Here is a 54,713-nt window from a genome sequence, read left to right as displayed (position 1 = left end):
CGCGATCCTGGTCGAGGCCCACGCCGCGGGGATGCGCCGGGTCGGCGAGGAGCGGGAGGCGCTGGTCGCGCAGGCGGTTCGGCCGGCCGAACAGCTCGCGATCGCGGTGCGCGCGGGATTGCCGTCCGGTCCGGACGACGCGCTCATGCGGCTCCTGTACGAGTTCGACGTGCTCGCGGGGAAGTCTCCGCTGCACGACGAGCTCGTCCAGCGGTTGTACCGGGAGCAGCTGGGGCTCTACCGGCGGATCCTCGAAGCCGGTGAGGCGAGCGGCGACTTCGCGCTCTCGGGCCCCGTGGAGGACATCGCCATGAACTTCGTCGCCCTGGAGGACGCCTACGGCCTGCACGTCGTGGCCGGAGGCAGCATCACGGTCGCGGATGCGGAGCGCGCGATCGCCCTGTTCGCCCGGCAGGCGGGCGCGCCGTTCGCCGAGGTGCGATCGCGGTGAGGTGGGCCCGAAGGACCGAGTGCAGCGAGGCGCTGGCGCGGAACCTCGTATGCCTGCCCGTGCGCACGTCCGAAGGGCCCTGACTTCGGAACTCCGCACTCTGTAAGTCACGGGCTGACCCTCGGCATACTCAGAGTATGACTACGACGATCAAAGTGAGCGGTGCTCTGCGTGATCGGTTGAAGGAGCAGGCGGCCCGGGATGGTGTCACGCTCGGCGCGCATCTCGCTCACCTTGCCGAGCTCGACGATCGCCGATGGCGGATGAACGCGCTCCGGGATGCGGTCGCCGGCTCTCCTGCCGAGGATCTCGTCTCGCACGATGCGGAGGCAAGGGAGTGGGAGAGCGCGCAACTGGGTGACGTGCGCCGGTGACGCTCTCGCTCGTATGGGGGATGGTCGTTTGGGCGTCTCTGGAACCCGTACGGGGAGGGAACAGGGCGGACAGCGGCCCGCTCTCGTCGTCGCATCGGGGTTTCCGCCGTACCAGGTGAGCCGTTGGCTGGGCCACGCGAGCGTCGTCACCACTGGCACGATCTACTCGCACCTATACCCAACGGACTACGCGCAGCACATCGCGCGGTTCGAGCGGTACGCCAATGTCGCAGGTCCGAAGTAGCTTCGTATAGGAAATGCCCGCTAGGTTCGTCTCAAAGAAGCGATTCGTTTGAGAGGACCGAGCAATGGTGTGGCCAGTCTGGTTCCCAGATGCGTGCCCTCCAGGCGACGCTGGGCCGGCAGCGGGAATGTTCTTTCGTTTAGTGGATAGTGAAACCGTGACCGAGGACGACTTTCGGAGCCACCGCGAACTGCTCGACGCTGGCCTCCTTCCGCGCGGCAGATTCTGGGCAGATGAACAAGAATGCCACGCCGTTTCGTGCAGCGTTTTCTCGGAGGAAGAAGGCGCCGCGAAGCTTCGAGAGGCATCCGGCGCCCTTCGCGCCAAGCGTGTCGCGCGCGGAAGCGTAGACGGACCCGGAAGGCTCATGCCGACTCCGTCGCGTACTCACCGCTCTCATCACTCCTGGTGGCGCAATGTCGGAGACACAGCATGGCTCACCTTCGAGGTCGTGACATGAGCTGGCTTCCTCGCGACACCGCGCTGGGTGCGCTGGATATCGATGAGATATACGCAGAGTATGAGGGTCCGCGAGTATTCTCTGCCAGGTCACGGACGGGACAGGCCTATCTGGCCGAGTGGGCGGAAGAGGGCGCGTCGGCCGATACGTGGCTATACGTTCCAGTGTCAGCCGCGCGCCTCTCGATGGTTCGTTCGGGCGCATGGACGCTTCGTCGTGCGTTCGAGGCGCCCGAAGACCGCTTGTGGGTCGTGCGCCTTCCTCACGATACGCGTGAGCCAGATTCGGCCATTCCCGCGTTGTCGGTTCAGGATTCGTGGTTGCCCGGCGATGACTTCCGAATCGAGCTCCCGACACCGACGCTTCCCGCCGCTGTCGGATTGAAAGAGCTTTGGCGACGGGCAACAGCGGAGGGGCGTTCCCGACTCCGTATCGAGATCTCCGACCCGTCGCGTCTTCGTTCAGAGGCATCGACACGGCGCATTGGGCCGATGCTCACCTCGACGCAGGGGGTACTGGACAACCTCGGACTCGTGGAGTTCGAGCAGGATCCGCCGCAACGAGGACGCATTGGCCGCGAAGTGCTCGACCGTATGGAGACTGAAGTCATCGAGCTGGCTGCCGCTAGTTTCGTGATTGAGATTGCTTCTTCCGACGGGCAGGACCTCTTCGGTGATTCGCCTGTGGGACGTGCGATGGAGAAGCTGGTAGGTCTCCTTGCAGTGGATCTTCCCGCTGAGACGCTCGTTGAGCAGCTGGTCGCCTTGCGACCGCGAGGCGCGAAGAGCTTCCGGCACTTCGTCGCTGGGCTTGCCTCGCTCGGCGCGGATATCACCGTCGCAACGGCGAATGCTGCTCGTCAAGCTCAGGAGGAGCGGCTCACGGCTGACCAGGTGCAGAACTTGAAAGAACTTCTCAACACGGTTGTTCCCAATGACGTCGCGGAAGTGCGAGGACGGATGCGCCTGTACCGTGCCGATATGGAGCGGAAGCTCTTCGGCCTGGAAGACCTAGACTCCGGAGCCATGTTTGAGGGGACGATAGCCGCCCGTGCGCTTGGACAGGTGGATAGCGCGGTCATCAACAAGACCTACGAGGTCGTCCTGTCGGAGTTCAGCACCTTCGACCAGACAGTCGGAGAAGCGAAGCCAAAGCACGTGCTGGAACAACTAGTTCCGAGCGAATCCGACGTGCCGATCCCACTTGAGCGCGTCGTTATTACCCCGGGTCCAGAGGACAGCTCCCCGATTTTCGACTGACGAAGATGGCTGGCAACTAGGCCGAGGCCTGTTGCTGGTCTTCTCGATGAGCAGCAACTGCTTGAAGAACTTCACGAACGCTGTGGAGTTCGGCAATTTGATCGCTGTTTGGAGACTCGCCGCGCATATACGATGCCGCGATTCCCCGTCCCAGGTCCGAAAGATCCACGACGGCGTAGAGACGAGGTGTTTGTTTGAACTGCGCGTACATCCAGTCGCCGAGGGCGTCGCAGACGACCAGGAGCTGTTCGCGAGCGGACGGAACCGGGATGGCTTCGATTGCCAGTACGAGCCGAGGCTCAGCCTCGGCGTACCAGTGACCGTGCCACAGCTCTCTACTGTCATCGATGTCTTCATGTCGATCAGCAGCCTTCCGCGATAGAAGTGCCTCGTCGTGGAACAGCTTGGCCACTTCGCGCGCAGCCTCCTGCGCCGCGGCTGACCGCGCATCGAGGCGGGCGGCGTCGCGGGCAAGGCGCTCCCGTCGTGATGTGAATATCTGCGTAAGTGCAACACCGCTGAGGGTCACGAGACCAGTCGCAAGCACCGTCAGCACGGTTCCGATGTCCACACGGACACCATATCGGCGGACGGATTTCCGCCGGGATTTCCGTTTTCGGCTTCCCTGAGGAGCCACGCGATCCCCGTGCCTGACTGGTGGGCCCCGTGGGGCTCGAACCCACGACCCGCGGATTAAAAGTCCGATGCTCTGCCAACTGAGCTAGAGGCCCGTCCCACCAGTCTAGGGCTCGCGGCGAGGTGCCTCCGCCGCGCCGACGCGCGTAGCCTGGATCGATGCCCGCCGCTTTCCCCCGCCCCGTCCGGCTCTCGCCGCAGCTCTTCGACAGCCTGCTCGGATCCCACGACCCCGCCGAACAGACCCGCATCGCCCACGCGACCGCGGCGGCGCTGCTCGCCCGGGTCCGTGCGGACGACAGCGGGGTCAGCGCGGAACGGCTCGTCGCCTACGCACGCGAGCACGGCATCGAGGAGATCGCCGAGCTCTGGGCGAAGAGCCCCGCGGTCTCCCTGCCGGGCGCGCTCTGGCGGCTCTACCTCGTGCAGGCCGCGATCCATGCGGATCCGGCCACCGCCGCGCTGCTGCACGAGCGCGGCAGGATCGAGCTCGCCTCGGCCGACGCGCTGGTCGCGGGGGCCCCGGTCCCCGCGGCGCCCGAGGAGCTCGTGGCGCTGATCGACACGATCCTGCGCGGTGCGTTCTCCGGGGACTTCGCCGTCGCCCTCGACCGCGCCGCCGCGTTCTGCCGCGTGCAGGCGTCCGGGGCGACGCACCTCGCGGACGACTACGAGGCCACCGAGCCTCAGCGTGCGAGCGTGCTCACGACCCGAGCCGCCCGGCTGAGCGCCTACGGGCGCGACCTCACGGCGTCGTCGGCCGCGTGGCGCGCACATGCACTGAACTGACTCCTGCGCATCGGGTGCGCATCCGTGCGGGCCCAGTCGGCAGAGAAAAGCCGGGCCGCATGAACGCCTCTCGGCGGAAGGCCGCTCGCAGCGGCGAAAATTGGAGCCCGGGGTTATGCGGCCCGGCCGATCAAGTGTAACAAGCGGGCGCCGAGACTATTCCCTCCGCCGGGCGGAGAGCGCGCTCCCGGGAGTGTCGGCGACGCCTTAGGCTCGGAGCATGGATCGCCGCTTCGCGCTCATGATCGAGCCCGCCTCCGAGCCTCGCGCGGACTACTCCGACACGTTCACCGTCGTCGACGCCTCCGCGCCCGCCCTCAGCGTGGGCGAGCTCAGCACGCAGCGCGGGGACGGCGTCTTCGAGTCGATCGGCGTCGTCGACGGGCACGCGCAGGAGGTCGGTCCGCACCTCGAACGGCTGGCGCACTCCGCGGACCTCTGCGACCTGCCTGCCCCCGATCTCGCGCAATGGGCGCAGGCGATCGCGGTCGCCGCCGGGCACTGCGGACCGGGGGAGAGCGTCATCAAGCTGATCCTCAGCCGGGGTGTCGAGAAGGGACCCGCGCCGACGGCGTGGGCGACCGCGGCTCCGGCCGGAGACTTCTCCCGCGCGCGCACGGAGGGGATCCGCGTCGTCACGCTCGATCGGGGCTACGACAGCGGCGCCGCCGATCGCGCGCCCTGGCTGCTGCTCGGCGCGAAGACGCTGTCCTACGCGGTGAACATGGCGGCTCTGCGCGAGGCGCATCGGCGGGGCGCCGACGACGCAGTCTTCCTGACCACCGACCACGTCGTGCTGGAGGCGCCCACCGCCTCGCTGATCCTCCGTTTCGGCGACCGCTTCGTCACCCCGGCGCCGCACGGCGGGATCCTGCAGGGGACGACGCAGATCAGCGTGTTCGGCCACCTCGAGGCCGCCGGGTACACCACCGAGTACGCGACGGTGCCCGCCGCAGACCTCGCCGCGGCCGACCAGGCCTGGCTGGTCTCGAGCGTGCGCCTCGCCGCGCCGATCGTCGCGATCGACGATCGGCCGCTCGCGGTCGACGCGCCCTTCACCGCGGCCCTCAACGCCTACCTGCTCTCGCCGCGCGACTGATCCCGCGGCCGGGGATCGCATCCGACCGGATCCGCGACGCCCCTCGCGGGTCACCCGGGGTCACCCGAAGCGGCCGGAGACGTAGTCCTCGGTGGCCTGCTCCATCGGGGCGGTGAAGATCGCCGCGGTGTCCGCGTACTCGATGAGCTTGCCGGGCTTGCCGGTGCCGGCGATGTTGAAGAACGCCGTCTTGTCGCTCACGCGCGACGCCTGCTGCATGTTGTGCGTGACGATCACGATCGTGAACTCGTTCTTGAGCTCGGTGATGAGCTCCTCGATCGCGAACGTCGAGATCGGGTCGAGGGCCGAGCACGGCTCGTCCATCAGCACGACCTGCGGCGACACGGCGATCGTCCGCGCGATGCACAGGCGCTGCTGCTGTCCGCCCGAGAGCCCGGCACCGGGCTTGTCGAGGCGGTCCTTGACCTCGTTCCACAGGTTGGCGCCGCGCAGGGACTTCTCCACGAGGTCGTTCGCGTCCGAGGGGGACATTCGACGGCTGTTCAGCCGGACGCCGGCGAGGACGTTCTCCTTGATCGACATCGTCGGGAACGGATTCGGCCGCTGGAACACCATGCCCACCTGACGCCGCACCAGCACCGGATCCACGCCGGGGCCGTACAGGTCCTCGCCGTCGACGAACACGCTGCCCTGCACGCGCGCGCCGGGAATGACCTCGTGCATGCGGTTGAGGGTGCGCAGGAAGGTCGACTTGCCGCAGCCGGAGGGGCCGATGAAGGCGGTCACGGTGCGCGGCTCGATGTTCATCGAGACGCCCTCCACGGCGAGGAAGTCGCCGTAGTACACGTTCAGATCGTTGACTTCGATGCTCTTGGACACGCTGTGTGCCTTCCTGATTAGCGGCTCTTCGGCGCGAAAGCCTTCGCGACGACCCGAGCGATGAGGTTGAAGATGACGACGACGATGACGAGCAGCAGTGCGGCTCCCCACGCCTGTGCCTGCGACGCGTCGATGTCCTTGCCCGGGAAGCTGTACGAGGTGTACGCCATGACCGGGAGGGTCTGCATAGGACCGCTGAACGGGTTCGCGTTGAAGTTGTCGGTGAAGCTCGCCGCGATGAAGATCGGCGCGGTCTCGCCGATGACCCGGGCGACGGCGAGGACGACACCGGTCACGATGCCGCTGGCGGCGGTGCGGAGGACGACCTTGATGATCGTCGTCGCCCGCGGCACGCCCAGGGCGAGCGAGGCCTCGCGGAGCTCGTTCGGCACGAGGCGGATCATCTCCTCGGTCGACCGGATGACGATCGGGATCATCAGGACGCAGAGCGCGATCGAGGCGGAGAAGCCGCTGAACGCCTTCGGACCGACGATGAGCGCGAACAGCGAGAACGCGAACAGACCCGCGACGATGGAGGGGATGCCCGTCATGACGTCGACGAGGAACGTGATGATGCGGCGCATCGGGTTGCTCGGCTGGGCGTACTCGGTCAGGTAGATGGCCGCGAGGATCCCGATCGGCACGGAGATCAGCGCCGCGATTCCGGTGATGATGAGCGTTCCGACGACCGCCTGCAGCGCGCCGGGGGTGTTGGTCACCGCCAGGGTGTTCGGGTCGAAGGCGCTGCCCCCGACCTTCGTGACGAAATCCCAGGTGAGCACGCGGAGCCCCTGCGCGACCACGGTCCAGAGCGTCGAGATCAGCGGCGCGACGGCGAGCACGAACGCGCACACAACGAGCCCGCGGACGATGCGGTCCACGGCCTTGCGGCGCCCCTCGACGATGCCAGACCCGACCCCGATCGCGATGAGGTACAGGACGGCGGTCAGCAGGAGCCACAGCGCGGGGTTGACGAGCTGCGTCACCAGGAGCACGGCGGCGACGACGACCGCCGTGCCGACCGCGAGGACCGGCTCGATCCATCGGGGAAGCCGTCCGCTGGTGAGCGCGAGCGGCGGTGCGGTGACGGGGGCGGGGGTGCTCATACGCGCTTTCCCATCTTCGAGGACGTGCGCGTTCTCCGTTCGGAGCGGCCGAGGATGCCCCGCGCGACCATGTTGACGGCGAGCGAGATCACGAACAGCATCAGTCCCGTGCCGATCAGTGCCGAGCGCTGCACGTCCGTGGCGATGGGGAAGTTGTTCGCGATGTTCGCCGCGATCGTCTGCGAGTTGTTGCCGTCGGTGAGGAGGGCGACGGAGAACAGGATCGAGGGGGAGATGATCAGCGCGATCGCCATCGTCTCCCCGAGCGCGCGCCCGAGACCGAGCAGGATCGCCGAGATCATCCCGCTGCGCGCATAGGGGAAGACGGCGAGCTGGATCATCTCCCACCGCGTCGCGCCGAGGGCGAGAGCGGCCTCCTCGTGCAGCCGAGGCGTCTGCAGGAAGATCTCCCGCGTCAGAGCGGTCACGATGGGGAGGATCATGACGGCGAGCACGACACCGCCGGCGAGCATCGTGGAGCCCGTGCTCGACACCGGGCCCTGGAAGAGGGGGATCCAGCCGAAGTACTGGTTCAGGAACTCCGCGAGGGGGAGCAGGAACGGCCGCATGACGATGACGCCCCACAGGCCGAACACGATCGACGGCACGGCCGCGAGCAGGTCCACGACGTAGGCGAGGGCGCTGGCGAGGCGTCGCGGAGCATAGTGCGAGATGAAGAGCGCGATCCCGATCGCGACGGGGGCTCCGAGGACGAGGGCGATCAGTGCGGACCAGACGCTTCCCCAGAGCAGCGGAGCCACGTAGTTCCAGAAGCTGCCCCACTGCTTGTTCTGATACCCGTTGAGGTCGGCGTTGGTGTCCCAGTTCGCCGTGATGGCGGGCAGGCCCTTGAGGATCAGGAAGACCGCGACCCCGGCGAGGATGACCATGATCGAGGCTGCGGCCGTCGTGGACAGCCCCAGGAAGAAGCGATCGCCGGCCCTGCGGTTTCCGACGAGACCGCCGGAAGACCGGACGGTCGTGGCGTTCTTCTCGGCGACGTCAGTCACGGTCCCACCCTTGATCTCGCATGTACGCATCTTTCGTTCGTGCTCCGGCAAGCGCAGGAGTGTTTCTGTCGGGTCGGTTCGAGACTCGGCACGGCGTCCGCCGGTGGCGGCAGCCCTGCCCAGTCCGGATCGGCTCCTGAGAGCCGATCCGGACCGACGTGAGCTGTTACTTGATCGTCGCGAGCGACTCCTGGGCCGCCTTCAGGACGGACTCGGGCAGCGGTGCCGCACCGGCGTTCTTGACGGCGACCTGCTGGCCGAGCGTGCTGTCGATGAAGCCGATGTAGCTCTTCACGAGCGTGGCCTGGGCCGCGGTCTTGAAGGTGGTGCAGGCGATGGCGTAGGACACCAGCGGGATCGGGTAGGTCTCCGTGGTGAGCTTCGAGTAGTCGAACTTCTTGGACAGATCGCCCTTGACGCCGTTGGACGCGTCCACCGCAGCGACCTCGAAGGTCTTCGAGACGGCCTCGGCGCTGAACGGGATCGCCTTTCCGTCCTGGAGGATCGAAACGCTGGGCAGCTTGCCGATCGCGGAGTGGTCGGCGTAGCCGATGGTGCCGGTACCTGCCTGCACGGCCTGGACGACGCCCGAGCCGCCCTTCTGCTTCGAGACGTCACCCTCGACCGGCCAGTCCTTGCCCGCCGGGTAGGTCCAGACGGCGGATTGCGTGCCGGCGAGGTAGTTCGTGAAGTTCGCCGTCGTGCCAGAGCCGTCGGAGCGCGCCACCGTGGTGATCTTGCCCGCGGCGAGCGCGGTGCCGTTGTCCTTGGTGATGGCCGGGTCGGACCAGTCGGTGATCTTCAGCGCGAAGATCTTCGCGATGGTCTCGCCGCTGAGCTTCAGCTCCGTCACGCCGGGGATGTTGAACGCGATCGCCACGCCGTCGAGGTAGACGGGGATGTTGATGCCGCCCTCGGTGCAGAGGGCCTTCGACGAGGTGGTCTGGTCCGCGTTGAGCGGCGAGTCGGAGCCGGCGAAGTCGTACGCGCCGCTGAGGAAGTTGGTGACACCGCCGCCCGAGCCCTGGGACTTGTCGTAGTTGATGGTGACGCCCTTGGCCTGCGCGTTGTACGCGGCGGTCCACGCGGCCTGCGCGTTCGCCTGAGCGCTGGACCCGCCCGACGTGATGGTTCCGGTCAGGGACGCGTCGACCTTCGAGGTGACCGCGCTCGAGGTGGGGGTCGCCGAGGGGGATTCGGTGCTGGAGCCGCTGGGCGTCGCAGAACAGCCTGCGAGCGCGAGCGCGGCCAGTACGCCGGCAGCGCCGATCGTGGTGATGCGGTTGAGCTTCACGGTATAAGTCCTTCGCTGTGTCGAGTGCGCCCCGGTGCAGGGCCACGCCAGACGATAAGGGCCGTCCATTACGCGATCAAAGATCGAAGGTAAACGCGAGGTGAACGGGAACCGCGCTCCGCGTCAGATCTTCGGGAGGTGCGTCTCGATCGAGATGATCCCGGATCCGGGGTTCGTGGCGCTCAGATGCACGACGCTGAACGCCCCCACCTCGAGCGCGGAGGCGCTGCCCAGGTAGGACCCCGGCATGGTGCCGGTGGCGAGCGCGATCTCCCGGAGGATGTCGGGGAGCACGGGCCCGTGGCTGCACAGCACGGCGGGTTTGCGGGCGCGCACCCGCTTGCCCACGACCGTCCGCGGATCCGAGTCGCCCTCGTCCCACGCGTCCTGGCTCAGCAGCGCCGTCTTGCGCACCTTCGTCCCCAGGGACTTCGCGAGGGGCGTGACCGTCTCGACGCACCGCCGCGCGTCGCTGGACACGATCCGCTCCACGCCGAAGGCCCGCAACGGACCGACGATGGCGTCGGCCTGCGCCCGTCCCCGGGGGGTGAGCGGACGGCTGGCGTCCGGGCCCTCCCACACGGATCGGCTCGCGGCCTTGGCATGGCGCAGCACGATCAGCGGGAACGTGCGCAGCGCGCCGTCCGCGGCGAGCTTCGCGAAGGCGTCGAGGATCTCGACGTCGACCGGGTAGCTGAGGCGGGCGCGGGCCTTCTTGATGCTCACCCACTCGATCGCGGCGATCTCGCGATTCGGCACGAACGCGCTCGCGCGCACGGCCTCGTCCGTCGCCTCGGCGGCCCAGTAGTGCACGATCTTCTGCTTGCGGTTGGTCATGGTGTACCGCGAGACGCCGACCGGCGCCCCGAGGTGCACGCGGATCCCTGTCTCCTCGAAGATCTCCCGCACCGCGGTCTCCGCGAGCATCTCGCCCGGATCGACCTTGCCCTTCGGCAGCGTCACATCCCGGTACTTCGTGCGGTGGATCAGCAGGATCCGCAGCTTGCCGTCCACCAGGCGCCAGACCAGTCCGCCCGCCGCGTAGACCGCGCGATCGGGGCGGTCGGCGACGACCGTGAGTCCTGTGGTGTCCGCCGATGCCGCGTGCGAAGGCCCCGCCGTCATCGGACCGCCCTGGGACGACGGCGCTGCTGCACCTGTGTCATGGTCCTGTCCTGGAGGTCGATCAGGGCCCGGCCCTCGTCGTCGAACGCATGCCGCGTCCAGACGCCGTCGGCTCCCAGGTGCCACGAGGAGACCTCGGGGGACATCGCCTCGTCGAAAAGCGTGACGAGTTCCTCGACGTGGGCGGGAGCGGTCACCCGCACGAGCGCCTCGACCCGGCGGTCGAGGTTCCTGTGCATCATGTCCGCACTGCCGATGTAGACCTGGGGGTCGCCGCCGTCGTTGTGGAACGCGAAGATCCGCGAGTGCTCCAGATAGCGGCCGAGGATCGAGCGCACCGTGATGTTGTCGGTGACCCCTGGCAGATCGGTCCGCAGGCTGCAGATGCCGCGCACCCACACCTCGACGTGCACGCCGGCCGCGCTCGCGCGATACAGGGCGTCGATGATCTGCTCGTCGACCATCGAGTTCACCTTGATGCGGATGTGCGCCGGCCGACCGTCGAGCGCGTTCTCCCGCTCCTTCTCGATGAGGCGGAGCAGACCCTTGCGCAGGTGCAGCGGAGCCACGAGCAGTCGCTTGAACTTCTTCTCGATCGCGTAGCCGCTGAGCTCGTTGAACAGACGGGTCAGATCCTTGCCGACCTGCGGGTCGGCCGTGAACAGGCCGAAGTCCTCGTAGATGCGGCTCGTCTTGGGGTTGTAGTTGCCCGTGCCGATGTGGCTGTAGCTGCGCAGCGCGCCGTCCTCCTCGCGGATGATGTTCACGAGCTTGCAGTGCGTCTTCAGGCCGACGAGGCCGTAGACGACGTGCACGCCGGCCTTCTCCAGCTTGCGCGCCCAGACGATGTTGTTGGCCTCGTCGAAGCGCGCCTTGACCTCGACGAGGGCGAGCACCTGCTTGCCCGCCTGCGCGGCGTCGATGAGCGCCTGCACGATGGGGCTGTCGCCCGAGGTGCGGTACAGGGTCTGCTTGATCGCGAGCACGTGCGGATCCCGCGCCGCCTGCTCGAGGAAGGCGACGACGCTCGTCGTGAACGACTCGTAGGGATGGTGGACGAGGACGTCGGCCTTGCGAATCGCCTGGAAGATGTCGATCGACTCGTTCGCGCCCGGCTTGAAGGCCACCGCGGTCGTCGGCAGGTGCGTGGGGTAGTGCAGATCGGGGCGGTCGATCCGGGAGAGGTCGAACAGGCCGCGCAGATCGAGCGGGCCGGGAAGGCGGTACACCTCCTGGTCGGTGATGTCGAGCTCGGTGAGGAGGAGGTCGAGCGTCACGTCGTCCATGTCGTCCGTGATCTCGAGACGGATCGGCGGGCCGAAGCGGCGGCGCAGCAGCTCGGCCTCCAGCGCCTGGATGAGGTTCTCCGACTCGTCCTCCTCGATCTCCATGTCCTCGTTGCGGGTGAGGCGGAAGGCGTGGTGGTCGAGCACCTCCATCCCGGGGAAGAGGTCGTCGAGGTGGTTGGCGATGAGCTCTTCGAGACGGATGAAGCGCTGGCCGGCCTCCCCGGGGACCTCCACGAAGCGGGGGAGCATGGGCGGCACCTTGAGGCGGGCGAACTCCTGCCGTCCGGTGCGGGCGTTGCGGATCCGGATCGCGAGGTTGAGCGAGAGTCCGGAGATGTAGGGGAACGGGTGCGCCGGGTCGACCGCGAGCGGCATGAGCACGGGGAAGACGTTGGTCTGGAAGTAGTCGGTCAGCTCGGCCTTCGCCTCGCCATCCAGGTCGTCCCAGTCCGCGACGGTGATGCCGGTGGCGCTCAGCGACGGGCGGACCAGCCGGGTCCAGGCGTCGGCGTGGCGCAGCTGCAGCTTGTGCGCCTCGGCCGAGATGTCGGCGAGCACGTCCACCGGGGCACGGCCCACGTTGGTGGGCACCGCGAGCCCCGTCATGATGCGGCGTTTGAGCCCCGCCACGCGCACCATGAAGAACTCGTCGAGGTTGCTGGCGAAGATCGCGAGGAAGTTCGCGCGTTCGAGCACGGGCAGCGTCTCGTCCTCGGCCAGTTCGAGGACTCGCTGGTTGAAGGCGAGCCAGCTCAGCTCGCGATCGAGGTAGCGGTCATCCGGGAGGAGCGAGTCTTCCGGCGCGACGAGCTCGTCGAAGTCGTCGTCCTCGGCGTCGTCGAGACCGGAGTCGGCCAGTGCGGGATCGATCATGCGTACATCTAAGCACCGCCGTGTGACGCGTGCGTGAACGCCGGGGAGCGTGACGGATCCCGCCGCGGATCAGCGGGCGGGGGAGACCGGACGGGCCTCCTCCTCGTCGACGTTGAAGCGGTAGCCGACGTTGCGCACCGTGCCGATGATGTGCTCCTGGTCCCCGAGCTTCGCCCGCAGCCGTCGCACGTGCACGTCGACCGTGCGGGTGCCGCCGAAGTAGTCGTAGCCCCACACCTCGCTGAGCAGCTGCTCGCGGGTGAACACGCGGGAGGGGTGCGTGGCGAGGAAGTGCAGCAGCTGGAACTCCTTGTACGTGAGATCCAGCGCGGAGCCGTGCAGCTTCGCGGAGTACGACTGCTCGTCGATCGTCAGCCCGGAGGTCTGCACGCGCACCGGCTCGGCGGTGGGCTGCTCGCGGGCGATCGCGAGGCGGATGCGCGCCTCGATCTCCGCGGGCCCCGCCTCGCGCAGCAGGACGTCGTCGATCCGCCAGTCCCCGTTCACGGCGCTCATGCCGCCCTCGGTGACGACCAGGAGCAGGGCGCCGCGCAGACCCGTGGTGCGGATCAGGGTGCACAGGGACTTCGCCGCGACGAGGTCGCTCCGCGCGTCGACGAGGACGACGTCGGCATCCGGGGCCGTGACCAGTTCCGCGGGCTGCGCGGGGATCGTCCGCACGCGATGCCCGAGGAGCTCGAGCGCGGGCAGGACCGGCTCCGCTGCGGGAGACGAGGTCAGCACCAGGAGTTGCGCCACACGAATCCTTTCCTGGGGCCACTCTACTCAGCCGTCCCGATGCCGACGCACACGATGACATCGTGGTCATCCCCGTGCGCGACGTCATCGCCGTGCGCGGCGGCCGAGCGCGACGGTGCGCTCTCACACGGTGCGCTCTCAGAGGCGATGCGCGACAATGGGCGCATGGCCGACCCCGTTCTCGTCCCCCGCAGCCCTCTCACCGGGCTCGTCGTCACCTGGGCCGTGGCCGCGGTGGGAGCCATCGTGATCGGCATCGTCGCGCCCGCCGACAGGATGATGGCCTGGTACCTGGTCGGCTTCGGCGTGTGCGTGCTGCTCTCGTTCGGGGTGCAGCTCGCACGGGCGGAGACGCGCGGCTTCATCCTGCGGGTGGCGGCCGGCGCATTGGGCTCCCTCTTCGTGATGGGCGTGATCTCGGTCGGCTTCGGCGTCGCGGCGCTCTTCACCGGCTGAGGCCGACGGCGACGCGCGCGCCGGGAACGGAATAGAGTAGGAGCATGGACATCGTCGCGCTGGAACTCTTCTTCGTCGGCCTGCTGGCTTTGGCGGGTCTCGCGATCGCCTTCTGCGCGGGCGCCGTCCTGGTCAACCTCTTCCGCGGCCAGCGCTGACCCGCGCCGGCTTCCGGCACCCATCCTGAGAGAGAGGGCCGCACGTGCTCGATCTGCCCTCGGACCTTCCCGCCGACATCGTCCCGCTGTCCTGGCTGCTCGGAGTGTGGGAGGGCACCGGCGTCATCGACTACGAGGTCACGGATGACGACGGCGCCACGCACCACTACTCGGGCGAGTTCGCGCATCGCGTGAGCTTCAGCCACGACGGCGGCCCGTTCCTCAACTACGCGGCGACCGCGACGTTCGCCGCCGAGGACGCCGAGCCCGTGGCACTGGTCGCGGAGACCGGCTTCTGGCGTCTCGCCCGGCCCGCCGGCGTCGAGGATCCCGGTCCGGCGCTTCTGCCCCCGCGCGAGACGCGCGCCGCAGCGCGCACGGTCGACGACGTCGAGACGCTGCGTCTGCCGGAGGGCGGCTTCCCCCTCGAGGTGTCGATCGCGCACTCCGACGGCGTGCTCGAGCTCTATCTCGGCCGGATCGACGGCCCGCGGGTCGACATCGCGACCGACGCGATCGTGCGCGGCGCCGGCGGCAAGGACTACGGGGCCGCCTCGCGCATGTACGGGCTGGTCGACGGCCACCTGCTCTGGGCCTGGGACATCGCCGCGCTCGGCACCGAACTGCGCTCGCACGCCTCCGCACGTCTCGCGAAGGTCTGACATGACGGCGTTCTCCGCGCAGGACGGAGCCGTCTCCGACGGTCCGGTCATCCAGCACTTCGGCGACCCGATCCGCGAACAGCGGACGCTGGAGCGCGGCGAGGCCCTCGCTCCGCTGGGAGACAGGGTCGCGATCGAGCTCCGCGGCGCGGATCGGCTCACCTGGCTCGACTCGATCACGTCCCAGGCCGTGGCGCGGCTCGGGGCGGGGCGCAGCACCGAGCTGCTCGTGCTGGATCCGCAGGGAAGGGTCGAGCACGCCGCGGCGGTCGTCGACGACGGCACCGCGACCTGGCTCATCGCCGACGCCGCGGATGCGGAGCCGCTCGCGGCCTGGCTGCGGCGCATGGTGTTCCGCGCCGACGTGACGGTGCAGCCGCGCCCCGAGCGGGAGATCGTCGGGTTCTTCGCCGGCGGCTCCGCGGAAGCCCTCGTGGAGCGTTCCGCGTCGTCCCCGATCGTGTGGACCGATCCCTGGCCCACGGTCCAGCCTGGTGGGCATCAGTACCATCGCGGTTCGGAGCATCCCGGCGCGGGCTATTACTGGCGCACGGCACTGCTCGACGCGCAGGCCGCCGCCGCGCTCGCCGCGGAGCCCGAGGCGGTCTGGGCCGGCGTACTCGCCGCCGAGGCGCTGCGGGTCGCGGCCTGGCGGCCGCGGTGGGCCGCCGAGGTCGACGACCGCTCCCTCCCGCACGAGACCGACTGGATCCGTAGCGCCGTGCACCTCGACAAGGGCTGCTACCGCGGCCAGGAGACCGTCGCGAAGGTGCACAACCTCGGTCACCCGCCCCGCCGGATCGCCGCGCTGCACCTGGACGGCAGCGACGATCTGCTCCCCGCGTCGGGCGCACCCGTCTTCGCGGGGGAGGAAGAGGTGGGGCAGGTCACCTCCGCCGCGCGGCACCACGAGCTCGGACCGATCGCGCTCGCGATCCTCTCGCGTCGCGCTCCCACCGGCGACCTCGTCGTCCGCACGTCGGATGGGGACGTCGCCGCGGCGCAGGAGATCATCGTGCCCGCCGATGCCGGTGCGACCGCCGAAATCCCGCGGCTGACCCGGCTCTCCCGGCGGCCGTCCGCGCCGGATCCGCGGCAGCAGTCCGCCTCCGACGTGCGCTGAGCCGTGTCCGTGTCGACGACGGGCGCAGCTTCGGAGGGCGTGACGACGCCCCTGCGGATCCTGCTCATCGACAACTACGACTCGTTCACGTACAACCTCGTCCATCAGATCGCGGAGGTGACCGGGCGCGCGCCCGACGTCCTCCCGAACGACGCGGACGGATGGCACGCGTCGGTGCTCGACCGGTACGACGCCGTCGTGCTCTCGCCCGGCCCGGGCGACCCCGGACGTCCCGCCGACTTCGGGATCTGCGCGGAGGCCATCCAGGAGTGCGCCCGGCGGCGCATCCCCCTGCTCGGGGTCTGCCTCGGGCATCAGGGTCTCGCGCAGGCGTTCGGCGCGACCGTCGTGCGTGCGCCGGAGCCGCGGCACGGGAGACCGTCGCCGGTGAGCCACGACGGATCCGGCCCGTTCGAGGGACTGCCGTCGCCGATCGAGGTCGTGCGCTACCACTCGCTCATGGTGCAGGACGTGCCGGACGAGCTCGCCGTCACCGCCCGTGCGGCCGACGACGACGTCGTCATGGGCGTCCGTCACCGCGCGCTGCCGCTATGGGGCGTGCAGTTCCACCCCGAGTCGATCGGCACGGCGGACGGCCACCGGATGCTCGCGAACTTCGCCGGGCTCGCGAGGCGACACCGTCGTGACCGGCGCGGGAAGGAGGAGGGCAGCGCCGAGCGGGTCGACCCGGAGGGCAGCGGGGCCGGCGGGAGCGAACGGCCTCGACTCGCGCACGCGAGCGCGACCGTGCGGACCGTCGGCCGCAGGGAGCTCCCCCTCGACGTCGATCCCGCCACGCTGTTCGCGGCGTTGTTCGGCACGAGCGCCCAGGCCGTCTGGCTCGACGGGAACCGACCCGGCGACCCGCGGGCGCGCTACTCGATCCTCGGCGGCGGAGACGATCTGCTCACCGCGAGCGCCGACGTGCGGGCGGGCACGGTGACCCTCCGGGACGCCGCGGGGGAGCGCATCCTGCGGACCGGGTTCTTCGATTGGCTGGATTCGGAGCTCTCCCTCACCCGCGCGACCGTCCCCGGCCTGCCGTTCGCGCTCGGCTGGGTCGGCGCGCTCGGGTACGAGCTGCGCGCCGAGGGCGGCTCCGTCCCCATTTCCGCCGCACCGACGCCCGACGCGCTCCTCGTGCGTCTCGATCGCGCCCTCGTCCTCGACCACGCCCTGCAGCGGATCCATCTCCTCTCCCTCGACGACGACGCATGGCTCGACAGGACCGCGGCGCGCATCCGCGGGCTGGGTGCGGCAGGGGCTCCGTCCGCGGAGGCCGCGGTGACCGGATCGGGGCGCACGCTCACCGCGCGCCACTCCCGCGACGACTACCTCAACCTCATCGCCGCCGCACAGCGCGAGATCGCGGCGGGGGAGACGTACGAGGTGTGCCTCACGAACCTGCTGCACGCGGAACCCGACCCCTCGTTCGACCCGCTGGCCGCCTACCTCGTCCTGCGGGCGCAGAATCCCGCGCCCTTCGGAGCGTTCCTGCGTCTCGGCGGCGTGAGCGTGCTGAGCACCTCACCGGAGCGGTTCCTGCGGATCACGGACGAGGGCGCCGTCGAGTCCAGCCCCATCAAGGGCACCCGACCGCGCGGCGCCGATCCCGACGAGGACGAGCGGATCCGCGCGGAGCTCGCCGGCTCCGAGAAGGATCGTGCCGAAAACCTCATGATCGTCGACCTCGTCCGCCACGACCTGGGCCGCACCGCCGTGCGGGGCTCGGTCCGTGTCGACGGGCTCTTCCGCGTGGAGAGCTACGCGACGGTGCATCAGCTCGTCAGCACCGTGCGCTCGACGCTGCGCGATTCTCCGGTCGCGGCCGTGCGTTCCGCGTTCCCGCCGGGATCCATGACGGGAGCGCCGAAACGACGCACCATGCAGATCCTGGACCGACTGGAGCAGGGCCCCCGCGGCCTCTACAGCGGCGCGCTGGGGTACTTCTCGTTCGACGGCGCGGTCGACCTCAGCGTCGTGATCCGTACGCTCGTCGCCCACGACGGCGGTCGGGACTACGGCGTCGGGGGTGCGATCGTGTCGCTCTCCGATCCCGTCGAGGAGTACGAGGAGACGATCGTGAAGGCACGGCCGCTATTGAGGCTGACCGGATCCGGCTTCCCGGAGGACTGAGCCGCGCCGGAGCCGTGCCGGGTGCCGACGCTTAGCCCGGAGCGACCGCGGCCCAGGGCACGGTGAGCTCACCGAGGCGCCACCGCGCCTTGGTGCCGATCACGGGATGCCCGGCGGCCCGCAGAGCCGTCACGGCGGCGACGAACCGCTGCGTCGCGCCGAACGCCGACAGCGGCGCGGCGCGCTCCCACTCGCGATCGAGGCCGCCGAGGAGCGCATGGATCCGCTCTCCCTCGACGTTGTGATGGATCAGGGCCTTCGGCAGTCGCTCGGCCACGATCGAGGGGCGCTCCAGGTCCGCCAGTCGCAGCGAGAGCGTGAACCTCTGCGGCGCGCCGGACGCGTCGACGTCGACGAAGCTCGCGATCCGCCCGATCTCGTCGCAGGTGCCCTCCACGAGCAGGCCGTCGGGGGCGAGCCGGGCGCCCATGCGCGCCCAGGCGTCCGGGACGTCGTGCTCGTCGTACTGCCGCAGCACGTTCATCGCCCGGATCACGGCCGGGCGACGGCCCGACGGCAGCGGCACCTCGAAACCGCCGCGGGCGAACGAGACCGGCAGATCCGCTGCGAAGTGCCCGTCCCCCCGGCGCAGCTCGGCCAGCTGCGCCTGCGCGGTCGCCACGCGCTCCGGATCCAGCTCCAGTCCCCGCACCTCCGCGTCCGGCCGCACCCGCACGAGCCTCGTGGCGAGCTCGAACGCCGTCACCCCGCTCGCGCCGAAGCCGAGATCGACGACGAGCGGATCCGCCGCGCGCCGGAAGGCGGGGGAGGCCGCGATCCAGCGGTCGTTGCGGCGCAGCCGGTTCGTACCGGTCGTGCCGCGGGTGGGCCGGCCGAGCGGGGAGGACGCCATTGCTCCATCCTGCCCGCTCGGCGCTCGGCCCGCTCACCCGCGCCGACCTTCCCGCAACGATCGGACTCCTGCTCCGGGAGATCCCGACCTCAGCGCGGACCGCCGCCCGTCGATCCGCCCGTCGGAGCGGTCGTCGTGTCGACCCGGACGTTCAGCGTCGCGTCGTAACCGGCCGTCGCGTCGCCGGAGACGGCCGCGAGCTGGAGTGCTCCGCCGTCGTCCCCGAACACGTTGTCGCTGGTCAGGGACGTCTGCGCGAGGTTGTCGGCGGAACCGTCGTAGCCGCTCGTCGCGTACACCGCGGCGCAGGCGGCCTGGGGGAGCGCGATCTGAGAGGTCGCGATCGCGTTCGAGGCGTCCGTGATGTCGGCGGCCGAGGGGTAGACCTCGAAGTGGATGTGCGGCCAGCGTCCCGAGTAGCAGCCGGGGAAGATCGACGTGAACGACACCTGGCCCTTCGCGTCGGCGACCTGCACCCCGCGCAGGTAGGTCTCGTCCTCGATCCCGGACGAATACATCGAGTACTTCCCGCGGGCGTTGCAGTGCCACGCGTACACGGCCACCCCGGCGAACGGCGCATCCCCGTTCGCCATGTCGAGGAGGTTCAGCCGGAACGTCAGCGGCACGCCGGTCGCGGTCGCGCCGCCGCCGATGCTGGATCGGATGTCCTGGCGCACGATCCCGGACTCGGTGAGGGCGTCCGGACCGTTGGATCCGTCGCCCGGGTACGGGCCGGCCGTCTCGTCGGGGATCTCCGCGGCGGGCACGGCGGTCGTGGCGGAGGAGCTCGCGGTGGCGGACGGCGAGGCCGAGGGGGTCGGGGTCGTCGTGGCGGAGGGCGTCGACGTGGAGGTCGCGCCGGCGACCGTGGGGGCGCACGCGGCGAGTACCGCACCGCCGGCGCCGAGGCCCACGAGGCTCAGAACGGTGCGGCGGGTCATCAGCGTGCGGATGTCGAACGGAGCGCCCTGGTCCACGACCTCCTCCTCGGGGCGGTCGAGCAGGCGGCCCTCGTAGGCGGGGCCGCCCGGCGTGTCCGTGGGGTCGGGGAAGGTGCTCATGATCGGTCCTCTCGACGGCGTGCACCGATCATCCCGATCTCGGCGGATCACGTCCTGTGCTGTTCCTCTGAGGGACCTAAGGAATGCTCATGGAGTCGGAGCGGCGCAGTCATGCGACGACCCGGAAGCATGACCGTCGCGCCCCCGCCGGTAGGCTGGAAGCATGACGCGCACCCTGATCCTGCTCCGCCACGGCCGGAGCGAGTGGAACGAGCTGAACCTGTTCACCGGCTGGGTGGACGTCCGTCTGAACGAGCAGGGCAAGGCCGAGGCGCGCCGCGGCGGCGAACTGCTCGCGGAGGCGGGTCTGCTGCCCGACGTGCTGCACACCTCGCTCCTGAGCCGTGCGATCCAGACCGCCGACATCGCGCTCGACGAGGCCGACCGGCTGTGGATCCCGGTGCGCCGCTCCTGGCGGCTCAACGAGCGCCACTACGGCGCGCTGCAGGGCAAGGACAAGGCGGAGACGCTCGAGGAGTTCGGCCCCGAGCAGTTCCAGCTGTGGCGTCGTTCGTTCGACGTGCCCCCGCCCCCGCTCGACGACGACAGCGAGTTCAGCCAGGTGAACGACCCGCGCTACGCGTCGATCGACGGCGAAGTGCCGCGCACGGAGTCACTCAAGCTCGTCATCGACCGTCTGCTGCCGTACTGGAACGACGCGATCGTCCCCGACCTCGACGCCGGCAAGACGGTCCTGGTCACCGCGCACGGCAACTCGCTGCGCGGCCTCGTGAAGCATCTTGAGGGCATCAGCGACGAGGACATCGCCGAGCTGAACATCCCGACCGGGATCCCCCTCGTCTACGAGCTCGACGACGACAACGTTCCGCTCGGACCCGGGCGCTACCTCGACCCGGAGGCTGCCGCGGCCGGGGCCGCCGCCGTCGCCGCGCAGGGCAAGAAGTAGGCCGACTCCGTATGCGCAGGGGCCTCGCGTTCCCGGACGGAACGCGAGGCCTCCGGCGTTGCGGACGGGATCAGGCCAGCCCGGCGCTGGAGTCCGCCTGCGCCTCGATCGCGAGGGCGATGTCCTCCTCGGCGACGGCCCAGTCCCCGGTCGCGAGATAGACGACCTTCTTCGCGACCGCGACCGCGTGGTCGGCGAAGCGCTCGTGGTAGCGGCTGGCCAGGGTCGCGTCGACGGTCGCGCCGGCCTCGCCCTTCCAGTTGTCGCTGAGGACCTTCTCGAAGACGGTGGCGTGCAGTTCGTCCACGTCGTCGTCGGCGTTGCGGATCTTGTCGGCCAGGCGCAGGTCCTGCGTGCGCAGGAGCTCCGCGAGGGTGCGCGCGATCTCGACGTCCAGCTCGCCCATCCGGGTGAACGTGCCCTTGAGGCCCTTGGGGATCGCACGCTCGGGAAAGCGCAGTCGGGCGAGCTGCGCGATGTGCTCCGACATGTCGCCCATGCGCTCGAGCGACGCGCTCACGCGCAGCGCGGTGACGACGATGCGCAGATCGCGGGCGACCGGCTGCTGACGGGCGAGGATCTCGATCGCCTGCTCGTCGAGAGCGACGGCGAGCTCGTCGATCCGGGCGTCGTCGGCGATGACCTCTTCGGCCAGGGCGACGTCGCTCGTCGCGAAGGACCTGGTCGCCTTCTCGATCGACACGGCGACGAGGTCGGCGATCTCGACGAGCTGGGTCTGCAGATCCTCGAGGGACTGGTGGAAGAGTTCACGCATGGCTGCGCACCTTTCGTCGGGGCGGTCCGCGAGGACGCTCGGCGGCCCGCCGGGCGAGCGCGGGACGATGCTGGCGCACCGCTCGGGCACGCACGAGAGCGATTGTCTTCGCCGAAGGTTAACGGTTGGTGCCCTGTTCGTGAATAGTAGTGCGCCCAGACCGCGCGAGGGCGGATCCCGCCCGGATCCGGGGTCGTGCGACCCCTACGCTGGAGGGCATGGACAGCACTCTGCTCGCCCTGCTCGCCCTCGGGCTCGGCGTGGCGATCGGCGCGGGCATCGCGGCGATGATCGTCGCCGCCTGGCGGGCGCGGGTCTCCGCCCGGGTGCAGGCGTCCGCCGACCTCCCGGACGGTCTGACGGATGTGCTTTCCGCGATGGACGACGCCGCGTGCGCCGTCGACTCCTCGGGGCTCGTGACCGCCGCCTCGACCGCGGCCTCCCGCTTCGGCGTCGGGATCGGCGCGACGATCGACAACCCGGAGCTGCGCCAGCTCGTCCGGTCGGTGCGCGAGGGCGGATCGGAGACGGCGACCCTGCGTCTCGCACGTGGGGGGTCGAACCTCGACCCGCGTCTCGTCGCTGCGCGGGCGAGCTGGATCGGTCCGCGCCTGAGCCTGCTCATCATCCGGGACGTCACGGAGCAGGAGCGCCTCGACCAGATGCGCACCGACTTCGTCGCCAACACGAGCCACGAGCTGAAGACGCCCGTCGGGGCGGTGAGCCTGCTCGCCGAGGCGATCGAGTCGGCCGCGGAGGATCCCGCACAGGTGCGGGTGTTCGCGGGAAGGATCCAGGCGGAGGCCGCCAGGCTCGGGCAGCTCACCGGCCGGATCATGAGCCTGTCCCGGCTGCAGTCCGCGGACGGCGTCGAGGAGTTCGAGCTCGTCTCGATCGACGAGATCGTCGCGACGAGTGTCGAGTCGCATGCGGTGCAGGCCACCTCGGCCGACGTCGAACTCAGCCGGGGCGGCGACCGCGGCGCCTGGGTGCGCGGAGATGCGCAGATCCTCGTCGAGGCCGTCGGCAACCTCATCGCCAATGCAATCGTCTATTCGCCGCAGGGCTCGCGGGTGGGCGTCGGCGTCCGCGCGGACGGATCCGTCGTCGAGATCTCCGTCGCCGATCAGGGCATCGGCATCGACGAAGCGGATCGCGACCGGGTGTTCGAACGGTTCTACCGCGCGGACGAGGCCCGGTCCCGGCGCACGGGCGGCACCGGGCTCGGGCTGTCGATCGTGAAGCACGCGACGCAGCGGCACGGCGGCGAGGTGCGGCTGTGGTCGCGCCCGGGACGCGGATCCACCTTCACGATGCGCCTTCCGCAGAGCCCTGCGCCCGACGTCGACCACGATGCCGGCGGCACGAAGAAGCACAAGAAGAAGAACAAGGCCAAGAAGAAGGCGCAGAAGGATAGGGCGCAGAAGGACAAGGCCAAGAAGAACAGGAAGGGCGCCGCCCCCGCGGAGCCCGCACGCCGCGCCCCTCGCACCGACACCGCGGACGTCGTCCGCACCGATTCCGGAGAACTCGTATGACCCGCATCCTCCTCGTCGAAGACGAGCCCGATCTCGCCGATCCCCTCGCGTACCTCCTGCGCCGGGAAGGGTACGAGGTCGAGATCGCCGAGGACGGGCCGACCGCTCTCGCGCTCTTCCGGGAGAGCGGCGCAGACATCGTGCTGCTCGACCTGATGCTCCCCGGCATGCCCGGCACGGAGGTCTGTCGCCAGATCCGCGCGACCTCGGCCGTCCCGATCATCATGCTCACCGCGAAGGACTCGGAGGTGGACATCGTCGTGGGGCTCGAGCTGGGCGCCGACGACTACATCACCAAGCCCTACTCGTCCCGGGAACTGCTCGCACGGATGCGTGCGGTGCTCCGCCGGGTGGTGCAGGCGGAGGAGGAGATCGACGAGCGCGTGCTGGAAGGCGGCAGGGTCACCCTCGACATCGACCGGCACACGGTCGCCGTCGACGGCGACGTGATCAACATGCCGCTCAAGGAATTCGAGCTGCTCGAGGTGCTCATGCGCAACTCCGGACGGGTGCTCACCCGCGGTCAGCTCATCGACCGTGTTTGGGGCAGCGACTACTTCGGCGACACGAAGACGCTCGACGTGCACATCAAGCGCATCCGTTCGCGCATCGAGAAGAGCCCGTCCGAGCCCGTCATGCTCGTGACGGTGCGCGGCCTGGGGTATCGCTTCGAGGGGTGACACGGCCGCCGCCCGACGAACGTCGAAGCCCCCGGATCCTGACGGATTCCGGGGGCTTCGAGCGGAGCGGTGAGCGGGTCAGCCGGCCGGCGTCTCCGACGGCGCGGGGGTGGGCTCGACCGTCGGGGCCATCGTGCTCTTCACGGGGCTCGGCAGCGGAGAGGGCACGAGCGTCGCGTAGTACGGAAGGGTGCCGTCCAGCACCGGGATGTCGTAGTCCAGACCCGAGCCGTCGCCGGACTGGAAGTGCACGGAGACGACCTGGCCCGCCTTCACGTCGAGATCCTCGAAGCGCAGCGGCTCAGCCTCGTCCCCGCCGAGGCTGACGGCCTGGTGGGCGGCGACGCGCACGCTCTGGTCGGGGCCGTCGCCGATCGAGATGTGGATCGTCGCGGCGTCGTCCGTCGTGTTCACGAGGCCCGCCACGAAGTTCGCCGTGGTGCCTTCCTCGTCCGTGACGAGGAAGGCGTTGCGGACCTCGATCGGTCCGTTCTTCGGAACGTTCGCGCCGTCGGAGGCCGAGTACTCGATGGTGGTCGCCTGCGGCGCCATCATCGAGCACCCCGTGGCGCCGACGACGACGAGAGCGCTGAGGGCGATGGACGCAGCAAGGCGCGATTTCACGGGTCCTCCTGGAAGCTTCACGTGACGATCCGTGATCCATTCTAGGGGCACGGGGTGCGTCCTCACGGATCCGCGGGGGTGCGGATCCCCTCGGGGCGCGAACCTTAGCGCATGCCCGCTGTGGTATCCTGTAGGTTGCCGAAAGGACACGACTTTATGCTTTTTGAGGTTGGTGAGACCGTGGTCTATCCGCACCACGGCGCCGCGACGATCATCGAGGTCAAGGACCGTGTGATCAAGGGGGAGACCAAGAAGTACCTGAAGCTCAACGTCACGCAGGGAGACCTCATCATCGAGGTGCCCGCCGAGAACGTCGACCTTGTCGGCGTTCGCGACGTGATCGGCCAGGAGGGCCTGGATCGGGTGTTCGAGGTGCTGCGCGCCCCGTTCACTGAGGAGCCGACCAACTGGTCGCGCCGGTACAAGGCGAACCTCGAGAAGCTCGCCTCCGGCGACGTGATCAAGGTGAGCGAGGTCGTCCGCGACCTGTGGCGCCGCGATCAGGACCGCGGGCTCTCCGCGGGAGAGAAGCGCATGCTGGCCAAGGCCCGGCAGATCCTCACCTCCGAGCTCGCGCTCGCGGAGAAGATCGACGAGGAGAAGGCAGGGACCCTGCTCGACGAGGTCCTCGCTTCTTGAGTTCTGCGTGAAGGGGTGGATGCCGACTGCGGCATCCACCCCTTTTCGCGTGTTTTCGCGAGCCCGGCGTGAGTTGCGGTGCCGGCTTGGACTGGGTGGCCGGCGTGAGCGGCTGTGTTCTGCGTGAGTTGCTGTGCGGGTCTGGGCCGCGTGCGCCCCTTCTCTCGGTGCGATATGTCGGCTTGTCCCGGTGCGATATGTCGGCCGAACCTCGGTAACTCGGATCTGATCCGGGATCGGGGCCGACAGACGTGCGGCGGGCCGACATATCGCGGACTGGGGAGGGGCGGTCTCGTCGGGCCTTCGGTTTCGGGAGCGGACGACGGGTGCGCGGCGAGAGGCGGGGCGGAACGGAGCGGTGGGAAGCGCGTGTGCGGAACGGAGCGGCGGGAAGCGCGGGGGCGATGGGGGTGCGAGGCGCTGACGTGAGAGGGTGACGCTAACGTGAGAGGGTGACCGACCCGACTCCTCCGCTCGCACGAACGGGCGTGATCGTCGTCGCTGCGGGCTCCGGCACGCGGCTCGCCGCCGGGGCTCCCAAGGCCTTCGTACCGCTGGACGCGCGGACGATCCTGGAGCACGCGCTCGACGGCGTGTATGCCGCGCGTCCGGCGTGCGTCGTGATCGTCGTGCCGGAGGGCCTCACGGAACCGGCCACTCGGATGGCGAGGTCGCGCGGCGCGCTCGTGGTCCACGGCGGCGACACGCGTCAGCGCTCGGTCGCGGCCGGGCTGGCCGCGCTCCCCGACGACGTCGAGACCGTGCTCGTACACGACGCCGCACGGGCGCTGACCCCGCCGGCCCAGTTCGCGGCGGTGGCCGCCGCCGTCGGCCCCGGTGTCGGCGTCATCCCTGCGCTCCCGGTCGTGGACACGCTCAAGCGCGTGCACGGCGGCGCGGTGCTCGCGCCGGTGGATCGCGCGGAGCTCGCCGCCGCGCAGACGCCGCAGGGTTTCCCGAAAGAGGAGCTCCTGGCCGCGTACGCGCTCGCCGCGCGCGAGGGCGTGGCGTACACCGACGACGCGGCGTTGTTCGCTGCCGTCGGCGGCGCCGTGCGGCACATCCTCGGATCCGAGGAGGCCTTCAAGATCACCACCCCGCACGACCTGGAGCGCGCCCGCATGATCCTCTCGTCCTCCTCGTCCGCCGAACGCGACATTCCCCGGGTCGGCATCGGCACCGACGTGCACGCCTTCGCCTCGGGTGGCACGCTGCGCCTCGCGGGTCTGGACTGGCCGGGGGAGCCTGCGCTCGAGGGGCATTCGGACGGCGACGCCGTCGCGCACGCGATCGTGGACGCCCTGCTGGGTGCGGCGGGCCTCGGCGACATCGGGCAGCACTTCGGCACCGCGCATCCCGAGTACGCCGGCGCGCACGGGGACGTGTTCCTCGCCCGCACCGCGGAGATCCTCGCCGAGGCGGGCTTCGAGATCGGCAACGTCTCCGTGCAGTTCCAGGGCAACCGCCCCCGATTCGGCGCTCGGCGCGAGGAGGCGGAGCGCGCGCTCTCCGACGCCCTCGGCGGCGCACCGGTGGCCGTTTCGGCGACGACCACCGACGGGCTGGGCTTCCCCGGTCGCGGCGAGGGGATCGCCGTCACCGCGATCGCTCTCGTGCACAGCGCCCGCTGACGCACGACCGCCGCCGGCCGACTGAGCCGACGGGCCGCGCTGCACCGGTCGCCTGTCCCGACGGAGATCGTGCGGATCCGATGCCGAGCGTCCGGATCCTGTCTACGCTGGAACGTGCGGTTCACGCCGCCTCCCTCGCCGCGAAAGGATCCGATCATGCGCGCACTCGTCCACTCCTCCTTCGGGGATCCCGCCGAGGTCCTGAGCGTCCAGGACGTGCCGTTGCCCGATCCCGGCGCGGGTCAGGTGCGGCTGCGAGTCCTGCTCGCGTCGGTGCACAACCACGACCTGCTCACCGTGCGGGGTCTTTATGGATTCAAGCCGGAGATGCCCGCACGTTCCGGCACCGAGGCCGTCGGGATCGTGGACGCGGTCGGCGACGGCGTCGACCCGGCGCTCGTCGGCCGGCGCGTGACCGTCGGGGGCGCCTTCGGGGCGTGGGCCGAGTACGTGCTCGCTCCCGCTGCGGCCCTCATCCCCGTGCCGGACGACATCCCCGACGAGCAGGCGGCCCAGTTGGCGTCGATGCCGTTCAGCGCGATCGCCGTGCTCGACGCGCTCGGTCTCGAGCCGGGGGACTGGATGATCCAGAACGCCGCGAACGGTGCCGTCGGGCGCATGGTCGGCCAGCTCGCCGCCGCGCGCGGCGTGCACGCGGTCGGGCTGGTGCGCCGGGAGGCGGGGATCGCGGAGCTCGCCGCCCAGGGCGTCGAGAACATCGTCGCGACGGACTCGGACGGCTGGCAGGACAGGGTCCGCGCGCTCACCGGCGGCGCGTCGATCCGTGCCGGCATCGACTCGGTCGGTGGCGAGAGCAGCGGTCAGATCGCGGAGATGCTCGGCGAGAACGGGCTGCTGGTCGTGTTCGGGGCGATGAAGTCCCCGACGATGCAGATCGCCTCGGGGGACGTCATCTTCCGGCAGCTGACGATCCGCGGATTCTGGGGGTCCAAGGTCGCTCAGGCGATGCCGGCCGATCGTCGCGGGCAGCTCTTCGGCGAGCTGCTGCAGCGGATCCGCGAGGGCGTGCTCACTCTTCCCGTCGCGGCCGTGCTGCCCCTCGACCAGGTCGGCGAGGCATCCGAGGGGACGCTCCGCGCCGGCCGCGAGGGAAAGATCCTGCTGCGCCCCTGAGCGCCGCCCCCCGCTCCCAGCGGACAGGACGGAGGCGCCCGCTAGGCTTGTGCGGTGACCCTCCGCCTCCACGACACGCGCACGCAGCAGGTGCGCGACTTCGTCCCGCTCGATCCTTCGAACGTGACGATCTACGTGTGCGGACCCACCGTGCAGTCGGGCCCGCACATCGGGCACGTGCGGGCGGCGCTGAGCTTCGATCTGCTCCGCCGGTGGCTGGAGCGGCGCCACGGACGGGTCACGGTCGTGCGCAACGTGACCGACATCGACGACAAGGTCCTCGCCAACGCCACCGAGGCGGAGCCGTGGTGGGCGCTCGCGTACCGCATGGAGCAGGAGTTCACAGCCGCCTACACGGCCGTGGGGATCCTGCCTCCGACGTACGAGCCGCGGGCGACCGCGTCGATCCCGCAGATGCAGGAGCTCATCGCCCGCCTGATCGACCGCGGCCACGCCTATGCCGCCGACGACGCCTCCGGTGACGTGTACTTCGACGTGCGCTCCTGGCCGGCGTACGGCGAGCTGACCCATCAGTCCCTCGACGCGATGGAGGCCGCCGCCGATGCGGATCCCCGCGCCAAGCGCAACCCGCAGGACTTCGCCCTGTGGAAGGGCGCCAAGGCGGGCGAGCCTGCCGACGCGACCTGGGACTCGCCGTGGGGCGCGGGCAGGCCCGGCTGGCACATCGAGTGCTCGGCGATGTCGCGCCGCTACCTGGGACCGGAGTTCGACATCCACGGCGGCGGGCTGGATCTGCGCTTCCCGCACCACGAGAACGAGCTCGCGCAGTCGACGGCGGCCGGCGACCCGTTCGCGCGGTACTGGGTGCACAACGGCCTGGTGACCGTCGACGGGCAGAAGATGTCGAAGTCCCTCGGCAACTTCACGCTCGCGGCCGACGTGCTCGCCCTGCACGATCCGCTCGTCGTGCGCTACGCGCTCGCCGCAGCCCACTACCGCTCCAGCCTGGATCTCACCGACTCCTCGTGGACCGAGGCCGAGGCGGCGCTGGGGCGGATCCGTACGTTCCTGGAGCGGACGGGGCGGATGTCCGCCGAGGACGCGACGCGCGGGCACGCGCAGGGCGCGCCGGAGGGCATCGACGCGCTCCCTGCCGCCTTCGTCGCCGCGATGGACGACGACCTGGGGGTGCCGCAGGCGCTCGCGGTGCTGCACGACACCGTGCGACGCGGCAACGCGGCGGCCGATGCGGGGGACCGCGAGGGCGCGCGGACGGCCTTCCGGGAGGTGAGCGCGATGGCGCACACCCTCGGACTCGATCCGCTCGCCGCCGGAGGGGCCGACGGCGGCGCCGTCGCGAAGACCACGACCGCGCTGGACGCGCTCGTCCAGGCGATGATCGCCCAGCGCGCCCAGGCGCGCGCCGACAAGGACTGGCCCGCGGCCGATCGCATCCGCGATGCGATCGCCGAGGCGGGCATCACCCTGGAGGACACTCCAGACGGAACTCATTGGAGCATCGATGGCTAAGCCGAGCCGCCCCGGAGCGGGCAACAGCAAGAAGAAGGGTGCCACCAAGGGCACCGGAGGAAACGGGCGCAAGGCGCTGGAGGGGCGCGGGAACACCCCCAAGGCCGAGGACCGCGCCTGGCACGTCGCCGGCAAGCGCAAGGCGGCCCAGGAGCGCTACGCGGCGGCGGGAGGCAAGGGCCGGATCGGGCAGAAGCCCTCATCGCCCTCGCAGAACCGCCGCGTGCCGAGCTCCGCGACCTCGAACGACACCGAGACCGTCACCGGACGCAACTCGGTCCTCGAGGCGCTGCGGACCAAGATCCCGGCGACCACCCTCTACATCGCCCAGCGCGTGGAGATGGACGATCGCGTCAAGGAGATGCTGGCGATCGCCCGTCATCGCGAGATCCCGGTCCTGGAGGTCACCCGTCAGGAGCTCGACCGGATGGCCGGCTTCGACGGCGTGCACCAGGGTGTCGCGCTCAAGGTGCCTCCGTACGAGTACGCCCACCCGCAGGACCTGCTCGAACAGGTCATCGATCGCGGTGAGGTACCGCTGTTCGTGGCGCTCGACGGGATCACCGACCCGCGCAACCTCGGCGCGATCATCCGCTCCACCGCCGCTTTCGGCGGACAGGGCGTGATCCTTCCGCAGCGTCGCTCGGCGAGCGTCAACTCCGCGGCCTGGAAGACGAGCGCCGGAGCGGCGGCGCGGGTGCCGGTCGCGCTCGCCTCGAACCTCACGAGGCAGCTCTCCGAGTTCAAGAAGCAGGGCGTGTTCGTGCTCGGGCTCGACGGTGGCGGCGACGTGTCGCTGCCCGCGCTCGAACTCGCGGATCGTCCGGTGGTGATCGTCGTCGGGTCCGAGGGCAAGGGTCTGTCCCGCCTCGTGACGGAGACCTGCGACCAGATCGTCTCGATCCCGATCTCTGCGGCCACGGAGTCCCTCAACGCGGGGATCGCGGCGTCCGTCGCGCTGTACCAGGTCGCCACCCTCCGCAACGCGCAGGCCTGACCCGCGCCCCCGGCGGGCGGGGCACGGCGGCGACGCGCGCCCGCATGACCAGGCGCGCACGGGCTTGCCGCGGAGCGCAGGTTCCGGAGAGTTCGCCGCTTCGAGGAATAGCGGGCAGCGGGGGAGCCTTGCACCCTCCGAAGCAGGCACGACGGCCCGCCCAACGGAAGGAAAGCCCATGTCCCGCATCGTCGTCATCGGAGGCACCGGATACGCCGGTCGCCACATCGTCCAGGAGGCCGTGAACCGCGGCCACGAGGTCGTCTCCGTCTCGCGTTCCGTGCCGTCCGACCCCGTGCAGGGGGCGACCGACGTGCGGGGCAACGTGCGCGACCTCGCGTCGCTGGGCGACGTGTTCGACGGCGCCGACGCGGTCGTCTCTGCGCTCAGCCCGCGCGGGGACATGGAGGACGCGGTCCTCGGCGTGCTCACGGAGCTCATCGCGACGTTCCGCGGAACCCCGACCCGCCTGGGCGTGGTGGGGGGCGCGGGCGGCAGCCTCGTCGCACCCGGCGGACCCCGTCTCATCGACGGCGACTTCCCCGAGGAGTACAAGCACGAGGCGCAGGTCGGCGTCGACTCGCTCGCGCTGCTGCAGGAGACCGATGGATCCCTGGACTGGTTCCTGGTGCACCCCGCCGAGGTCTTCGGCCCGTGGGCGGAGGGGGAGCGGACCGGAGCGTACCGCGACGGCGGCGACGTGATCGTGCGCGACTCCGAGGGCAACTCGTTCATCTCCGGGGCGGACTTCGCCGTCGCCGTGGTCGATGAGATCGAGCAGGGCAACCACCACCGCGAGCGTTTCACCGTCGGCTACTGACGCGTTCTCCCGCGGGGCCGTCGAGCGAGCACGGAGGGGGCGAGGAGCGGGACGAGACGCGGTCTCACGACCTCGACGCGTTTCGTCCCTCCCGCGCCCGGCGTCCCTGCGCGCCGACCCGGCGTGGTCGAGGGTCGGACGGACCGGAGCTCACACCAGGTCGCGCCAGTCGATCGCGGCCTCGTCCTCGTCGACCGGGACGGATCCGGTGATGACCGGAAGGGACATCGTCTCGGTCGGCGGTCCCATGATCGTGGCCTCGTCGCGGCGGTGCCGCAGCACGTCGTTGATGTACGACGTGAGCACTTCGGCGAGCGGAAAGGAGCGGCCCTGGGCCTGGGACATGTACCACCGGTGCTCCAGCACCTGGTGGAAGACCTCTGCGGGTTCCAGCTTGGCGCGCAGATCGTACGGGATCGCGCGCACGACGGGCTCGAACACCCGCGTCAGCCACTCGTGGGCGTACATCTCCTCGTCGGCCCACTGCTTGGTCGAGCGCGCGCGGAACTCGTCCAGGTCGTTGAGCAGCCGGCGCGCCTGGTTCTCCTCGACGTCGAGGCCGGTGAGCCGGATCAGCCGTCGCTGGTGGTGGCCCGCGTCGACGACCTTCGGCTCGATCTCCACGCGCGTGCCGTCGGCGGTGGTCTGGATCGACATCTCCCCGATGTCGAAGCCCAGGGAGTTCAGCCGCTCCACCCGTTCGGTGATGCGCCACGCCTCGCCGGCCGCGAAGGACTCCTGCGCGGTGAGCGCGGCCCACAGCGAGCGGTACGAGGAGACGATCCCGTCGGCGATCGCGATCGCGTCGACGCCTCGCTCCAGACGGCCCCCCGCGGCGAGATCCATGATCTCGCCGGCGATGTTGGTGCGGGCGAGATCGAGGTCGTAGCTGCGCTGACCGTCGGTGAGGCCCGTCTCGTGCAGCTCGCCCGTCTCGGCGTCGACGAGGTACGCCGCGAACGCGCCGGCGTCGCGGCGGAACAACGCATTGGACAGCGACACGTCGCCCCAGTAGAAGCCGACGTTGTGCAGGCGCACGAGCAGGAGGGCGAGAGCGTCGACGAGCCGCGTGGCCGTGTCCGGCCGCAGGACCCGGGTGAACAGGGCGCGGTAGGGCATCGAGAAGCGCAGGTGCGAGGTGACCAGCGCGGCGGGCAGCGGGTCCCCCTTCGCGTCCACGCGCCCCGCGATGACGGCGACGCGGGAGACGCACGGCACGTCGAGGCGGGCGAGGTTGCCGAGCATCTCGTACTCGCGGCGGGCCATCTCCTCCGTCGTCTCCTTGACGGCGACGACGCGACCGGAGAGATCGGCGAACCGCACGAGATGGCGGGACAAGCCCTTGGGGAGCGAGACGATCACGTCGGACGGCCACTTCACGAGGGGCGTGGACCACGGCAGCGCGAGCAGGCCAGGGTCCACCGCGCTCGCGGTGATCGTCAGGGCGTCCTTCATGGCGGGTCCTCGTCGGTCGGGGGAGACGACGACGCGGCGCGAGGGGAACCCCCGCGCCGCGTCGTCTTCAGGATCCGGGATCGCGATCCCGCGGATCAGGCCGCCTCGATCGGCTTCGAGTTCAGGCGCTCGCCCGACTCGACGTCGAAGAGGTGCACGTGGCCGACGACGGGAGCGAGGGTGACCCGCTCACCGGCGTTCGGGTGGTTGCGGCCGTCCACGCGGGCGACGATGTCGGTGCGCTTGCCGTCGATCTCCGAGTGGCCGTACAGGTAGCCGTCGGCGCCGAGCTCCTCGACGAGGTCGACCGTGACCTGCAGGCCCTCGCCGTCGGCGGGGGCGACGACGATGTCCTCGGGCCGCACGCCGATCGTGACGTTGCTGCCGCTGGCCTTGCCGATCGCGGAGGACTCGGCCGGAACGACCTTGGATCCGAAGCGCACGCCGCCCTCGGCGAGGTCGACCGGGAACAGGTTCATGGCGGGGGAGCCGATGAAGCCGGCGACGAACACGTTGTTCGGCTCTGCGTAGAGCTCGCGCGGGGTGCCGACCTGCTGCAGCACGCCGTCCTTGAGCACCGCGATCCGGTCGCCCATCGTGAGCGCCTCGGTCTGGTCGTGCGTGACGTAGACCGTGGTGACGCCGAGGCGACGGGTCAGCGAGGCGATCTGCGTGCGGGTCTGCACGCGGAGCTTGGCGTCGAGGTTCGACAGCGGCTCGTCCATGAGGAACACCTGGGGCGAGCGCACGATCGCCCGGCCCATCGCGACGCGCTGGCGCTGACCGCCGGAGAGCGCTTTCGGCTTGCGGGTCAGGTACGGCTCGAGGTCGAGCAGCTTCGCGGCCTCGAGCACGCGGGCCGCGCGCTCCTCCTTGCCGACGCCGGCGATCTTCAGGGCGAAGCCCATGTTCTCGGCGACCGTCATGTGCGGGTAGAGCGCGTAGTTCTGGAACACCATCGCGATGTCGCGGTCCTTGGGCGGGACGTCGGTGACGTCGCGGTCGCCGATGAGGATGCGCCCCGCGTTGACCTCTTCGAGGCCGGCGAGCATGCGCAGAGAGGTGGACTTTCCGCAGCCGGAGGGGCCGACGAGGACGAGGAACTCGCCGTCGGCGATCTCGAGGTTCAGCTTGTCGACCGCGGGACGCGTTCCGCCGGGGTAGAGCCGGGTGGCGTCGTCGAAGGTCACGGTTGCCATGGTTGTCTCCTTCACCGGCAGGTACGTGCCGGACGATCCGTAGTGAGGAAGCGGCGGGCGCGAACCCGCCGTGGCCCGCCATCGGGCCGCGATCAGTATCGCATGCGCGGGCGGGGGCGTCCACCACGCGTGAAACGCTTTCCCTCGAGTTCTCGCTCGCAGGGGGCGACCAGCGCCCATCTGGGCATTTCTCAGCCTGCCTGACTAGCATCGAGACCGTGCCACGCCGCGTTCTCCGCGGCCGCCGAGGGGAAGCCCGTCCCCAGGAATCAAGAGGAACGATGTCGAGCGACGAAACGCCGAACGTCCCCACGCCTCCGCACCCCCGTGCAGCCGTGAGGGAGAAGGCCCAGCAGGTCAACGCCCAGCAGTCCCGCGCCCGGGTGCTGCGCCGAGTGATCCTCGGTCTCGTCGCGGTCGTGGTGGTCGCGGCGGCCGGCGTCGGCGTCGCGTGGGCCGTCGGATCCGCAGTGTCGAAGCCGTCGCTGACCCCCTCTCACCTCGACGACGACGGCGTCGTCGTCACCAAGGCCGATCTCAAGGCGGCCAAGAGCGCTTCGACCCCGACGCCCTCCCCGAGCGCCGCGGCGGGCGCGTCCGTGGCGACGGCGGCACCGACCCCCTCGCCGAGCGAGACGCCCGGCGCCGTCGACATCCACGTCTACGTGGACTACCTCTCGCCCGGCGCGGGCGACTTCGAGCGCGCGAACGCGAAGCAGCTGGCGACCTGGGTCGAGCAGGACGCCGCGACGGTGGCGTATCACCCCGTCGCGCTGCTCACCGCGAACTCCAACGGCACCAAGTACTCGCTGCGCGCCGCCTCCGCGGCGGCCTGCGTGGCCTCCCAGCAGCCCGATGCCTTCTACGCGTTCAACCACGCGCTGCTCTCGGATCAGCCCAAGCTGGACAGCGACGGCAAGACCGACGCCGAGCTTTCCGCCCTCGCCGTGGATAGCGGAGTGAAGGACGCCAAGGGCCTCGACGACTGCATCGCGAAGGCGTCCTACGCCTCGTGGGTGAAGGACGCGACGACCCGGGCGCTCGACGGTCCGCTGCCGGGGTCCAAGAGCGTGAAGCTCACCGGCGCGCCGACGATCGTGGTGAACGGCCAGACCTACGCGGGGTCGCTCACCGACGCGGCGGAGTTCTCGCAGTTCGTGCTGTCGGTCGCGAGCGACGCCTACTACGGCAGCGCGGCACCGACGCCCACTCCGACCCCGACTCCCTGACCGGGGCCGCTCGTCCCCGCCGGTCGCCGTCGTCGGGAGGGCCCGGCGGGGTTGCTACTCTGGGAGCGGCTCCGGCCACTCTCGCCTCCTTAGCTCATCTGGTAGAGCAGCGGCCTTGTAAACCGCAGGTGGCCGGTTCGAGTCCGGCAGGAGGCTCCGATCCCGCGATCGTCGCGTCTCTCCGGCTGCTCAGGGAGCGGCGGGCAGCGCGTCGGCCCGCACGGCGGGGAGCACGCTGCCGGACGCCGTGAGCGCCTCGTCCATGAGGTCCCGCGTCGGCGCCCCATCGAGCCAGTCGGCCGCGAACGCGGCGGGCAGCAGGACGGGCATCCGATCGTGGAGGCCGGCGAGGCGTTCGGGGGCGGGCCGCATCACGATCGAGTAGCAGGTGTACCAGGTGCCGTCCTCCGTGCGACCCCGCTGGGTGACCGCGGCCATGCCGAAGAGCGCGCCGCCGAGGCCGAAGCCGTGCCAGAGCTGCTGCGGCTTCTGGAGCTCGAACCAGCGCGTCGCGGGCACGATCGCCCGTCCGCGCAGCCCCGCGGGGCGGTCCTGCAGCCGCTCGGAGCGGGTGTTGATCGAGGGGAACTTCGCGGGCCGCCCGTCGACGAGGTAGCCCCACCAGCCGAGCTCGAGCGTCGGCGCGTGCTCGCCCCGCACGACGATCGGATTCAGATTGCGCAGGTTGCGTCCGGTCGGACGCAACGTCTCGTCGGCGTTCCGTCGTGCCCAGGCGCGGATGCCCTCCATGAGCTCGTCGTCGGCCTCCTCGATCAGCTGCTGATCGCTGAAGCGGGGATCCAATCCGTAGCTCGCGCACATGCGGGGAGCGTACCGCGGACCGCCGACACCGTGCTTCAGTCCGACGACACCGTCCCGGGATCGCCGGCACGGTCCGGATCGTCCACGGTCCGGCTCGTCCGTCATCCGGCTCGCCGGTAGGCTCGGACGGTGACGGCAGGCGGATCCTCGGGGCGTGCGGCGTCGGCGCTCGCCCTCGGCGGTGCCGTCGCGATCGGCGCGATGACCGCGGTGCAGGCGCGGGTGAACGGACAGCTCGGCGTCCACCTCGACAACGGCATCGTCGCCGGGCTCGTGTCCTTCGCCGCGGGGCTGCTGCTGCTCTGCATCCCCGTCGGCCTCACGCGAGGCGGGCGCGAGGGCGTGCGTCGGCTGTGGAAGGGCGTCCGCAGCGGGCGCGTGCCGTGGTGGATGCTGCTGGGCGGGGCGTGCGGCGCCCTCACGGTGTCGACCCAGGGGCTCGTCGCGGGTCTGCTCGGCGTCTCCCTCTTCACGGTGGGCGTCGTGGCGGGGCAGACCCTGCACGGGCTGCTGCTGGACCGGGTCGGCTTCGGACCGGCGGGTGTCGTCGCGGTCACGCCGGGGCGCCTCCTGGGCGGTCTGCTCGCGCTCGCCGCGGTGGGCTTCTCCCTCGGCGGGGACGTGCTCGCGCGCGCTCCGCTGTGGATGCTCGTCCTGCCGTTCCTGACGGGTGCCGGCATCGCGTTCCAGTCGGCGGTGAACGGCCGGCTCGGGCAGCGGATCGGATCCCCCCTCGGCGCGACCTTCATGAGCTTCGCCGGGGGAGTGGTCGTTCTCGCGGTGGCGGCGAGCCTCAGCGTCGTGGTCCGCGGTGCGCCGTCGCCGCTCCCGGCGGATCTGCCCGGCGAGCTGTGGCTCTACCTCGGTGGATTGCTCGGCGCCGCCTACATCCTGCTCGGCGTCGTGATCGTCGCGCGCACCGGAGTGCTCCTGATGGGCCTCGGCGCCGTGCTGGGGCAGCTCGTCGTGTCGGTGCTGATCGACCTCGTCTGGCCCCCTGCGTCGGGACCCGCCGCCTGGCAGATCATCGGCATGGTGTCGTGCGCTGCGGTCTCGGTCCTCGTCGCGCTGCCCTGGCGGGTCAGTCGATCGCGTCGTCGCTGACGGACGAGGAGGCGAGGCGCCGCATGCGGGCAGCGGCCTTCTTCGCCTTCTTGACGGCCTTGCGGCGCTTCTTCTCCGCCTTCTTCCGGCGCTTCCGCTCCGACCTCTCGGCGAGCTCCTCCGGGGTCCTCGGCGCCTTCGTCCGTGGCTTCGCCTCGCGCGGCAGGGCCTCGCGCGGCAGGGAGGATCCCTCCGTCCGGGACGTCGCATCGTCGGGACCCGCGGAGACCGCTCCGGGATCGGCCGGCAGCCGCGAGAGCACCGATTCCGCGTCCACGGGGCGGCGTCGCCCCGGATCCTTCTCCGGCTTGCCGCCGACGTACAGCCAACCGAGCAGCGATTCGCCCTCCCCGAGACCGTGCAGGCGCGCGATCTCGGGGCTGCGGGTGTACTCGCCGGTGCGCCAGATCACGCCCCAGCCCGCCTCGTCCAGCAGCAGGCTGAGCAGATGCGCCACCCCGGAGGCCACGGCCTCCTGCTCCCAGGCCGGCACCTTCCCGCTCGGACGCACGCTGACGACCACGGCGATCAGCAGTTCGGCACGCAGCGGCTTCGACGAGGGCTCGCGGTCGCCGCGCACTGCGGAGATCGCGGCACCGAGACGCCGGCGATCCTCACCGCGCAACTCGATGAGCCGCCACGGGCGCAGCGAGGAGTGGTCGGCCACCCGTCCGGCGGCGGCGACGAGCGGCAGCAGCTCTTCGCGGGTCGGCGCCGCGGAGGTGACCTTCGACCAGGACCGCCGCGCGAGCGCCGCCTCGCGCGCGCTCATGCCGGGGCGTCGCCGGTGCCGGCGCCCTCGTCGGCCTGGAACGAGAGGGCCAAAGAGTTCATGCAGTACCGGTCGCCTGTGGGGGTCCCGAACCCGTCGGGGAACACGTGGCCGAGGTGCGATCCGCAGTTCGCGCAGCGGACCTCGGTGCGCACCATGCCGAGGCTGTCGTCCTCGATGAGCTCGACCGCCTCCGGGCGCACGGACTCGTAGAAGCTGGGCCATCCGCAGCCGGAGTCGAACTTGGTCCCGCTGCGGAAGAGCTCGGCGCCGCACGCGCCGCACGTGTAGAGGCCCGCGCGGCTCTCGTCGAGCAGCTCGCCCGTCCACGGACGTTCGGTCGCTGCCTGGCGCAGCACCGCGTACTGGTCCGGGGCGAGCTCTGCCCGCCACTCGGCGTCGGTCTTGTTCACGGCGTGAGACATGGATCCTCCCGGGGTCGCCTCCCATTCTCGCGCCTTCCGAGGCCTCCGGGGTCACCGGTTCCGGGGCGCGCCTCGCGGGCCGCGCCTCGTCCCGTCCTACGCTGAATCCGTGACCGATCTCCTCCGCGACCGCGATCGCGCGCTCCTCGCCTTCGAGGCGCGCCGTCCCGGGCACTCCAGTGCCAAGGAGGAGGCGATCCGCGCGGAGCTGGGCCTCACCCCCGCGCGCTACTACCAGCTGCTGGACCGCCTGATCGACGCGGAGTCCGCGCTCGCCGAGGATCCGCTCCTGGTCCGTCGGCTGCGCAGGATCCGCGACGACGCCGCGCGCCGGCGCGTCGACCGCACGGCGGCCTCCGCCGGGTGAGCCCGCCCCGCGCGTGGATCTGTGCCGCCCGTGGATCCGTGGGGCGCACAGCGGATCCTCCGGGCTTCGCCGGATAACATCGGGGAATGCCTGATTCCGCACGCGACCGTTTCGACGAGATCCCGCATTCGCAGGGCCGCGTCGGCGCGCACCGCGCCGAGAACCCGGGGATGCACGGGTGGTTCGTGCTGCTGTGGGCGCTCATCGCGACCGTGGTGCTCGTGGGAGTCGGGATCTTCGGCGCCATGATCGCGATGGACAAGATCTCCTTCGGACCGGATCCCGTCGTCCCGTCCCGCACCCCGACGCCGACCGCGACCACCCCCGCGCTCGACACCACCTTCGCCGTGTTCGTCCTGAACGGCACGACGGCGGACGGCCTGGCCGCCTCGACACGGGACAAGATCGTCAACGCCGGGTTCCCCGCGGCCGCCGTCGCCACGGCCGATGCGAGTCAGCAGGACTTCCCGGTGACCACGGTCTACTACGTGAACGCCGCGGACAAGGCGGGGGCGGAGGCGCTCGCCGCGCTGCTCGGGGCGACCAAGGTCGCGCAGAGCGACGCGTACTCGAACGACGTGGTTCCCGACCAGAAGCAGCTCACGGTCGTCCTCGGAGCCGACCAGGCCGCCAACGCCCCCGCGCCCCCGCAGACGCCGTCCGGCGCGCCCTCGGACGGTTCGGACGGCGGCTCGGAGGGCTGACGCGGACGGCGTCGATCCGGTCCCTCCCACGGCTTGCACTCTCCCAGGTCGAGTGCCAGACTGGGTTTAGCACTCGAATGATCTGAGTGCTAATCCCAATGTCTACGTCCAGGAGGGACGACAGAACTCATGGCAAAGATCATCGCTTTCGATGAGGAGGCCCGTCGCGGCCTCGAGCGCGGCCTGAACATCCTGGCCGACGCGGTCAAGGTGACCCTCGGCCCGCGTGGCCGCAACGTCGTGCTCGAGAAGAAGTGGGGCGCCCCCACGATCACGAACGACGGCGTCTCCATCGCCAAGGAGATCGAGCTCGAGGACCCGTACGAGAAGATCGGCGCGGAGCTCGTCAAGGAGGTCGCCAAGAAGACCGACGACGTCGCCGGAGACGGCACGACCACCGCGACCGTGCTCGCCCAGGCGCTCGTCCGCGAGGGCCTGCGCAACGTGGCCGCCGGCGCCGACCCGATCAGCCTGAAGAAGGGCATCGAGAAGGCCGTCGCCGCTATCACCGCCGAGCTGCTCGACTCCGCCAAGGAGATCGAGTCCAAGGAGCAGATCGCCGCCACCGCGTCGATCTCGGCCGCCGACCCGGAGATCGGGGAGCTCATCGCCGAGGCGATCGACAAGGTCGGCAAGGAGGGCGTCGTCACCGTCGAGGAGTCGCAGACCTTCGGCACCGAGCTCGAGCTCACCGAGGGCATGCGCTTCGACAAGGGCTACCTGAACCCGTACTTCGTCACGGACCCGGAGCGCCAGGAGGCCGTCTTCGAGGACCCGTACATCCTCATCGCGAACCAGAAGATCTCGAACATCAAGGACCTTCTGCCGATCGTCGACAAGGTGATCCAGGACGGCAAGGAGCTCGTCATCATCGCCGAGGACGTCGAGGGCGAGGCTCTTGCGACGCTCGTGCTCAACAAGATCCGCGGCATCTTCAAGTCGGTCGCCGTCAAGGCCCCCGGCTTCGGCGACCGCCGCAAGGCGCAGCTGCAGGACATCGCGATCCTCACGGGCGGCACGGTCATCACCGAAGAGGTCGGCCTCAAGCTCGAGAACACCACGCTCGCCGAGCTGGGTCGCGCGCGCAAGGTCATCGTCACCAAGGACGAGACCACGATCGTCGAGGGTGCCGGCGACCCCGAGCAGATCGCCGGTCGCGTCACGCAGATCCGTCGCGAGATCGAGAACACCGACAGCGACTACGACCGCGAGAAGCTGCAGGAGCGCCTCGCCAAGCTCGCCGGCGGCGTCGCCGTCATCAAGGCGGGCGCGGCCACGGAGGTCGAGCTCAAGGAGCGCAAGCACCGCATCGAGGACGCCGTGCGCAACGCGAAGGCGGCCGTGGAGGAGGGCATCGTCCCCGGTGGTGGCGTCGCTCTGATCCAGTCCGGCAACAAGGCCCTTGAGGCACTGTCGCTGGACGGCGACGAGGCGACCGGCGCGAACATCGTGCGCGTCGCGATCGAGGCCCCGCTGAAGCAGATCGCCCTCAACGCCGGCCTCGAGCCGGGCGTCGTGGCCCACAAGGTCTCCGAGCTCCCCTCGGGTCAGGGCCTCAACGCGGCCACGGGCGAGTACGTCGACATGTTCTCGGCGGGCATCATCGACCCGGCCAAGGTCACCCGCTCCGCGCTGCAGAACGCCGCGTCGATCGCCGGTCTGTTCCTGACCACCGAGGCCGTCGTCGCCGACAAGCCGGAGAAGGCGGCGGCCATGCCCGCCGACCCGTCCGGCGGCATGGACTTCTGAGTCCAGAACCCCTGCGAGAAGGCCCTCCGGATCCGTCCGGAGGGCCTTCTCCGCGTCCGGAGCGTCCCGGGGGTCAGCGGAACAGCGAGGCAGAGTAGTCCTCGGCCTGCGCGTACTGCTGACCGGCGGCGTCGAGGGCCTGCCCGATGGCGGCGAGCGCCTGCTCCACGTGCGCGGACGCACCCCGCCACTGCTCCGTGGCGTTCTGACACGCGAGCGCCGCGGTGCCCGTCCACGAGGACTGCAGGCCGGTGAGCTGGCCCATCAGCGTGGCCACCTCGGTCTGGATGCGCTCGGTCGTGCCGCGCACGGCGGCCGTGGTGCGGAACACCGCTTCGGTGTCGACCGTGAAGACGGACATGTCTGTTCCTTTCGTCGAGGGATCTGTGTCCTCGACGGTAGGGATCCGCAGATGCGCGGAGGCGCCGCACGACGCAACCCGTGCAGATCCGCTCGTCCAGGGAGGCTGTGCGGGGAGAACGACGACGGGCGCCCAGCGGCCCTACGGTTCCCGCGGCCTCAGCGTGAAAGGTCGAGCGGCTCGATCGGCTGCGTGTCCTGGAGGAGGTGCTCCGGTGTCGAGCGGGACGGGGCGAGCGGCAGCGACACCGTGAACGTGGCGCCGCCCCCGGGGGTCTCGGTGACGTGCACCGAGCCGTGGAAGGCCCGCACGATCGAGGCGACGATCGCGAGTCCGAGACCGGCACCGCCCGTGTCCCTGGTGCGCGACGAGTCAGCGCGCCAGAACCGCTGGAAGATCTGGTCCCTGATCTGCTCGGGAACGCCCTCGCCGTGATCGACGATCGAGAACCAGCCCACCCCGCGGTTCCGGTCGGCGCCGACGACGACCTCGATGGGGGAGTCTGCGGGGGAGAAGCGGCGCGCATTGCCGAGCAGGTTCGCGATCACCTGGCGGACCTTGTTCTCCTCGCCGAGCACGATCGGAGGCGTCGAGACGGGGACGACGACCGCCTCGGAGAAGTCGATCGTGGGGACCGCGGGCTCCTCGCGGGGACGGCGGCGCAGGATCGCGGGGATGCGACCACGGACGGCGGCGGGGCGGGAAACGGGGTTCGAGGTCGTGATCGGCTCGGCGGACGCCTGAGGGGCGGGGCCAGGGGCCGGCGACGCCTCGGCCGTCAGGTCGACGACGGAGACGGGGCGCTGCGGCGCCGCCGCGCGCAAGTCGAGCGCGGCGTCCTGGGCGAGCGGACGCAGGTCGAGCGGCTCGATCGTCAGCTCGCGCTGCTCGTCCAGGCGTGCGAGCGCGAGCAGATCCTCGACGAGGACGCCCATCCTCAGGGCCTCCTTCTCGATCCGGTCCATGGCCCGCGCGGTGTCCTCGTCGCCCTTGATCGCGCCCATCCGGTAGAGCTCCGCATAGCCGCGGACGCTCACCAGAGGGGTGCGCAGCTCGTGGCTCGCGTCGCCGATGAACCGCCGCATCTGCTGCACGGTGCGGTCGCGCTGCGCCAGGGAGGCGTCCACCCGATCGAGCATCGTGTTGATCGCGCCGTTGAGCCTGCCCACCTCGGTGGTCGGCTCGAGGTCGGTGAGGCGCTGGCTGAAGTCCCCCGCGGCGATCGCCATCGCCGTGGACTCCACCCGGCCGAGACGCCGGAACGTGAGAGTGACGAGCCCGCGGGTGAGCAGCGCCGCGACCACGATCGTGACGAGCGCCACGGTGATGAAGACGCCGAAGAACGTCGCGATGATGCGGTCAACCTCGGTGAGGGACAGCGCGACGACCTGCGTGTAGGTGATGTTCGTCTTGGGATCCTCGCGGACCGCGACGGCGGCACGGAACTCGGACCCGTCAGGGCCGCTGAACACCTTCGCCTCGGTGCGCTCGGCGTCGACGGTCGCCTGAGCGAGGGGGTAGCTGTGCGGGAAGTCGGGCTTGGCCGCCTTCTCGCCGCCTCCTCCGGAGAACATCAAGCGCCCGTCCGTGCTGTAGATCGCGACGAAGTAGTCGGACAGACGCAGGGTCTCGTCCTTCAGCGTCACCGTGAAGCCGTCGGAGGCCGGGGTGATCGTGGCGAGGTCGCTCGTGACGAGGGTCGGCAGCTGCGACTCGACGTTGTTGATGAGGAGGTTGCGCAGGATCGGCATGGTGCCGATACCGGTGACGATCAGTCCCAGCGCGAGCACGCCGACGGTGACGCCGGTGACCTTGGCCCGAAGGCTGATCCGGCGCCACCAGCGCGTGATCGCGTCAGGCTTGCTGGCCATCCCCTACGCGGACTTCCCCACCTTGAGCATGTAGCCGAAGCCGCGCTTGGTCTGGATGACCGGCTCCTCGGTGTGCGGGTCGATCTTGCGGCGGAGATAGGAGATGTAGCTCTCCACGATGCCGGCGTCTCCGTTGAAGTCGTACTCCCACACGTGGTCGAGGATCTGCGCCTTCGACAGCACGCGGTTCGGGTTGAGCATGAGGTAGCGCAACAGCTTGAACTCGGTGGGGCTGAGTTCGATCGGGCTCGAGCCGACGAACACGTCGTGCGTGTCCTGATCCATGGACAGCTCGCCGGCGCGGATGACGGATTCCTCGTCCGCCTGCATCGTGCGACGCAGGATCGCCTGGGCGCGGGCGACGATCTCGTCGAGCGCGAACGGCTTGGTGACGTAGTCGTCGCCCCCGGCGTTCAGGCCCTCGATCTTGTCCTCGGTGTCGTCCTTGGCCGTCAGGAACAGGATCGGGGCCGTGAAACCGGCCCCGCGCAGTCGCTTGGTGACGCTGAAGCCGTTCATGTCGGGCAGCATGACGTCGAGGATGATGAGGTCGGGCTCCTCCTCCAGCACCGCGGAAATCGTGGCTGCCCCGTTGGCGACGGTCTTCACCGAGAACCCGGCGAAGCTCAGGCCCGTGGAGAGGACGTCGCGGATGTTGGGTTCGTCGTCGACGACCAGGATGCGCGCTTCAGTCATGCCCCCATTATGGTGACCCGATCCGTGTTCGGGCTGATTGCGTGCGATTCCCCTGGATATGCGGGGGAGGCAGGGGCAGAGTTGTGCCATGAAGATCGACATCATCGAGCACGAGGGTCCGTACCGCGTCGGCGTCATCATCGGGAGTCTGTCGCGCGAATCCATCAACCGGCGTCTCGCGAACGCGCTGACGCATCTGGCTCCGGACGGGTTCGAGTTCTTCGAGATCGACTACGCGGACCTGCCGCTCTACAACCGCGACTTCGACGCGGACTATCCGCCGGTCGCTCTGGAGTTCAAGGCTTCGGTCGCCGAGGCGGATGCTCTTCTCTTCGTGACACCGGAATACAATCGCTCGCTGCCCGGTCCGCTGAAGAACGCGATCGACTGGGGGAGTCGGCCCTGGGGGCAGAACGTCTGGGCGCATAAGCCGACGGGCGTGATCGGCGCGTCGATGGGCGCGATCGGCACGGCGGTGGGGCAGCAGTCCCTTCGGGCGACGCTGGGCTTCCTGAACGCGCGGCAGATGACCTCTCCCGAGGCCTACATCCACTACTCCCCGGGGCTGATCGACGACGACGGACGTGTCACGACGCCGGGCGTGGAGGAGTTCCTGCGCCACTTCATGCAGGCGTTCGCGGAGTACACCGCGCGCGTGCTGACGGTCATCCCGCAGACCTGAGCGCGGCGCTCAGGCAGCTTCGAGCTCGTCGGCGTCCATGATCGTGTAGCTGTATCCCTGCTCCGCGAGGAAGCGCTGCCGGTTCTGCGCGTAGTCCTGATCGACCGTGTCGCGGGCGACGAGGGTGTAGAAGCTGGCGGTGTGTCCCGACTGCTTGGGCCGCAGCAGCCGTCCGAGCCGCTGCGCCTCCTCCTGGCGGGAGCCGAAGGATCCGGAGACCTGGATCGCGACCGAGGCCTCGGGGAGGTCGATCGAGAAGTTCGCGACCTTCGACACGACGAGCAGCTCGATCTCGCCCTCGCGGAACTGCCGGTACAGCTCCTCGCGTTCGTCGACCGGCGTCGCCCCGGTGATCGACGGGGCATTCAGCGCCTCGGAGAGCTCCTCGAGCTGGTCCAGGTACTGCCCGATCACCAGGATCCGCTCACCCGGGTGCTTCGCGATCAGCTCGCGGACGGCGGTGATCTTGGCGGGGGCGGACGCGGCGAGGCGGTAGCGCTCGTCGTCGGTCGCGGCCGCATACTCCAGACGCTCGTCCGGCGGGAGGTCGACACGGACCTCATAACAGGCCGCAGGGGAGATGAAGCCCTGCGCCTCGATCTGCTTCCACGGCGCGTCGAAGCGCTTCGGCCCGATCAGGCTGAACACGTCGCCCTCCCGGCCGTCCTCGCGCACGAGCGTCGCGGTGAGGCCGATCCGACGCCGCGCCTGCAGGTCCGCGGTGAGCTTGAACACCGGTGCGGGCAGCAGGTGGACCTCGTCGTAGACCACGAGACCCCAGTCCATCTCGTCGAGCAGCGAGAGGTGCGCGTACTGGCCCTTCCGCTTCGCCGTGAGGATCTGGTACGTCGCGATCGTGACCGGCTTGACCTCCTTCACCTGACCGGAGTACTCGCCGATCTCCTCGGCCGTGAGGCTGGTGCGCTTGAGCAGCTCGTCCCGCCACTGCCGTGCGGACACCGCGTTGGTGACGAGGATGAGCGTCGTGGTCTTCGTCGCCGCCATGGCGCCGGCCCCGACGATCGTCTTCCCCGCGCCGCAGGGGAGCACGACGACGCCGGACCCGTCCTTCGCGTAGGCCTCGACGGCCTGACGCTGATACGGCCGCATCTCCCAGCCGTCCTCGGCGAGCGTGATCTCGTGCGGGGTCCCGGGCGTGTACCCGGCGAGGTCCTCCGCGGGCCAGCCGATCTTCAGCAGCTCCTGCTTGATCTGGCCTCGCGCCCAGGCGTCGACGACGTAGGTGTCCGGGGCGGGATGGCCGATGAGCAGCGGCTGGATCCTCTTGTTCCCGGCGACCTGCGTGAGCACGGCGGGGTCGGTGGAGCGCAGGATGAGCACGCCCTCGTCGTCGCGTTCGATCACGAGCCGTCCGTAGCGGTTCACGGTCTCGCGGATGTCCACTGAGACCGAGGGCGGCACGGGGAAGCGCGACCAGCGGTCCAGGGTGTCGAGCATGTCGTCGGCGGTGTGCCCCGCCGCCCGGGCGTTCCACAGCCCGAGCCGGGTGATCCGGTACGTGTGGATGTGCTCGGGGGCGCGCTCCAGCTCGGCGAAGATCGCGAGCTCGTGCCGGGCGCTCTCGGCGTCGGCGTGCGCGACCTCGAGCAGCACGGTGCGGTCGCTCTGGACGATCAGCGGGCCATCAGACATAGCGGAACAGTCTACCGGTCGCGGCGCGGGCGCGGGCCTTCCCGTCCTCCGAGCCGGATCACTCCGGGGAGGCCCCGACCGGACGCGTCGCACGGATCGAACGGATCGGGAGCGTGCGCTCGACATCCCCCGCGCGGTCGCGCCCCCGGAGGCGGCCGCCGCCGAAGCCGGTGACCTCGAGCACGAGCTCACGGGAGGAGCCGTCGGGCATCGCGACCTCCACGGCGATCACGGCCCGCTGCTTGGCCGCGTGCTCGAGCTCGCGCTCGAGCCATGCGGTCTCGGCATCGACGCCCCGGGCGTCGCGGAGGCGGGCGATGAGCGTCGCGTAGCTTTCGGTGGCGGGGCGCAGGACAGGAGCCGGATCGGCCAGGGTGCGCAACGGGCGCTCCACGCCGCCGTCGCGGTCCACGAGAGCGGCCGGGTAGTGCTCGTCGCTCAGGGCCCAGAACACGGTGTCCCGGTTCACCCGGGTGGTCAGGGAGTCCTCCTCGCGGACGAGTCCCAGGGGGCGCAGCGCCTGGTCGATGCCGATGGCCTGCAGCAGGTGCGGATCGTCGGCGCGGACGCGCGTCCGGCCCGAGTCGGCGTCGGTGGAGACACGGACCTGCCCGTGCCGCGCGGCGCTCTGCGCGAGCAGGTAGCGCAGCGGCTGGGGAACGCCGGTGAGGGAGATCCCTTCGAGGAACGCGGTGATCCCCTCGGCGGTCTCCCCGGCCGACAGCGCCCCGCTGAGCGTGTCGGCGGTGAACCGGTACGAGGAGGCCTGACTCGCGGACTCGCGGGCCGCCATGCCGCGTAGGCGCAGGTCGAGCGCGGGGAGGAGCGGACCCGGCGCGATCGCGGTGAGGTCGTTCTGCAGGAAGATGCGGTCGACCTCCGCCGGCACGAATCCGGCGAGCGCGGCCGGATCGGGACTCTCGCCGCGGCGTGCGGCGGTCGCCCAGGGCGTCTCCTCGCCCGTGTCGGCCACGAGCCCGAGGAGCCGGGCCTCGCGGAGGAGACCCTCGGCGCGCGCGGGCCAGGACGGATCCCAGGGGTGCTCGCCGGCCCAGCCGGCGATGGGGATCCATCCGCCGGCCTCGGTGCGCAGCGCCGCCGGCAGGGCGGCGCGGAAGCCCTCGACGAGCGCGGACCAGCGCCGCGGCCCGGGAAGGCGGAGCCAGGCGGCGCCCTCAGGCGAGAGACGCAGGGAGCGGTCGGTGGGACGCAGCAGGCCGGCGGCCGCGCCGAGCGTCAGCAGGTCGTCGAGCAGCGCGGCATCGTCCGGCAGCCCGCGCTCGATGAGCCTGCGACGCTCGGACAGGCCGACCGTGCCGCCCGCGAGCAGCGTGAGCGGCGTCTCCTCGGCGAGCAGGAGCGCATCCGCCAGGGTGGCCACCGAGGTGAAGGCGCGCTCGGCGGCGCGGGCAGAGACGTCCGCGTCGGCGGGCGCAGGCGCGGACGTCCCCGCGTCGTCCGACACGTCCTCTCTCGCGGCCACGGCGGTGGCGACCGGGGGCGGGACGGATCCGCTCGGCGAGAGCAGCGCCAGCGCCTCGAGGGACGCCGCGGGGTCGCCCGGATCCTCGCCGCGGGCCGCGCGCGAGAGCGCCGCCGCCTCGGCGCGCGTGAGCCGGGGCAGGATCCGACCCAACGACGCCGCGTCGAGCAGCCCCTCGGCGGCATCGAAGAAGTCGTCCCAGGGCACGTCGGGGCGGACCTCGCGACGGTCGAACAACTGAGCGAGATCGACGTCCGCGCGCGCTGACAGCGCCTCCGCGATCAGACGCGCGTGGGTGCTCATGGCACGACGGCTCTCGGCGTCAGGAGCGCCGAGCCGCGCGGCCTCTCCGCACGAAGCTCATCACGAGCAGGACGATGATCATGACGAAGGCGATCGGCAGACCCCAGAACGGGAAGACGCCCACGATCGGCCAGGCGCCGTGCGTGAAGTCCTGCTGCTTCATCCCGACGGCCGTGCCGATGATGATCACGAAGAAGCAGATCACGGAGACCGCGGCGAGAGCGAGTGCGCCGAACGTCAGGAAGCGGTCGATCGCGCGGATCGGAGGCTCGTCGGCGGGCGGCGGGGTGCTCATCCGTCCCAGCCTACCCGCTCCGGGGCCGGTAGGCTGGAGGGGTGCGGGGCATCCGCATCCAGCCAGAGCGGGTCCCCCGGATCCGCCCTCCCGACAAAGCAGCGAGGTTCTCCCATGCCCACCGGCAAGGTCAGGTTCTACGACGACGAGAAGGGGTTCGGCTTCATCACCACGGATGACGGCCAGGACGTCTTCCTGCACGCCACGTCCCTCCCCGCCGGCGCCTCGGTCAAGGCCGGGTCCCGCGTCGAGTTCGGCGTCGCCGACGGCAAGCGCGGGCTGCAGGCGCTCTCCGTGCGCGTCCTGGAGGCCCCGGCGAGCCTCGCGAAGGCGAAGCGCAAGCCCGCGGACGACATGGCCGTGATCGTCGAGGATCTGGTGAAGCTCCTCGACGGCATCGGCGGGGATCTGCGCCGAGGCCGCTACCCCTCCTCCAGCCACGGCCGCAAGATCGCGGCGGTGCTGCGCAACGTGGCCGAGGACTTCGATGCCTGAGGACGGCCCCGACGAGGCCGCCGCCGAGCAGACCGCGCAGATCGCGTCCGTCGAGGCCGCTCCCGTCGTGAGCGAGCGTCTTCTCGACGCGCGCGACCTGGCGCTCGCGGCGCTGCACGAGATCACGCCCGCGGCGACCGTGGGCCCGGCCGCCGGATATCTGCCCGAGGCGGACGGCGTCCTCTCGCTGCGGTTCGAGAACCGTCTCGCCGGCTATCCCGGCTGGTACTGGACCGTGACCGTCGCGCAGGTCGGCGACGAGGAGCCGACCGTGCTGGAGGCGGAGCTCCTCCCCGGGGCGGGGGCGTTGCGCGCGCCGGACTGGGTGCCGTGGGCCGAGCGCTTGGCGGAGTACCGTGCGCATCAGGCCGAGCTCGCCGCGGAGGCCGAACGCAGCGGATCCGCGGACCCCGCGGAGGACGAGGACGATCCGGTCCTCGACGGCGACGACGATACCGACGATCTCGACGACGAGGATGCCGAGGTCGACGAGGACGACGTGGCTCCGCGCCTGCATGCCGGGGACGTGGACGGTGTCGACATCGACGAGCTCGACGACTCCGTGGACGACGCGGACGAGTCCGACGAGGACGAGCCCTCCGAAGAAGAGGCCGACGAAGAGGAATGACACCCGCGCGGCAGGGCGATCTCGTGCCGCAGAACGTCGTGCCGCAGAACGCAGAGGGGCGCCGTCCGGCCGGACGGCGCCCCTCTGCGTTACGGGATCAGCTGTTCTCGAGCACGTAGTCGATCGAACGGATCAGCTGGCGCACATCCTCGGGCTCGATCGAGACGAACGTCGCGATCCGCAGCTGGTTGCGCCCGAGCTTGCGATACGGCTCGGTGTCGACGATGCCGTTCGCGCGGAGCGTCTTGGCGACGGCCGACGCGTCCACCGACTCGTCGAAGTCGATCGTCGCGACGACGGGCGAGCGGTCCGACGCGTCCGCGACGAACGGCGTCGCGACGGCGGAGGCCTCGGCCCAACGGTAGATCTCCTGCGAGGACTCGTCCGTGCGGGCGGCGGCCCACGCCAGGCCGCCGTTGCCGTTGATCCACGCCAGCTGCGAGTCGAGCAGGTGCAGCGTCGCGAGCGCGGGGGTGTTCAGCGTCTGCTCGAGGCGGGAGTTGTCGACCGCGTTCTTGAGGCTGAGGAACTCGGGGATGTAGCGGCCGGAGCCGGCGATCCGCTCGATCCGTTCGATCGCGGCGGGGGACACGGCGGCGAACCACAGTCCGCCGTCGGAGCCGAGGTTCTTCTGCGGGGCGAAGTAGTACACGTCGGTCTCCGCGATGTCCACGTCGATGCCGCCGGCGGCGCTCGTCGCGTCGACGACGGTGAGCGCGCCCTCGGCGCGAACGCGACGGACCGGCGAGACGACGCCGGTGGAGGTCTCGTTATGCGGCCACGCGTAGACGTCGACGCCGTCGACGACCTCCGCGGCGGCGCGGCTGCCCGGCTCGGCGGTGCGGACGTCCGGCGCCTGCAGCCACGGCGCGGCGGCCGCCTTGGCGAACTTCCCGCCGAACTCGCCGGACACGAGGTTCTGCGCGCGGTTCTCGATGAGCCCGAACGCCGCCGCGTCCCAGAACGCGGTCGAGCCGCCGTTGCCGAGGACGATCTCGTACCCCTCGGGAAGGCGGAAGAGGTCGGCGAGTCCCTCGCGAACGCTCCGCACGAGGTTCTTCACCGGTGCCTGGCGGTGCGAGGTGCCCAGCAGGCTCGTTCCGACCGCCGCCAGGGCGGAGACCTGTTCGGCACGGATCTTGGACGGACCGCAGCCGAAGCGGCCGTCGACGGGCAGAAGTTCGCGGGGAATCTCGATCGCCATGCCCCGATTCTAGAGTTCGGACGGCGGCGCCCCGGACCGCGTGACACCGCGTGACTCCCGCTTCCGCCGGGAGGGGGAGGGCGTCATGGATCGGCGCGATCCCGTGTCCCCGGCGGAAGGTAGGCTTGCCTAACAGAGCGTCGCGGCGCCGGACGAAGCAGGGGAATCGATGACCGATCTGATCGACACCACGGAGATGTACCTCCGCACCATCCTCGAACTCGAGGAGGAGAACATCGTGCCCCTGCGCGCACGCATCTCCGAGCGTCTCGGGCACTCAGGTCCGACGGTGTCGCAGACGGTCGGGCGAATGGAGCGCGACGGTCTCGTCGTCGTCTCCGAGGACCGCCACCTCGAGCTCACCGACGCCGGGCGCCGCAAGGCCGTCGACGTGATGCGCAAGCACCGTCTCGCGGAGCGGCTGCTCTCGGACGTGATCGGCCTCGACTGGGCCTACGTGCACGAGGAGGCCTGCCGCTGGGAGCACGTGATGAGCGAGCAGGTCGAGCGTCGCCTCGTCGAGCTCCTCGGCCACCCGACCGAGTCGCCCTACGGCAATCCGATCCCGGGTCTGGACCAGCTGGGGGGAGCACCGTCGCGCACGTTCGACGAGGGCGTGATCGGCCTCGTCGAGCACATGAACACCGTGGGGACCCCTGCCGAAGGAACTGTGCGCCGTCTCGCCGAGCCCGCGCAGGTGGATCCCGAGCTGCTCGAACAGCTCCGCGGAGCGGGCGTCGTGCCCGGTGCGCGGGGCCGGTTCCGCTTCAACGAGGGCTACGTGCTCATCGAGGTCGACGGTCAGGACGAGGGGCTGGAGCTCCCCGTCGAGCTGGCGTCCCACATCTTCCTCGTCGCCTGAGTGCGGTTCGGGGACCGCGGTACCGGTCACGACGGTGACAGCGGCGTGACTCTCCGGTAGCGTCGAGAAGGTCGTCGGCGCGGAAGGCCGGCGGCCTCCGCGGCGCTCGCCTCACCGATCCGTCGCCGCCGCGGGGAGTCCAGCGCCCGTTCCCGTGCGGGCCGTACCCGAACGACGGATGGCGCCGATGAGTGCGTCGAGGCCGCAGGAGGACGCCGTGCTCGCACCGCACTCGAAGGGCCGCACCGACGGCCCCCCGAGCATCCCGCCCGCAGCGACCCGTTCGGGCAGTCGTGGTTCGGGTCGGGCGGTCCGCTCCATCCGATCCGTTGCGATCCTCAGCGCGGTGGGCACGCTCGTCGCGGCGATCGCGCTGCCGGCGTTCGCCTCGGCGCGGGGAACGGCCGCACCCGCTCCGGCGACCGCGGAGCAGCTCGCCGCGGACAACGCGCAATCTCTCGTCGTCGCCTCGGAGGCGTCGGAGGTCAGCGCGGAACGGAGCACGTTCACGGCGACGACGCCGGACGAGATCCAGACGCGCAAGGCCGAAGCCGCCGCGGCCGCGCGCGCCGCGGAGGCGGCGAAGGCCGCCGCTTCTGCCGCCGCACGCCCGGCCAGCGCCCAGGCGCCGACCGGTTACGCGCTGGTGGCTCCCGGATCCGGCGCGGTCCGCTATCCGCTTCCCGCCGGGAGCTACACGGGCGGCGAGGGACCGGGTTCCGGCCGCGGCCACGAGGGCTGGGACATGCTCGCCCCGCAGGGCACCCCGATCTACGCCGCGATCGGCGGCACCGTCGTGGGCTCCGCCGAGAGCATCGGCGGCTACGGCGTCTGCATCATCATCATGAGCGAACTCAACGGCACCGCGGTGCAGACGCGCTACGGGCACATGGTCTACGGCAGCAGGATGGTCCAGGAGGGCGACACGGTCGTGCCGGGGCAGTTGATCGGTCAGGTCGGCAACACGGGCAACTCCTACGGGTCGCATCTGCACTTCGAGGTCCGCATCAGCGGGTCGGTGATGGATCCCGAGCCCTGGCTCATCGCGAACGCCGGCTGATCCGTCGTCGGCAGCACCCGGGGGATGCCCAGGTTCAGGGCGTGACAGGCACGTCACGATCGGGTAACGTCGAAACGTCGTCGTCGAGAAACCGTCGACGATCGCCGCAGCGGATGCCCTGCTCGTCACCGCCGCGGTCGCCTCGCGCAGGTCGTGCCCGAACGCCCTGCACCGAAAGACACCTGGACGAGCGGGCATCCGCCCGGCCCGGAGAACCCTGTGACTGCTGAACTCGAACCGACCGAGAAGAACGCACCCGTCCCCGCACGCACCGCCGCACCGCCCACCCGCTCGACCTGGGGAGCCGTCCGCTCCATCCGCTCGGCCGTGATCCTCGGCGTCGTCGGCATGCTGGTCGCCGCGATCGCTCTTCCCGCGTTCGCCAACGGCGCCCCCGTGACCGCGGCCAGTGCGAAGACCGCGCAGCAGCTCGCGGCGGGCAACGCGCAGTCGATCGTCGTGGCATCCGGCGTCGCGTCGACCGGGACCGGTGCCCGCGACTCGTTCACCGCCACCACGCCGCAGGAGATCCAGAAGAAGAAGGATGACGACGCGGCGGCGGCCGCCGCGGCCAAGGCCGCGTCCGAGGCGTCGTCGCAGGCGATGACCGCCTCCGTGCACGCCACGATGGCGACGATCGCCAAGCCCGGCCAGGTCATCTACCCGATGGTCGCCGGGTCCTACACCCTGACCGACGGCTTCGGTGCGGCGCGCAGCGGACGCAGCCACATGGGTCAGGACTTCGCGGCGCCCGTCGGCACGCCCATCTACGCGATCACCGACGGCTGCGTCGAGATCTCCCAGTCCAGCTACGGCGGCTACGGCGAGACCGTGCAGCTCTCGCACCCCGGACTCAGCGGGGGGAGCGCGATCTCCACGCTCTACGGTCACATGAGCTACCGGGCTGTCGGCGTCGGCCAGTGCGTGAGCGCAGGGCAGTACCTCGGAGAGGTCGGCGCGACCGGCTGGGTCTCCGGATCCTGCCTGCATTTCGAGGTGCTCGTGAACGGCACGGAGATCGACCCCCTCGCCTGGCTGCAGGCCAACGTGATCTGACGCGACGCGCCGCATCGTTCACCGGATGTTCGGCCCGTCGCCCTCCCCCGATGGGTTAGCCTGAGTCCGTCGTCGCAAGGGCGGAGGAACTCGATGGAGCGAATACCAGCCATCCGAACCACGGATGCACTCGGTCGCCTCGTTCTTCGGCATTGCCCGCAGGATGTGCACGGTCCGGCCGTGCGGGAAAGGCGCTGTCCCTAGGGGCAGCGCCTTTCGTCATCCCTGCGAGCCCACCGCCTGCGCACGGTCGAGAGAACCGGGAAGCCGTCCCGGTCGTATCGAAGGGATGCTGCATGCGTACTCTGGTGCTCAACGCGGGCTATGAGCCGCTCGCGATCGTGTCGTTCCGACGCGCGCTGGTGCTCGTGATGAACGAGAAGGCCTCGATCGTCGCCTGCGACGAGGGGGATCCGGTCTGGGCCACGAGCGGACGCTACGACCGCCCCGCAGTCATCGTGCTCAGCCGCTACGTACGGGTGCCGAGAACGCGCCACGCACCGGTCACCCGGCGGGGCGTGCTGCGCCGGGACGGCAATCGGTGCGGCTACTGCGGCAAGACCGCGTCCACGATCGACCACGTGATGCCCCGTTCGCGCGGCGGCAAGAACTCGTGGGAGAACCTCGTCGCGTGCTGCCTGCGGTGCAACAACCTCAAGAGCGATCGGACCCCGCAGGAGATGGGGTGGGAGCTGCGCCTCACTCCGGCGCCGCCGCGGGGGACGGGGTGGACCGTGCGCGGATCCGAGCGCAACGAACCCAGCTGGGAGCCGTACCTCGCGATGGCGGCGTGACGGGGCGCCGGATCGTTAGACTGGACGGGCGCCTTCGTAGCTCAGTCGGATAGAGCGGCCCTCTCCTAAAGGGCAGGTCGCAGGTTCGAATCCTGTCGAGGGCACGAGAACGGGAGGGTCGCCCAGCGGGCGGCCCTCCCGTTCTCTACAC

53 protein-coding genes, 3 tRNA genes and 1 pseudogene (1 of these 57 running past the window's edge) are annotated in these 54,713 nt (G+C 70.5%); 32 read left to right on the top strand and 25 right to left on the bottom strand.

The window, feature by feature from the left end; genetic code table 11:
- The 3 genes from Q0P88_RS11405 to Q0P88_RS11395 all read left to right on the top strand — a co-directional run.
- Positions 1 to 451, top strand: the 3' portion of a protein-coding gene (locus Q0P88_RS11405) for a TetR/AcrR family transcriptional regulator (protein ID WP_295014207.1). The gene continues 161 nt to the left of window position 1, outside the view; the window shows 451 of its 612 coding nt (coding positions 162-612); its start codon lies beyond the left edge, outside the window; its stop codon occupies positions 449 to 451.
- A 137-nt stretch (positions 452 to 588) separates the two neighbouring features.
- A complete protein-coding gene (locus Q0P88_RS11400; RefSeq protein ID WP_295014205.1) occupies positions 589 to 825 on the top strand; it encodes a hypothetical protein in 237 nt (78 codons plus the stop codon).
- Between the two features lie 700 nt (positions 826 to 1,525).
- Positions 1,526 to 2,788: a DUF6575 domain-containing protein gene (locus tag Q0P88_RS11395; RefSeq protein ID WP_295014203.1), complete on the top strand. Its 1,263-nt coding sequence runs from the start codon at positions 1,526 to 1,528 to the stop codon at positions 2,786 to 2,788.
- Between the two features lie 16 nt (positions 2,789 to 2,804).
- On the opposite strand, the gene Q0P88_RS11390 is transcribed toward Q0P88_RS11395, so the two are convergent.
- The gene (locus Q0P88_RS11390) at positions 2,805 to 3,359 is read right to left on the bottom strand and encodes a hypothetical protein (protein WP_295014201.1); all 555 of its coding nucleotides are present in this window, start codon (positions 3,357 to 3,359) and stop codon (positions 2,805 to 2,807) included.
- A gap of 84 nt (positions 3,360 to 3,443) precedes the next feature.
- Positions 3,444 to 3,519: transfer RNA gene (locus tag Q0P88_RS11385), tRNA-Lys, on the bottom strand.
- 64 nt (positions 3,520 to 3,583) lie between these two features.
- On the opposite strand from Q0P88_RS11385, the gene Q0P88_RS11380 reads away from it, so the two are divergent.
- Together Q0P88_RS11380 and Q0P88_RS11375 are read left to right on the top strand one after the other, a co-directional pair.
- Positions 3,584 to 4,213, top strand: a complete 630-nt coding sequence (locus Q0P88_RS11380; RefSeq protein WP_295014199.1) for a DNA-directed RNA polymerase subunit beta — start codon at positions 3,584 to 3,586, stop codon at positions 4,211 to 4,213.
- A 220-nt stretch (positions 4,214 to 4,433) separates the two neighbouring features.
- On the top strand, positions 4,434 to 5,312 hold the full coding sequence (locus tag Q0P88_RS11375; RefSeq protein WP_295014197.1) for an aminotransferase class IV: 879 nt from the start codon (positions 4,434 to 4,436) through the stop codon (positions 5,310 to 5,312).
- Positions 5,313 to 5,372: 60 nt separating this feature from the next.
- On the opposite strand, the gene pstB is transcribed toward Q0P88_RS11375, so the two are convergent.
- From pstB to Q0P88_RS11340, 7 genes are all read right to left on the bottom strand, one after another.
- The gene (pstB, locus tag Q0P88_RS11370) at positions 5,373 to 6,152 is read right to left on the bottom strand and encodes a phosphate ABC transporter ATP-binding protein PstB (protein WP_295014195.1); all 780 of its coding nucleotides are present in this window, start codon (positions 6,150 to 6,152) and stop codon (positions 5,373 to 5,375) included.
- A gap of 17 nt (positions 6,153 to 6,169) precedes the next feature.
- Complete coding sequence (gene pstA, locus Q0P88_RS11365; RefSeq protein WP_295014193.1) at positions 6,170 to 7,258, bottom strand: phosphate ABC transporter permease PstA; 1,089 nt, start codon at positions 7,256 to 7,258, stop codon at positions 6,170 to 6,172.
- Positions 7,255 to 8,268, bottom strand: a complete 1,014-nt coding sequence (gene pstC / locus Q0P88_RS11360; RefSeq protein ID WP_295014191.1) for a phosphate ABC transporter permease subunit PstC — start codon at positions 8,266 to 8,268, stop codon at positions 7,255 to 7,257. Before pstC ends, pstA begins: the two co-directional genes overlap by 4 nt.
- Before the next feature lie 166 nt (positions 8,269 to 8,434).
- A complete protein-coding gene (locus Q0P88_RS11355) occupies positions 8,435 to 9,562 on the bottom strand; it encodes a PstS family phosphate ABC transporter substrate-binding protein (protein ID WP_295014189.1) in 1,128 nt (375 codons plus the stop codon).
- A gap of 123 nt (positions 9,563 to 9,685) precedes the next feature.
- Positions 9,686 to 10,687, bottom strand: coding sequence for an NUDIX domain-containing protein (locus Q0P88_RS11350; protein ID WP_295014187.1), 1,002 nt, complete (start codon positions 10,685 to 10,687; stop codon positions 9,686 to 9,688).
- On the bottom strand, positions 10,684 to 12,849 hold the full coding sequence (locus tag Q0P88_RS11345) for an RNA degradosome polyphosphate kinase (RefSeq protein ID WP_295014185.1): 2,166 nt from the start codon (positions 12,847 to 12,849) through the stop codon (positions 10,684 to 10,686). Before Q0P88_RS11345 ends, Q0P88_RS11350 begins: the two co-directional genes overlap by 4 nt.
- A gap of 69 nt (positions 12,850 to 12,918) precedes the next feature.
- Positions 12,919 to 13,608, bottom strand: coding sequence for a response regulator transcription factor (locus Q0P88_RS11340; RefSeq protein WP_295014183.1), 690 nt, complete (start codon positions 13,606 to 13,608; stop codon positions 12,919 to 12,921).
- Positions 13,609 to 13,773: 165 nt separating this feature from the next.
- On the opposite strand from Q0P88_RS11340, the gene Q0P88_RS11335 reads away from it, so the two are divergent.
- The 4 genes from Q0P88_RS11335 to pabB all read left to right on the top strand — a co-directional run bounded on the left by Q0P88_RS11335 (position 13,774) and on the right by pabB (position 18,143).
- A complete protein-coding gene (locus Q0P88_RS11335) occupies positions 13,774 to 14,064 on the top strand; it encodes a hypothetical protein (protein ID WP_295014181.1) in 291 nt (96 codons plus the stop codon).
- 202 nt (positions 14,065 to 14,266) lie between these two features.
- Positions 14,267 to 14,884, top strand: a complete 618-nt coding sequence (locus Q0P88_RS11330; protein ID WP_295014179.1) for an FABP family protein — start codon at positions 14,267 to 14,269, stop codon at positions 14,882 to 14,884.
- Position 14,885: 1 nt separating this feature from the next.
- On the top strand, positions 14,886 to 16,007 hold the full coding sequence (locus tag Q0P88_RS11325; protein ID WP_295014177.1) for a folate-binding protein YgfZ: 1,122 nt from the start codon (positions 14,886 to 14,888) through the stop codon (positions 16,005 to 16,007).
- Positions 16,008 to 16,046: 39 nt separating this feature from the next.
- A complete protein-coding gene (gene pabB / locus Q0P88_RS11320; protein ID WP_295014175.1) occupies positions 16,047 to 18,143 on the top strand; it encodes an aminodeoxychorismate synthase component I in 2,097 nt (698 codons plus the stop codon).
- A 31-nt stretch (positions 18,144 to 18,174) separates the two neighbouring features.
- On the opposite strand, the gene Q0P88_RS11315 is transcribed toward pabB, so the two are convergent.
- Positions 18,175 to 18,996 (bottom strand): class I SAM-dependent methyltransferase, encoded by an 822-nt coding sequence (locus Q0P88_RS11315; protein WP_295014173.1) that lies wholly within the window; start codon positions 18,994 to 18,996, stop codon positions 18,175 to 18,177.
- Positions 18,997 to 19,085: 89 nt separating this feature from the next.
- Positions 19,086 to 20,057, bottom strand: coding sequence for an intradiol ring-cleavage dioxygenase (locus tag Q0P88_RS11310; RefSeq protein WP_295014171.1), 972 nt, complete (start codon positions 20,055 to 20,057; stop codon positions 19,086 to 19,088).
- Positions 20,058 to 20,220: 163 nt separating this feature from the next.
- On the opposite strand from Q0P88_RS11310, the gene Q0P88_RS11305 reads away from it, so the two are divergent.
- Positions 20,221 to 20,964, top strand: a complete 744-nt coding sequence (locus Q0P88_RS11305) for a phosphoglyceromutase (RefSeq protein ID WP_295014169.1) — start codon at positions 20,221 to 20,223, stop codon at positions 20,962 to 20,964.
- A 70-nt stretch (positions 20,965 to 21,034) separates the two neighbouring features.
- Here the strand turns inward: Q0P88_RS11305 and phoU are convergent, their stop codons facing one another.
- Entirely contained in the window at positions 21,035 to 21,739 is a 705-nt protein-coding gene (gene phoU / locus Q0P88_RS11300) for a phosphate signaling complex protein PhoU (RefSeq protein WP_295014167.1), read from the bottom strand.
- A gap of 218 nt (positions 21,740 to 21,957) precedes the next feature.
- On the opposite strand from phoU, the gene Q0P88_RS11295 reads away from it, so the two are divergent.
- Both Q0P88_RS11295 and Q0P88_RS11290 read left to right on the top strand, forming a co-directional pair.
- Entirely contained in the window at positions 21,958 to 23,277 is a 1,320-nt protein-coding gene (locus tag Q0P88_RS11295; protein ID WP_295014165.1) for a cell wall metabolism sensor histidine kinase WalK, read from the top strand.
- Entirely contained in the window at positions 23,274 to 23,957 is a 684-nt protein-coding gene (locus Q0P88_RS11290) for a response regulator transcription factor (RefSeq protein ID WP_295014163.1), read from the top strand. Before Q0P88_RS11295 ends, Q0P88_RS11290 begins: the two co-directional genes overlap by 4 nt.
- A 78-nt stretch (positions 23,958 to 24,035) precedes the next feature.
- Here the strand turns inward: Q0P88_RS11290 and Q0P88_RS11285 are convergent, their stop codons facing one another.
- Positions 24,036 to 24,581: a DNA modification methylase gene (locus Q0P88_RS11285; RefSeq protein WP_295014161.1), complete on the bottom strand. Its 546-nt coding sequence runs from the start codon at positions 24,579 to 24,581 to the stop codon at positions 24,036 to 24,038.
- Between the two features lie 156 nt (positions 24,582 to 24,737).
- On the opposite strand from Q0P88_RS11285, the gene Q0P88_RS11280 reads away from it, so the two are divergent.
- The 6 genes from Q0P88_RS11280 to Q0P88_RS11255 all read left to right on the top strand — a co-directional run bounded on the left by Q0P88_RS11280 (position 24,738) and on the right by Q0P88_RS11255 (position 31,293).
- On the top strand, positions 24,738 to 25,220 hold the full coding sequence (locus tag Q0P88_RS11280; protein WP_251446171.1) for a CarD family transcriptional regulator: 483 nt from the start codon (positions 24,738 to 24,740) through the stop codon (positions 25,218 to 25,220).
- A 452-nt stretch (positions 25,221 to 25,672) separates the two neighbouring features.
- The gene (gene ispD, locus Q0P88_RS11275; RefSeq protein WP_295014158.1) at positions 25,673 to 26,851 is read left to right on the top strand and encodes a 2-C-methyl-D-erythritol 4-phosphate cytidylyltransferase; all 1,179 of its coding nucleotides are present in this window, start codon (positions 25,673 to 25,675) and stop codon (positions 26,849 to 26,851) included.
- 156 nt (positions 26,852 to 27,007) lie between these two features.
- Positions 27,008 to 27,985, top strand: coding sequence for a zinc-binding dehydrogenase (locus Q0P88_RS11270; RefSeq protein WP_295014156.1), 978 nt, complete (start codon positions 27,008 to 27,010; stop codon positions 27,983 to 27,985).
- A gap of 54 nt (positions 27,986 to 28,039) precedes the next feature.
- The gene (cysS, locus tag Q0P88_RS11265) at positions 28,040 to 29,476 is read left to right on the top strand and encodes a cysteine--tRNA ligase (RefSeq protein ID WP_295014155.1); all 1,437 of its coding nucleotides are present in this window, start codon (positions 28,040 to 28,042) and stop codon (positions 29,474 to 29,476) included.
- Positions 29,469 to 30,473 (top strand): 23S rRNA (guanosine(2251)-2'-O)-methyltransferase RlmB, encoded by a 1,005-nt coding sequence (gene rlmB / locus Q0P88_RS11260; RefSeq protein WP_295014153.1) that lies wholly within the window; start codon positions 29,469 to 29,471, stop codon positions 30,471 to 30,473. Before cysS ends, rlmB begins: the two co-directional genes overlap by 8 nt.
- A gap of 178 nt (positions 30,474 to 30,651) precedes the next feature.
- Positions 30,652 to 31,293: an NAD(P)-dependent oxidoreductase gene (locus tag Q0P88_RS11255; RefSeq protein WP_295014150.1), complete on the top strand. Its 642-nt coding sequence runs from the start codon at positions 30,652 to 30,654 to the stop codon at positions 31,291 to 31,293.
- A 150-nt stretch (positions 31,294 to 31,443) separates the two neighbouring features.
- Here the strand turns inward: Q0P88_RS11255 and Q0P88_RS11250 are convergent, their stop codons facing one another.
- Both Q0P88_RS11250 and ugpC read right to left on the bottom strand, forming a co-directional pair.
- A complete protein-coding gene (locus tag Q0P88_RS11250) occupies positions 31,444 to 32,748 on the bottom strand; it encodes a DUF4032 domain-containing protein (protein ID WP_295014149.1) in 1,305 nt (434 codons plus the stop codon).
- 95 nt (positions 32,749 to 32,843) lie between these two features.
- Entirely contained in the window at positions 32,844 to 33,947 is a 1,104-nt protein-coding gene (gene ugpC, locus Q0P88_RS11245; RefSeq protein ID WP_295014147.1) for an ABC transporter ATP-binding protein, read from the bottom strand.
- Positions 33,948 to 34,228: 281 nt separating this feature from the next.
- On the opposite strand from ugpC, the gene Q0P88_RS11240 reads away from it, so the two are divergent.
- Positions 34,229 to 35,176 (top strand): thioredoxin domain-containing protein, encoded by a 948-nt coding sequence (locus Q0P88_RS11240; protein WP_295014145.1) that lies wholly within the window; start codon positions 34,229 to 34,231, stop codon positions 35,174 to 35,176.
- A gap of 83 nt (positions 35,177 to 35,259) precedes the next feature.
- Positions 35,260 to 35,332: transfer RNA gene (locus Q0P88_RS11235), tRNA-Thr, on the top strand.
- 33 nt (positions 35,333 to 35,365) lie between these two features.
- Here Q0P88_RS11235 and Q0P88_RS11230 read toward each other — a convergent pair.
- Positions 35,366 to 35,998, bottom strand: coding sequence for an SOS response-associated peptidase family protein (locus Q0P88_RS11230; RefSeq protein ID WP_295014143.1), 633 nt, complete (start codon positions 35,996 to 35,998; stop codon positions 35,366 to 35,368).
- 129 nt (positions 35,999 to 36,127) lie between these two features.
- On the opposite strand from Q0P88_RS11230, the gene Q0P88_RS11225 reads away from it, so the two are divergent.
- A complete protein-coding gene (locus tag Q0P88_RS11225; protein WP_295014141.1) occupies positions 36,128 to 37,102 on the top strand; it encodes a DMT family transporter in 975 nt (324 codons plus the stop codon).
- A gap of 244 nt (positions 37,103 to 37,346) precedes the next feature.
- Here the strand turns inward: Q0P88_RS11225 and Q0P88_RS11220 are convergent.
- Together Q0P88_RS11220 and msrB are read right to left on the bottom strand one after the other, a co-directional pair.
- Positions 37,347 to 37,874, bottom strand: a pseudogene (locus Q0P88_RS11220) (nitroreductase family protein); the annotation flags it as partial.
- Positions 37,871 to 38,299: a peptide-methionine (R)-S-oxide reductase MsrB gene (gene msrB / locus Q0P88_RS11215; protein ID WP_295014139.1), complete on the bottom strand. Its 429-nt coding sequence runs from the start codon at positions 38,297 to 38,299 to the stop codon at positions 37,871 to 37,873. The gene msrB and the pseudogene Q0P88_RS11220, both read right to left, overlap by 4 nt.
- 109 nt (positions 38,300 to 38,408) lie before the next feature.
- Here msrB and Q0P88_RS11210 point away from each other — a divergent pair, with 109 nt between their 5' ends.
- The 3 genes from Q0P88_RS11210 to groL all read left to right on the top strand — a co-directional run bounded on the left by Q0P88_RS11210 (position 38,409) and on the right by groL (position 41,119).
- Positions 38,409 to 38,666 (top strand): DUF3263 domain-containing protein, encoded by a 258-nt coding sequence (locus tag Q0P88_RS11210; RefSeq protein ID WP_295014137.1) that lies wholly within the window; start codon positions 38,409 to 38,411, stop codon positions 38,664 to 38,666.
- Positions 38,667 to 38,752: 86 nt separating this feature from the next.
- On the top strand, positions 38,753 to 39,370 hold the full coding sequence (locus Q0P88_RS11205) for a LytR C-terminal domain-containing protein (RefSeq protein ID WP_295014135.1): 618 nt from the start codon (positions 38,753 to 38,755) through the stop codon (positions 39,368 to 39,370).
- Positions 39,371 to 39,499: 129 nt separating this feature from the next.
- The gene (gene groL, locus Q0P88_RS11200; RefSeq protein ID WP_295014133.1) at positions 39,500 to 41,119 is read left to right on the top strand and encodes a chaperonin GroEL; all 1,620 of its coding nucleotides are present in this window, start codon (positions 39,500 to 39,502) and stop codon (positions 41,117 to 41,119) included.
- 73 nt (positions 41,120 to 41,192) lie between these two features.
- Here groL and Q0P88_RS11195 read toward each other — a convergent pair whose 3' ends face one another.
- The 3 genes from Q0P88_RS11195 to Q0P88_RS11185 all read right to left on the bottom strand — a co-directional run bounded on the left by Q0P88_RS11195 (position 41,193) and on the right by Q0P88_RS11185 (position 44,047).
- Positions 41,193 to 41,480: a WXG100 family type VII secretion target gene (locus tag Q0P88_RS11195; protein ID WP_295014131.1), complete on the bottom strand. Its 288-nt coding sequence runs from the start codon at positions 41,478 to 41,480 to the stop codon at positions 41,193 to 41,195.
- A gap of 158 nt (positions 41,481 to 41,638) precedes the next feature.
- A complete protein-coding gene (locus Q0P88_RS11190) occupies positions 41,639 to 43,351 on the bottom strand; it encodes a cell wall metabolism sensor histidine kinase WalK (RefSeq protein ID WP_295014129.1) in 1,713 nt (570 codons plus the stop codon).
- Between the two features lie 3 nt (positions 43,352 to 43,354).
- Positions 43,355 to 44,047, bottom strand: coding sequence for a response regulator transcription factor (locus Q0P88_RS11185; RefSeq protein WP_045273479.1), 693 nt, complete (start codon positions 44,045 to 44,047; stop codon positions 43,355 to 43,357).
- An 88-nt stretch (positions 44,048 to 44,135) separates the two neighbouring features.
- Between Q0P88_RS11185 and Q0P88_RS11180 the strand changes: the two genes are divergently transcribed.
- The gene (locus tag Q0P88_RS11180; protein ID WP_295014125.1) at positions 44,136 to 44,729 is read left to right on the top strand and encodes an NADPH-dependent FMN reductase; all 594 of its coding nucleotides are present in this window, start codon (positions 44,136 to 44,138) and stop codon (positions 44,727 to 44,729) included.
- A gap of 9 nt (positions 44,730 to 44,738) precedes the next feature.
- Here the strand turns inward: Q0P88_RS11180 and Q0P88_RS11175 are convergent, their stop codons facing one another.
- Genes Q0P88_RS11175 through Q0P88_RS11165 form a run of 3 tightly spaced genes read right to left on the bottom strand, consistent with a single transcriptional unit; the run spans position 44,739 to position 48,463 of the window.
- Positions 44,739 to 46,382, bottom strand: a complete 1,644-nt coding sequence (locus tag Q0P88_RS11175) for a DNA repair helicase XPB (RefSeq protein WP_295014123.1) — start codon at positions 46,380 to 46,382, stop codon at positions 44,739 to 44,741.
- A 58-nt stretch (positions 46,383 to 46,440) separates the two neighbouring features.
- A complete protein-coding gene (locus tag Q0P88_RS11170) occupies positions 46,441 to 48,168 on the bottom strand; it encodes a helicase-associated domain-containing protein (RefSeq protein WP_295014121.1) in 1,728 nt (575 codons plus the stop codon).
- Between the two features lie 19 nt (positions 48,169 to 48,187).
- Positions 48,188 to 48,463 (bottom strand): multidrug ABC transporter ATPase, encoded by a 276-nt coding sequence (locus Q0P88_RS11165; RefSeq protein WP_295014119.1) that lies wholly within the window; start codon positions 48,461 to 48,463, stop codon positions 48,188 to 48,190.
- A gap of 114 nt (positions 48,464 to 48,577) precedes the next feature.
- On the opposite strand from Q0P88_RS11165, the gene Q0P88_RS11160 reads away from it, so the two are divergent.
- Positions 48,578 to 48,958: a cold-shock protein gene (locus tag Q0P88_RS11160; protein ID WP_295014117.1), complete on the top strand. Its 381-nt coding sequence runs from the start codon at positions 48,578 to 48,580 to the stop codon at positions 48,956 to 48,958.
- On the top strand, positions 48,951 to 49,586 hold the full coding sequence (locus Q0P88_RS11155) for a DUF3027 domain-containing protein (protein WP_295014116.1): 636 nt from the start codon (positions 48,951 to 48,953) through the stop codon (positions 49,584 to 49,586). Before Q0P88_RS11160 ends, Q0P88_RS11155 begins: the two co-directional genes overlap by 8 nt.
- Positions 49,587 to 49,683: 97 nt before the next feature.
- Here Q0P88_RS11155 and serC read toward each other — a convergent pair whose 3' ends face one another.
- The gene (serC, locus tag Q0P88_RS11150; protein WP_295014114.1) at positions 49,684 to 50,790 is read right to left on the bottom strand and encodes a phosphoserine transaminase; all 1,107 of its coding nucleotides are present in this window, start codon (positions 50,788 to 50,790) and stop codon (positions 49,684 to 49,686) included.
- A gap of 169 nt (positions 50,791 to 50,959) precedes the next feature.
- On the opposite strand from serC, the gene Q0P88_RS11145 reads away from it, so the two are divergent.
- From Q0P88_RS11145 to Q0P88_RS11125, 5 genes are all read left to right on the top strand, one after another.
- The gene (locus Q0P88_RS11145; RefSeq protein WP_295014112.1) at positions 50,960 to 51,652 is read left to right on the top strand and encodes a metal-dependent transcriptional regulator; all 693 of its coding nucleotides are present in this window, start codon (positions 50,960 to 50,962) and stop codon (positions 51,650 to 51,652) included.
- Positions 51,653 to 51,839: 187 nt separating this feature from the next.
- Positions 51,840 to 52,712 carry a M23 family metallopeptidase gene (locus Q0P88_RS11140; protein WP_295014110.1) on the top strand — a complete coding sequence of 291 codons (873 nt, stop codon included), beginning with the start codon at positions 51,840 to 51,842 and terminating at the stop codon, positions 52,710 to 52,712.
- Between the two features lie 219 nt (positions 52,713 to 52,931).
- Positions 52,932 to 53,768, top strand: a complete 837-nt coding sequence (locus Q0P88_RS11135) for a M23 family metallopeptidase (RefSeq protein WP_295014108.1) — start codon at positions 52,932 to 52,934, stop codon at positions 53,766 to 53,768.
- 296 nt (positions 53,769 to 54,064) lie between these two features.
- Positions 54,065 to 54,562, top strand: a complete 498-nt coding sequence (locus Q0P88_RS11130; RefSeq protein WP_295014106.1) for an HNH endonuclease — start codon at positions 54,065 to 54,067, stop codon at positions 54,560 to 54,562.
- 30 nt (positions 54,563 to 54,592) lie between these two features.
- Positions 54,593 to 54,666 (top strand) — tRNA-Arg (locus tag Q0P88_RS11125).
- The last annotated feature ends 47 nt before the right edge of the window (positions 54,667 to 54,713 follow it).

Origin of the sequence: uncultured Microbacterium sp. (assembly GCF_945952435.1) — a bacterium.
In the GTDB taxonomy this organism is placed as follows: Bacteria; Actinomycetota; Actinomycetes; order Actinomycetales; family Microbacteriaceae; genus Microbacterium.
This window is presented reverse-complemented; position numbering and strand designations above follow the sequence as displayed.

Excerpts from the sequence above, each read along its gene's own strand:
- Q0P88_RS11400 (WP_295014205.1), top strand. The coding sequence starts at position 589 with ATGACTACGACGATCAAAGTGAGCGGTGCTCTGCGTGATCGGTTGAAG.
- Q0P88_RS11190 (WP_295014129.1), bottom strand. The coding sequence starts at position 43,351 with ATGGCCAGCAAGCCTGACGCGATCACGCGCTGGTGGCGCCGGATCAGC.
- Q0P88_RS11270 (WP_295014156.1), top strand. The coding sequence starts at position 27,008 with ATGCGCGCACTCGTCCACTCCTCCTTCGGGGATCCCGCCGAGGTCCTG.
- Q0P88_RS11205 (WP_295014135.1), top strand. The coding sequence starts at position 38,753 with ATGCCTGATTCCGCACGCGACCGTTTCGACGAGATCCCGCATTCGCAG.
- Q0P88_RS11315 (WP_295014173.1), bottom strand. The coding sequence starts at position 18,996 with ATGGCGTCCTCCCCGCTCGGCCGGCCCACCCGCGGCACGACCGGTACG.
- Q0P88_RS11290 (WP_295014163.1), top strand. The coding sequence starts at position 23,274 with ATGACCCGCATCCTCCTCGTCGAAGACGAGCCCGATCTCGCCGATCCC.
- serC (WP_295014114.1), bottom strand. The coding sequence starts at position 50,790 with ATGGCGATCGAGATTCCCCGCGAACTTCTGCCCGTCGACGGCCGCTTC.
- Q0P88_RS11130 (WP_295014106.1), top strand. The coding sequence starts at position 54,065 with ATGCGTACTCTGGTGCTCAACGCGGGCTATGAGCCGCTCGCGATCGTG.
- Q0P88_RS11375 (WP_295014197.1), top strand. The coding sequence starts at position 4,434 with ATGGATCGCCGCTTCGCGCTCATGATCGAGCCCGCCTCCGAGCCTCGC.
- Q0P88_RS11325 (WP_295014177.1), top strand. The coding sequence starts at position 14,886 with ATGACGGCGTTCTCCGCGCAGGACGGAGCCGTCTCCGACGGTCCGGTC.
- msrB (WP_295014139.1), bottom strand. The coding sequence starts at position 38,299 with ATGTCTCACGCCGTGAACAAGACCGACGCCGAGTGGCGGGCAGAGCTC.
- Q0P88_RS11155 (WP_295014116.1), top strand. The coding sequence starts at position 48,951 with ATGCCTGAGGACGGCCCCGACGAGGCCGCCGCCGAGCAGACCGCGCAG.
- Q0P88_RS11160 (WP_295014117.1), top strand. The coding sequence starts at position 48,578 with ATGCCCACCGGCAAGGTCAGGTTCTACGACGACGAGAAGGGGTTCGGC.
- Q0P88_RS11185 (WP_045273479.1), bottom strand. The coding sequence starts at position 44,047 with ATGACTGAAGCGCGCATCCTGGTCGTCGACGACGAACCCAACATCCGC.
- pstA (WP_295014193.1), bottom strand. The coding sequence starts at position 7,258 with ATGAGCACCCCCGCCCCCGTCACCGCACCGCCGCTCGCGCTCACCAGC.
- Q0P88_RS11180 (WP_295014125.1), top strand. The coding sequence starts at position 44,136 with ATGAAGATCGACATCATCGAGCACGAGGGTCCGTACCGCGTCGGCGTC.
- Q0P88_RS11395 (WP_295014203.1), top strand. The coding sequence starts at position 1,526 with ATGAGCTGGCTTCCTCGCGACACCGCGCTGGGTGCGCTGGATATCGAT.
- Q0P88_RS11310 (WP_295014171.1), bottom strand. The coding sequence starts at position 20,057 with ATGAGCACCTTCCCCGACCCCACGGACACGCCGGGCGGCCCCGCCTAC.
- Q0P88_RS11350 (WP_295014187.1), bottom strand. The coding sequence starts at position 10,687 with ATGACGGCGGGGCCTTCGCACGCGGCATCGGCGGACACCACAGGACTC.
- rlmB (WP_295014153.1), top strand. The coding sequence starts at position 29,469 with ATGGCTAAGCCGAGCCGCCCCGGAGCGGGCAACAGCAAGAAGAAGGGT.
- Q0P88_RS11295 (WP_295014165.1), top strand. The coding sequence starts at position 21,958 with ATGGACAGCACTCTGCTCGCCCTGCTCGCCCTCGGGCTCGGCGTGGCG.
- Q0P88_RS11145 (WP_295014112.1), top strand. The coding sequence starts at position 50,960 with ATGACCGATCTGATCGACACCACGGAGATGTACCTCCGCACCATCCTC.
- Q0P88_RS11345 (WP_295014185.1), bottom strand. The coding sequence starts at position 12,849 with ATGATCGATCCCGCACTGGCCGACTCCGGTCTCGACGACGCCGAGGAC.
- Q0P88_RS11240 (WP_295014145.1), top strand. The coding sequence starts at position 34,229 with ATGTCGAGCGACGAAACGCCGAACGTCCCCACGCCTCCGCACCCCCGT.
- Q0P88_RS11165 (WP_295014119.1), bottom strand. The coding sequence starts at position 48,463 with ATGAGCACCCCGCCGCCCGCCGACGAGCCTCCGATCCGCGCGATCGAC.
- Q0P88_RS11335 (WP_295014181.1), top strand. The coding sequence starts at position 13,774 with ATGGCCGACCCCGTTCTCGTCCCCCGCAGCCCTCTCACCGGGCTCGTC.
- Q0P88_RS11250 (WP_295014149.1), bottom strand. The coding sequence starts at position 32,748 with ATGAAGGACGCCCTGACGATCACCGCGAGCGCGGTGGACCCTGGCCTG.
- Q0P88_RS11280 (WP_251446171.1), top strand. The coding sequence starts at position 24,738 with ATGCTTTTTGAGGTTGGTGAGACCGTGGTCTATCCGCACCACGGCGCC.
- Q0P88_RS11170 (WP_295014121.1), bottom strand. The coding sequence starts at position 48,168 with ATGAGCACCCACGCGCGTCTGATCGCGGAGGCGCTGTCAGCGCGCGCG.
- Q0P88_RS11305 (WP_295014169.1), top strand. The coding sequence starts at position 20,221 with ATGACGCGCACCCTGATCCTGCTCCGCCACGGCCGGAGCGAGTGGAAC.
- Q0P88_RS11230 (WP_295014143.1), bottom strand. The coding sequence starts at position 35,998 with ATGTGCGCGAGCTACGGATTGGATCCCCGCTTCAGCGATCAGCAGCTG.
- Q0P88_RS11195 (WP_295014131.1), bottom strand. The coding sequence starts at position 41,480 with ATGTCCGTCTTCACGGTCGACACCGAAGCGGTGTTCCGCACCACGGCC.
- Q0P88_RS11255 (WP_295014150.1), top strand. The coding sequence starts at position 30,652 with ATGTCCCGCATCGTCGTCATCGGAGGCACCGGATACGCCGGTCGCCAC.
- ugpC (WP_295014147.1), bottom strand. The coding sequence starts at position 33,947 with ATGGCAACCGTGACCTTCGACGACGCCACCCGGCTCTACCCCGGCGGA.
- Q0P88_RS11175 (WP_295014123.1), bottom strand. The coding sequence starts at position 46,382 with ATGTCTGATGGCCCGCTGATCGTCCAGAGCGACCGCACCGTGCTGCTC.
- Q0P88_RS11140 (WP_295014110.1), top strand. The coding sequence starts at position 51,840 with ATGAGTGCGTCGAGGCCGCAGGAGGACGCCGTGCTCGCACCGCACTCG.
- phoU (WP_295014167.1), bottom strand. The coding sequence starts at position 21,739 with ATGCGTGAACTCTTCCACCAGTCCCTCGAGGATCTGCAGACCCAGCTC.
- groL (WP_295014133.1), top strand. The coding sequence starts at position 39,500 with ATGGCAAAGATCATCGCTTTCGATGAGGAGGCCCGTCGCGGCCTCGAG.
- Q0P88_RS11380 (WP_295014199.1), top strand. The coding sequence starts at position 3,584 with ATGCCCGCCGCTTTCCCCCGCCCCGTCCGGCTCTCGCCGCAGCTCTTC.